Below are 57671 nucleotides of genomic sequence, written 5' to 3'. Positions count from 1 at the left end.
AATTTTCTGCTCACAGATCAAACAGTGATCAAGAAAAATAGATGGAATATTCCAGAACCTGAAGATGGAATAGAGATCAATTCTGAAAAACTAGAAGTGGTTTTTATCCCATTGCTTGCCTTTGATAAATCAGGCCACAGGGTAGGCTACGGAAAGGGCTTTTATGACAGGTTTTTAGCGGGTTGCCGGCCAGAAATCGTGAAGATAGGACTCTCATTTTTTGAACCGGTAGAAAAGATAGAAGAAATTTTTAGCAGCGACATTCCTTTAAACTACTGTGTAACACCAGATAACATATATAAATTCGGAAATAAATAATTTTTGTATTGATAAGGTTTATACGTTATTTTTAACCTGAACAAATCTATTGCATGCTAACCGATCTACAGTTAAACAGCATACTGGAAGATTTTGATATTGCTTATTGGAAAATCAATCTGTTTTCTAAACAAATATCATGGTCTGAGCATTTCAACATTCTGGTGGGAAAGCCAGAAATAGAAGAAGATAGATTTGAATTCTTCATCAACCATATTCTTCATCCAGATTACCGTTACGATTTCCGGATACATTTTGAAAAGCTTATCAAGGAAGAAGAGCCTTTCAGCTTTGAAATTAAACTGAAGCTTGAAAATGGCAAGTATCGCTGGTTTGAATGTAAGAATCAAAAAAGCAAAACAGAGCGCGAGTTTCGAGAATCTGCCGTACTATTATTCATAAATATTCACCAGAGTAAGAGAGATCAATACACCATTGAAGAGAATTTCTTTTATTATCGTGAAACGGCTGAAATGACCTCTACAGGAGGCTGGTATGTAGATACGGTGCACAAGAATATTTACTGGGATGATGTTTCTAAAAAGATCATCGATTGTCCGCGGGATTTTCAGCCGGCTTATGAAGACCGAATGAAATTCTATGCGGAAGAGCATCATAACAGAATGCGCAATGCATTTGATAAATGTGAGAATTTCGGGATTCCATTTAAACTGGAGCTTAAAATGGTCTCATTTCAGAATAGAGAATTCTGGGTGAGATTAACCGGCAAACCGGTTTATAATGATGACCAAATGGTTATCGGGATTCGTGGAGTTCTTCAGAATATTGATGAAAATAAGAGCAATGAGCTTAACCTTCAGAATTCACTGGATATCATTGCCACACAAAATTCAAGACTTTTCAATTTTGCCCATATAGTTTCTCACCATCTAAGATCTCATAGCAGCAATTTAAGCCTCATAGTTGAACTGCTTCGAGAATCGAAAACAGACAGAGATAAACTCGACCTACTGGCAAATGTTGAAGACGTAGCAGGAAATCTTGATTCTGCAATTTCGAGGTTGAATGACATCGTGAGCATTCAAACTTCATTAAGAAAAGAGAAAGTAAAAATCAGGTTTGAAGAAGCTCTGGAAATCGTTTTAGCATCTATCTCATCACTCATTAATCGAGAAAATGCAAAAATCGTCGCTGAATTTCAGGATTTGAAAGAAATTCGCTATATCCCTGAGTATCTTGAAAGTATTTTACTAAATTTAATCACGAATGCAATCCGGTATAGACAACCGGGGCGTAAACCAGTCATTTTTATTCAGACCTATGTCGAGAACGATAAAGAGTATTTAGAAGTTAGCGACAACGGAATGGGAATTGACCTCGATGAGTATGGTGATAAGATGTTCGGTATGTATAAAACATTTCACCAGAGCAATCCCGAGGCGAAAGGAATTGGCTTATTTATAACTAAAAACCAGGTAGAAGCCCTTGGGGGGACAATATCTGTGAGTAGTACTTTAGATATTGGTACTACTTTCAAAATCAAATTCTAGATTCTATTGATTATGGGGCAAAAAGTAGAACTGGCGTGTATCATTGATGATGATAAGATATACGTGAATTTAGTAAAGAAGATCATTGAGATCAAAAAGCTTTCAGAAAACCTGCTTATCTACAAAAACGGTAAGGAAGCTTTGGATTATTTCAAAAACATCATGGAAACGGTTACGGACGAAGATAAACTTCCGGATATCATTTTCCTTGACCTTAACATGCCTGTGATGGACGGTTGGGAGTTTTTGAATGAATTTATCAAGATCAAGAACAGCTTAAATAAGAAAATCACTTTATATGTAGTAAGTTCTTCCATAGATCCTCGTGATCTGGAAAGAGCCAAGTCATTTAATCTGGTTACAGATTATCTTATAAAACCTATTGAGCTGAAAAAATTCGAGAAGATCTTCGAAAAAACTGCCGCTTAATTTCACTCCTCTTTTTCGTTTTTAGGGAATGCTCTTTTATTAAATAAAAGAAGCATCGCCACTCCTACGCTTATAGCTGAATCTGCTATATTGAATACCGGTTCGAAGAAAGTAAAGTATTCACCGCCCCAGAATGGGATCCACTCCGGCAAATAACCTTTCCATAAAGGGAAATAAAGCATGTCTACCACCTTACCATGAAAAAGAGTTCCATAACCTCCTGCTTCAGGTAAAAAGCTCGCTACGTGACCGTAACTGTCGTCAAAAATGATTCCGTAGAATACAGAATCGATAATATTACCAAAGGCTCCTGCAAAGATGAGCGCGATAGAGAAAATAAGTATTCTTGAACCATCTTTTTTAACAGCATCCCAAAGCCAGTAACCAATACCAACAATTGCAGCCAGTCTAAAAAGCGTTAAGGCTAGTTTACCATATTCACCAGGGATTTTAGTTCCCCAGGCCATACCTTCATTTTCAACGAATAATATTCTGAACCAATCAAAGACTTCTAATTCTTCTCCAAGAGCAAAATGAGTTTTGATATAAAATTTGGAAACCTGATCTATTATAAGAATCAGTATAATGAATAATCCGGCTTTTTTAAGGGACATGAATCTATTTTAGTTGAAAACGGGTCAAAAATACTAATATTATTTAGTTTTTACGCACCATAATATCACCGTCTATACTTGTGAGTCTTAAAGGGTTTCGGCCTGGCAAAAATTCAGGGATCTTTACCTTTCCATTTCGTGATTCAGCTTCTATTAAACCTGAATTAGTTTCAACCAGGATATTTCCGGAATATGTATTGATAACAGCCGTTCCCGAATAATCCGTAAGTTTACAATAGCCTTGTTTTAGATCGGCATAAACAGATTTGAATCTACCTTTTCCTTGGAGTGAAGCTATATTTGAATTAATTATAATTTCAAGATCTTCCGGAATTTCCATCTGAATTTCAAGAGAAAATACTTTATGAGCACTTAACTTATCGAAACCTCCGGTTAATCTTTGAGGATATTTTGTCCTGATGATCAATTCACTTCCCCTAATCTCAGATTCTAAAATGATATAATTAAAATATTCCCCTTCAGAATGTGTGCTTATCTTAATTTGTGAAGTTTCAGTTGCCTTTAGATTTATAAGATAAACCTCATCAGTATCTATTCTAATACTTTCAATTTGATGAGCATCTATGCTTTCCCGGGTATCCTTCTGGGAAAATACCAGCAATGAATTCAGTAATACCAAAAAAACAAATATTATATCCTTCTTCATCTTCCCTTCTCTATTAAACAAAAAACGTCCAGAACATTTAGAATGCTGGACGTTCCTTATTTAAAATCTTACAGTTTAGCGCTGCATGTTCTTAGCTTCAATACTAAGTGTTGCGTGTGGCACCAGCAATAATCTCTCTTTAGCGATAAGTTTACCGGTTACTCTACAAATTCCATAAGTTTTGTTCTCGATTCTCATCAAAGCATTTTTAAGATCTCTGATAAACTTCTCCTGACGGATAGCTAACTGAGAATTCGCTTCTTTACTCATGGTCTCACTACCTTCTTCAAAAGCTTTGAATGTTGGCGAAGTATCATCTGTACCGTTATTACCGTCGTTTTTGTAAGCATTTTGATAGATCGCAAGTTGTTCCTGCGCTTTTTCGATCTTTTTCTTGATCAGAGTTTTAAACTCTGCCAAATCAGCATCGCTGTAACGTTCTTTTACTTCTGTAGACATGGCTTAATGTTTTTTAATAAACAATCTGGTGGTAATTTCATCAAATTCAACTTCGGCGCCTTCATCTACCACCTCTGCAAATTCGAGGTTTGCAGTTAATGTTTCGTTTTTAATATAACTTATATTATCGTTCACGGCATCCTCGATAATACCGTCCTTTTGTAGGGTAACATCTATGGTATCAGTCACTTCGTAGCCTGAATCCTTGCGGAGGTTCTGGATCCTGTTCACCAGTTCTCTGGCAACACCTTCCTTTTTCAACTCCGGACTGATAATAACGTCCAGGGCTACGGTTAAATTGCCACTGCTGGCAACCAACCATCCTTCAATATCCTGAGATGAAATTTCCACCTCATCGAGGGACAAATTAACTAAATTTTCGTTTACCGCAACTTCAATCTCTCCATTGCGCTCGATTTCAGCGATATCTTCGGAAGTGAAATTGTTTATCTTATTGACAATCAACTTTATATCTTTACCAAATCTCGGGCCAAGAACTCTGAAGTTTGGTTTTATTTGCTTTACAAGCAGTCCTGAAGCATCATCTATAAGCTTGATTTCCTTCACATTAACCTCAGATTTTATAAGGTCTTCAACTGCTTGAATCTCTCGCTTTTGACTATCGTCAAGTACCGGAATCATTACTCTTTGCAGAGGTTGACGCACTTTGATCATTTCTTTCTTTCTAAGGGAAAGAACCAAAGATGAAATGGTTTGAGCCTTCTCCATCTTTCTCTCCAAAGATTTATCAACAAATTCTGGTTTATAAACCGGGAAATCAGCGATATGTACAGATTCTGCCTTGTCTTTTCCTGTAGCAGCATTAAGATCCTTGAACAATCTATCCATAAAGAATGGCGCTACTGGTGCTCCAAGCTTGGCTACAGTTTCCAGACAAGTATAAAGCGTCTGGTATGCAGAGATCTTATCCAGCTCATAATCACCTTTCCAGAATCTTCTTCTGCTCAATCTTACAAACCAGTTACTTAGATTTTCCTGAACAAATTCTGAAATTGCTCTGGTAGCCTTAGTTGGTTCATAATCTGAATAGAACTTATCTACTTTCTCTATAAGCGTATGTAATTCTGAAAGAATCCATCGGTCTATTTCCGGTCTGTCTTCCAGTTTTACATCTGCTTCAGAATACGTGAATTCATCAATATTTGCATAAAGCGTAAAAAATGAATACGTATTATAAAGGGTTCCAAAGAATTTACGTTGAACTTCCCCAATACCTTCAATATCAAATTTTAAGTTATCCCAGGGATTCGCATTAGAGATCATGTACCATCTCGTAGCATCAGGTCCGTAAGCCGCAAGCGTTTCAAATGGATCTACTGCGTTCCCTAGTCTCTTGGACATTTTTTGACCATTTTTATCAAGTACAAGCCCGTTAGAAACTACATTCTTATATGCAACATCATCAAAGATCATGGTTGCGATTGCATGAAGAGTATAGAACCATCCACGTGTCTGGTCTACTCCTTCCGCTATAAAATCGGCTTTACGCCACTTATCTTCTACTTTTTCCTTGTTTTCAAAAGGATAATGCCATTGTGAATAAGGCATAGAACCAGAATCAAACCAAACATCGATAAGATCGGCCTCACGCTTCATTGGCTTTCCAGAATCTGAAACCAAAGTGATGGTGTCGACCACATTCTTATGAAGATCTACTTTTTCATAGTTCTCTTCACTCATATTTCCAGGCTCGAAATCTTCGAAAATATCCTTTTCCAGAACTCCGGCTTCAACAGATTTCGCCATCTCCTCCTTCAACTGAGCTACAGATCCTATCACCTTTACTTCTGTACCGTCTTCTGTTCTCCAGATAGGTAACGGAATTCCCCAATATCTACTACGGCTAAGGTTCCAGTCATTGGCATTTGCCAGCCAGTTTCCAAAACGTCCTTCTCCAGTAGATTTAGGCTTCCAGTTAATGCCCTGGTTAAGCTCATGCATTCTATCCTTGAATTCGGTCACCTTTATGAACCAGGAATCCAGCGGATAATATAATATAGGTTTATCTGTTCTCCAGCAATTAGGGTAGCTGTGAACATATTTTTCTACTTTAAAAGCCCTGTTCTCCTCTTTTAATTTGATCGCAAGCTCAACATCTACAGATTTTTCAGGAGCCTGACCATCATCATAATATTCGTTCTTCACATACTTCCCAGCAAACTCTCCCATTTCTGGTCTGAATTTTCCCTGAAGATCTACTAGAGGAACAAGATTTCCATTCTGATCTTTCACTAACATTGGTGGAACTTCCGGAGTTGCCTGTTTTGCAACCAGAGCATCATCTGCACCAAAAGTTGGGGCTGTATGTACAATTCCGGTACCATCTTCTGTGGTTACAAAATCACCAGATATAATTCTGAAAGCATTTTCAGGATCATCATTTGGTTGAGCATATTGAAGCAATTGCTCATATTTCGCCCCTAGGATATCCTTTCCTTTAAAGCTCTCTCCAATCAAATATGGAATTTTCTTATCCTCCTGGGTATAAGAATTCAGATCCTCTTCAGATTCAGCTTTTCTGAATTTTTTATCGAATTGCTTTTCAGCCAGCTCCTTTGCCACTACAATGGTGATCGGCTCAAAAGTATATTGATTGTATGTTTTTACAGTAACATAATCGATCTTCGGACCAACCGTTAAGGCAGTATTCGAAGGCAGCGTCCATGGAGTTGTTGTCCAGGCGATGAAATAAAGATCCTTTGTTTCTTTAAGAAAATCAGGAAGTGTTTCAGCCTTCGCTTTGAACATGGCCGTTACGGTAGTGTCGGTCACATCCTGGTAAGTTCCCGGCTGATTAAGCTCATGAGAACTTAGACCAGTACCTGCTTTTGGAGAATACGGCTGAATGGTGTAACCCTTGTATATAAGATCCTTATTATAGATCTCAGATAAAAGCCACCAAACAGTTTCCATGTACTTGGACTTGTAAGTGATATATGGATCTTCCATATCCACCCAGTAACCCATCTTTTTGGTAAGATCATTCCAAACATCGGTGTAACGCATAACAGCATTCTTACATGCTTCGTTATACTTTTCAACGCTTATTTTGGTACCGATATCTTCTTTAGTGATTCCAAGTTCTTTTTCTACGCCAAGTTCAATTGGAAGACCATGCGTATCCCAACCTGCTTTACGTTTTACCTGGAAACCTTTTTGAGTTTTATATCGACAAAAAATATCTTTTATAGATCGCGCCATTACGTGGTGAATACCAGGCAATCCGTTTGCTGAAGGTGGACCTTCAAAAAATATGTATGGATCTTTACCTTCACGTATAGACACGCTCTTTTCGAAAATATCATTTTCTTCCCAATAATTGAGTATTTCCTCTGCCACCTTGGGCAAGTCAAGACCTTTGTATTCAGGGAACCTTCTGCTCATTTTCTCCTTTTTTCAAATGATGTGCGAAAATAAGGATTTTTAACAAAAGATGATATTATTCTAAGGTAAAATACATGTGTTATTATTCTTAAGTGAAAACTTAAAAACCTGAAAATTAAATGCTTTTAATACTTAGGTCTTAAAAAGTGTAAGACAGGGCAATGATCAAATTGCGCCCTGCTGCTGATATACCAGAAGAATAGGTACGGTATCGCTGATCTGTAATATTTTCAACGGAAGCAGTTGCCACCCAATTTGGATTTAATTTATACTGCCCTGTTAAATTAAGCGTATACCAGGATGGAGAATATGGATTACCATTACTGTCCAGCGCGTATAAATAGGCCTTATCCTGCTCTCCTGATGCAAGATCATCAAAATCGAACTGACCGTTATATTCAGCAAAAAGATCAAATTTAAGACGTCTTTTATTCCAGATCAAATGTGTATTTCCAAACATTGGAGCAGCATGCCTTAAGGGTACGTAATCACCACCTTCATTCTCTTCGCCATGCGTATAACTGAATTTTGATTGTAATCTCAAAGCAACAGAAAAATCTACTTCCAACCCTGCTTCAATTCCATAGACGTAAGCATTGGCAGCATTCTGAATTGCCTGAACTCTACTTGGTTCTCCCTGATAATCTATTTCGGTTACTCCATTCAGGTTAAAGTCGCGACGAACCATGGCATTATTCAAATAAGTGTAGTAACCAGTTAGTCCAAGTCGAATATTATCAGATAAGTTAAAGTCGGCACCCAGTTCTCCGTTATAAGCATATTCCGGTTTCAGACCCGGATTTGGAACTACTACAGAACCAGGTTCAGAATCGAAGATCTTACCGATATCATCAATATTAGGAGCTCTGAAAGCCGTAGATAAACCAAGCCTCCAACCCACAAAATCATTCATTCTCCAGTTTAAACCTAAGCTCCCGGTAAGAGCGCCGGTACTGATATCTGCCTCATCAAATGGGAAATCATAAAAACGATCATCAAAAGTAGCATCAACAAGAATATGATTATATCGAATTCCTGATTGAAGCGAAAAATCTTCGGTTAATTTCCATTGATAACTGGAGTAAACAGCCATTGATTGCCATTTTGAACCGTCAGGATACCTACTAGCGGTCTCTCCCTTTTCAGATGAAGTCATATTCTTGAAACTACCTTTAGAGCTAACATTATTCAGCACGTATTCTATTCCGTAAAATAATTTGCTTTCAGAAAAACCCTTCTCAAAATCTAAGTTAGCTGAATAAGCATCGATATTCTCTTCCGTTGAAAACAAAATAGGATCTCCAAAATTCCGATCATTCCTGCTTTCAGCAAAAAACTGGTAAGCCCCGGTAAACTGAAGTTTATCGTAAAGTTCTGAATTGCTTCGATGATTAATGTTCAGATTACCTAAAAACCATGTCTGCGGACCATAATACCACTCAGCTGATCGTAAAACCCCGTCGCGTTTCCTGTAAAGCCTGTCATATCTGGGAAAATCTGATGTATTTGAGTAAAGAAGTCCAAGATTAAAATCCCAGTCTTTGACCGGCATATACTTGATCTTCTGCAATAGATTGATCTGGTTATAACCGGTTGGCTTTTGAACCAATGGATCTTCATTGGGCAACATCACATCAATCCCATTCTGCCTCTCCGCGTAATCGGTTCTTAAATAATCATCAGGACCATGCTCACCCATTCTAAGATCTCCAAAATCTGAATACGTGATGCCTGTTTTAAATGCCCAGTTCTCTCTTCCAATATTCACATCGGCGTGTACCGTATTTTCGTTATTAGCGGTAGAAAATCGTGTATAGATATTCCCTGAATAAGAAGTACCATCAACGAAACTGAAATCAGGTTTCAGCGTATAAAAGTTGACCACACCACCAATAGCATCACTTCCATAAACTACAGATCCCGGGCCCATTATAACCTCTGCACTTTCAACCAGCATTGGGTCTACTGATATCACATTTTGAAGATTCCCGCTTCTGAAAATGGCCGAATTCATTCTTACACCATCAACAGTTAGCAGCAGCCTGTTAGTGGCAAAACCTCGAATCATGGGGCTCCCGCCTCCAAGCTGGCTTTTTTGCACGTAGACCTGGCCTGTGCTTTCTAAAAGATCGGCAGAGGTTTGCGGACTCGCCATCTCTATTTCTGAAGGTGAAATACTGATGATCTTCTGTGGAATTTCGTCTTTATTCAGTTTAAAACGGGCCACAGAGAGTGTCACTTGCTCTAACTGATTTTCGAGAGACTGAAGCAAGACGATATTATCATTGGCCTGGATCTCCCTTTTTCGGCGGAAAGCTTCCACATGAGAAACGGCTTTAAAGATGATCACTTCAGTATCTGTAAATTCTGAAATATCTGCTTTTCCGGTAATATCAGTCAGCGTAGAAACAGATTTATCCTGGTTAAAGATCGCGACATTTACAACCGGCTCACCAATATCATTATCCAGAACTGTAATTTCCTGGGCTGCGCTAATAGAAAATATTAATAGGAAAAGAGAGAGGAATATTAATCGCATTTAACCGAAAATTTCATTTAAAACACTAAGTGACTTTGGTTTACGAAAACCTTCAATATGCAGTTCATAATACAAAAGCAGCATATTTAAAAAGTCATTCCGCGATGATTGGTTTAGTTTTATATGTTTGAGGGCATCAAATTCGGTGCCCAAAAGGCTTTTCAGCAAATCTACATTTTTACCTTCAATGCAATAATCATTCGTAGAAATTTCCTGGAACACACCATCCAGAAGATTAAAGTATGGAAGATCCTGCATTCCGTTTTCCGGTTGAAAACCCAAATATCGAGTGAGATTCAGAAGAAATAACAAATGGAAATTTGCAATCTTATCCAACGTATCCAAGACATGGAAACTGTATTCCAGGTAATGAAATAAGGACTCATTACTTTCTTCTTCCCGGATGGCATTCCGCAGCGTTTCCGCTAAAAACATTACCATGGCCAGTTTTACAGGATGAGTATGCAGGCTTTGATAATTTCCGGTAACCTTGGCCTCTTTGAGATATTCCATTTTACCTGTGCCCCGGTGATTGGCAACGATATCCAGAAGAGTAAGGCTTTGGAACATTGAAGCCTTAAATTTTCCTTTTTTAGATTTGAGAACTCCCTTCAGCATATAGGTGCACAGCCCGTCTGAGAGTGTGTAGGCTTTTACAATAAGATCGGCCTCACCGTATTTTAACGCCCTTATAATGATCGCTTTGGTATGAACCAGCATTCAGGAATATTTGCCGTGAATTTATAAAAAAAGCCGCTTTTTCAAGCGGCTCCGTATATTTAAGTGATCAGAAGGTATTAAACAACTCCCTGGGCTAGCATAGCATCAGCTACTTTAACAAACCCGGCGATATTTGCTCCTTTTACATAATCTACATATCCATCTTTTGTAGTACCATATTCCACACATTTTTCATGAATATCGTTCATGATCTCGTGAAGTTTCTTGTCTACATCTTCAGCAGTCCAGCTGTATCTCATGGAGTTCTGAGACATTTCTAATCCTGAAGTTGCTACACCACCAGCATTAGAAGCTTTTCCTGGAGAGAAAAGTATTTTCTCTTTGTGGAAAACTTCAATAGCCTCTGGAGTACAAGGCATATTTGCTCCTTCTCCAACACACATACATCCATTTTTCACCAATGTTTTCGCATCATCACCTTCTAACTCATTCTGAGTTGCACAAGGAAGCGCTACATCACATTTAATTCCCCATGGAGTTTTTCCTTCATGGTATTCAGCCGAAGAATACTGGTCTACATATTCGCTAATTCTTCCTCTTCTCTCATTCTTCAATTCCATGATGAACTGAAGTTTATCTGCATCAATCCCGTCTTTATCATAAATGAATCCTCCCGAATCTGACATGGTAACAACTTTAGCTCCAAGCTGAGTTGCTTTTTCAGCAGCATACTGAGCAACATTACCAGCACCAGAGATCACAACTGTTTTACCTTCCAGTTTTTCACCTTTGGTCTTCAACATGTTTTGTGCAAAGTATACATTTCCGTATCCTGTAGCTTCAGGTCTAATAAGTGACCCTCCATAAGAAAGACCTTTCCCGGTTAAAATTCCGGTGAATTCATTCTGAATTCTTTTATACTGACCAAAAAGGAATCCGATCTCTCTTCCTCCAACACCAATATCTCCTGCGGGAACATCACAATCTGCTCCAATATGTCTTTGTAATTCTGTCATAAAGCTCTGGCAGAATCTCATTACTTCATTATCTGACTTTCCTTTCGGGTCAAAATCTGAACCTCCTTTACCACCACCCATAGGAAGTGTAGTAAGGCTATTTTTAAACACCTGCTCAAAGGCAAGGAATTTAAGAATGCTAAGATTTACAGATGGGTGAAAACGCAAACCTCCTTTATAAGGTCCAATCGCCGAATTCATCTGAATACGGAAACCACGGTTCACCTGGATGTCACCATTATCATCTAACCAAGGCACTCTAAACATCACCACTCTCTCAGGCTCTACCATTCGCTCGAGAAGCATTTTGTTCTGGTATTTTTTATTTTCTTCAATGAAAGGAATTACCGTTTCTGCCACCTCGTGAACCGCTTGCATGAATTCTGGTTCGTTCTGGTTTCTGGTTGACACCTTTTCCAGGAAATTTTTGATGTTTTTTTCCATAATGATGGGCGCTATTATTAAATTATAAATTTTATGTCCAAATAGTGTGGCAAATATAAATATTCTTTAATGATTAAAAGTTTCATTCTAGTATTTCATATAAAATTAACTTTTAAGTTTGCAGCCCTTTGTAATACTAAGTTTTTTAGATTTTCGTTATTGTAGTTTTGTTATATTTGCCAATACTGCAAGCCAATACACATGTTAAATACCAGAGCATTCTTTATTACAAGTTTGATTCTCTCGCTTTGGTCGGGTAGTGCTTTTGGTCAATTAAGTATTTCCAACGAATTAGGAGTTATCACCGGCCCGGCCGGTTTTTTTACAGATTATGGGGAACGTTACAATCTTCGTAACAACCTTGATAATGAAGGGTTCGGAGTAGGAATCGTGCATTATATGAATTTCGCTTTTAAACCTGAATGTAGCTGCCGGCCGACTAAATTATGGTTCACCAAACACTTCAGAATAAGAAATGAAATAGATTATCTTCAGTCAAATCTTGACCATTATGGTCCCGTAGCCCAGAAAGATAGTGAAGGCGGGAGACAATTAAGAGCCATGCATGGTAAAACCCAGTTAATTCAAGCGGGAACTTCCCTGGAATACCATCTCTTCGGAATTAAAGAAGCAAGGGATTTTGCCGTTCTTTTCGCTCCATACATAAGTTTAGGAGTGCATTACGTGCATTACAAGCCTGATGCCTATTCTGATTTGGGACCGCTAGACAGCCCGAAGGTTTTGTTCCGAACTTTTGAAGATGGATTATTTTTAGAGGAAGGCGATACCTTCGCAATTTTGGGAAGTGCCGGTTTGCGTTACAGACTTGGAAGGTTCAATGACCTCCAGATAGAAGCAAGAGCTATGTATTATGACACCGACAAGCTCGAAGGCTTAGACGTTCAGGGACCGCAGAACAAATTCAATGATTTCGTGCTCTGGTTTAATATCGGTTATATTTATTACCTGGATTTCTAGAAGTCCAGTTCAGAAGAGTCTATTATTTTTCCTCCTTTATTTACAATATCAGTTTTTGCATTTTTGAAGGCATCTTCACTCAATGCTCGCGTTCCGTTTTCTATCAAGGTTGCTGAAAATCCTTCCTCCAAAGCATCTAGAATAGAGAATTTCACACAGTATTCTGCAGCCAGACCAACGAAATAAAGTTCTTTCGCCCCCTTTTCTCTCAAATATCCTGTAAGACCAGTAGATTTTAAATGAGCATTGTCGTAAAATCCGCTATAACTATCAATAGAAATATCAGTTCCCTTTCTAAAAATTGTTTCAATTCCTGATGTTTCAAGATCTGAATGAAACTTCGCCCCATAACTGTTTTGAATACAGTGCTCCGGCCACAACACCTGTTGGATTCCGTTAAGGTCTATCACTTCAAATTCATTCCCATTCTTATGAGATGTTGCAAAACTTGCATGTTTTTCAGGATGCCAATCCTGAGTAGCGATCACCAGATCAAATTTCTGCTGAATATCGTTTAGGAGCGGTACGATCTTGTCACCATCTGATACAGCCAATGCTCCACCGGGCATAAAATCATTTTGAACATCTATAATAATCAGGGTTTTCATTTCAATTTCTGTTTTGATGCCTGGATTAGTTTCTCACGCTCATCTCGCAAGGTTTCACTAATACCTATTTTATAAATGTGAGGATTATTAAATCGCTTATACTCAATAGGCAATTCTGAAAGCCTGGTCATACTATAATCTGAGATTTCCTTGAGGCTTCTTTTATCAATAAGAATTTCACCATTTTCCATAACTTTATGTAACAAAGCTTCCTGATTGAATTTTTCGAGATTCATGGATTTATATGGTTCAAACGGATGAAACATTTCTTCAACCGTAGACTCATGATATAATCCAATCGCATCTGCACCAATACATTTTCCACTTTCGTCTTTCATTCTAAAAACCTGCTTTTTATGTGGAAGCGTTACTTTGAAAATGCTTTCGGAAATCTTTATCCTTGGCTTTCCATTAGAACAGGCCAACTTATAAACCCCGTCCAATGCGCCATCAGGATCGCCTGTCACCAGATTGGTTCCAACTCCAAAAATATCGATTGGAGCCTGCTGTTCCAGTAAACTTTTTATCACATATTCATCTAATTGATTAGAAGCCGCGATCTTTACATAATCCAGTCCGGCTGCATCCAGTTGTTTTCGGCTTTCTTTAGCGAAATAAGAAAGATCTCCACTATCCAATCGAATAGCCAGAAGTTTCTGTCTTCTAGACTCCAATTCCTTAGCCACCGTAATCGCGTTTGGAACTCCACTTTTCAGGGTGTTATAAGTATCTACCAGCAATACACAATCTTCAGGTCTTCCCTGAGCGAAATCCCGAAAAGCCTCCAATTCATCATCATAGCTCTGAACAAATGAGTGAGCCATGGTTCCCGATACCGGTATATTGAAGTTCTTCGCTGCGATAACATTACTGGTTGCATCAAAACCACCAATAATCGCAGCACGTGTGGCAAAATATCCTCCGGTTGCCTGAGCGCGCCGTAAGCCAAAATCAAGAAGGGTAGCATCTCCAGCAACCAATCTAATTCTACTTGCCTTCGTAGCGACTAAGGTTTGAAAGTTCAGTAAATTCAGCAGAATTGTCTCTATGATTTGGGCTTCGATTATATTTGCCTCGACCTGCAGGATTGGTCGAGTAGGGAAAACTATATCTCCTTCTGCAACCGAGTAAATCTTGCCCTTAAATCTGAATTCTTTAAGATAATTCAGAAATTCATCTTCAAATCCCTGAGATTGTAAAAATTCCAGATCAGATTCATCAAACCTCAAATTTGATATCACCTCCAATAGATCTTCCAGACCTGCAAATACAGCATAACCTCCGTCAAAAGGCAGTTTCCTGAAATAGTAATCAAATATTGCACTATGATCTTTCTGACCCTTTTTGAAGTATACCTGGGCCATCGCCAACTGATACTGATCTGTATAAGTTGCTGAAAAATTATTCATGAAATTAAGATTTGGTTAGCCAGCGCTAATTTCCTGCAGTTTCTTTTTATATAACTGAAGGTCTTCATCACTGAATACCACAAATTTAATCTTTTTGAGATGTTTGATTTCGGGTGATTCTGCTAAAACTGTATTAAAAACGACTTCTACGGCCTGCTTTGCTGGGAATCCAAAGATTCCGGTAGAGATACCGGGAAAACCAATGGAATTCAAATTATACTTTTCTGCCAATCTGATACTGTTTTTATAACAATTAGCCAGCAATTCATTTTCGGGCTTGTCTTTACCATAAACCGGACCAAGACAATGGATAATGTATTTATTTGGAAGGTCATAAGCACCAGTCAAAACCGCTTCTCCGGGTTTTATAGGTGCAAGTTTCCTGCATTCCTGGTATAGAGCAGGACCGGCAGCATTGTGAATTGCACCTGCAACTCCTCCACCAGGCGCTAACTGGGCATTCGCAGCATTAACAACGGCATCAAGTTCTGGCTGACTGGCAATATCTGCCTTTTCAATTTCAATCTCTATATCAAGCAAATTTCGTTTCATCCCTTACAAAAGAATAAAATACAAAATAAACCTGAGTGAGATGAATGCTTACATAAATTCTAACTAGTTCTCCAGATCATCTGAAATCGATATCTGGTAAGCTCCATCTTCTAATGGCAATAGCTTCGCACTTTGAAGCTGAATAGAATTCCCGTCATGAACCCATGGGATCTCTTCGGAAGAACTTTGGGCATCATATCCGGTAAACCAGGCAAAATCTATATCCTGATAATACGATGTGATACGCAAATTGTAAACCTCTCCTTTTTTATCCCATTCAATAAGATAATCACTATCGTTAGGTATAGGCTCGGCAGTTTCGGGATCACCACTGTCTGAAATATAAATGGTTTCCATATCATCAGGCTTAAACCACAAATAGGTATTATCCCATTTAGCTCCATAAGTGTCAGAATCTAACATGGCGGCGGGGTTGCAGCCGGTTAGACAAGATAAAAAGCTTGCGACAAATAAAAGTTTAAAAATACGGCTAGAAAATAAGCCACTAAAGAATGTTGGGGTAGCTGTGTATTTAGGGAATACACATTTCAATAATGTCATATAAGTGTTTCGATTCAGCAGGAAAAATCGAAGTAGTATTTTGGGGTGAACCCAAATTATATTTATTCCTACAGCTGAAAAAAAGGAATGAAGAAACTAACATAAAATTAACAGCATCTTTAAAATTACATCTTTAAAGCTCTGATAAATCCGATAAGTGGTATTTAATTTATACGGTTTTCCGTAAGTAATTTGCTTTTGGAAATAAAAAAAGCCACCTCAATCGAGATGGCTTATTTATATTATCAAAGAGGATAGCTTATACTTTCCTGTAACTAGAATTATACTCTTCCATCAAGTTCATGATGGCGTTCATTAAATCTTTAGTTTCTACTAAAAGGTTGAAGTATAATGTAGTGTTTTTAGGGCTGGATTCCTCAGTCCTTGTTCTGGAGATCTGTTTCTCGATCTTTTCAGAAATATTGTTCAACAACTCATCTTTAGTTGCAACGATCCCACTGATCTCTTCAAATTTTCTTTCCGTAAAGATCCTGTCAATTTTTCTAAGAAGATCACTCAAAGAATCATCAACCTCCTTAAGATCGGTGATCTGATTATATCTAAGTGGCTTGTGATTATTATTTACATGCTTGTAACTCTTCTTGGAAATATATTCCAACGATTGAGCAATATCAGTTAAATACCCAAGAATAGTGATATAAAAACTACTACCACGTACGCTGGTTTCGTCAAGACTTTTGATAAAGAAGAAAATATGATCACGAAGATCTTCGATTTCTGCTTCCAGTTTATCAACTCCTTTTTTACTCTTCTTCAGCTTCTTCTTATCCTGTTTAGATAATCCAGTAAACACATCTGAAAAGATCTTATTAGATCTTGAAACCACATTTGAAATATTATCTGCACTCTCTAAGATAATTCCCTGAACGGTCTTGCTCTCTGATTTTTTAAGTCCTGATTTATCAGCCTTCTCACGAGTTTTGTTTTTGTGAGAAATATAGTTTCTAACGAGTAACCCGATAGCCACTAATAATAAGATCGCTATTGCTGGACCTTTTCCAAGGAAAATGATATAAGTTAAGATACCGGCTGCTGTAAATGCACTAAAGGCGGTGAAGAACCATCCTCCAATAACATTTAATACTCCAGCAACTCTATAAACAGCACTTTCTCTACCCCATGCTTTATCTGCCAGCGAAGTACCCATAGCAACCATAAAGGTTACGTAAGTTGTAGATAACGGCAATTTATAAGATGTAGCAATAGAGATAAGAACACCAGCAACAGTAAGGTTGATAGAAGCCCTTATCATATCAAATGCAGGTTGTTCTTCAGCTTTGTCGCCAATTAAAATTTCATCTGGTTTTTCAAAGCTTTTGCTGATAGCTCTTTTTGTACCTGAAGGCATGATATTTTTAAGTCCGTCTGCTAATTTAGTACTTCCCGCCACTACGGCTCTGGAAAGAATATTCGGGTTGAACTTTTCAGTTCCATGACCCTGTCTTGAAAGTCCGATCTCAGTTTCAGCAACGCTTCTGGCCTTTTTAGAGAACCATAAAGTAAGTACCATGATACCGCCAGAAATGAAAAGTAATATTGGTTCTGCAGGAACTTTTTCCCTTAATACTTCCATAGAGAAAGATGAAGCTGCCTGGCCTGATGCTGCCCAAGCTTCGTAGGAATGATACGCCGCCATTGGAACCCCGATAAAGTTTACCAGGTCGTTACCAGAAAATGCAAGCGCTAAACCAAAAGTACCAATAGCAATCACTATAATAAGGATACTACGTTTAAAGATCTTCATGAACAACCATGAGAATAGCGTCCAGAAAACAAAACTTACTCCAACTACAGTTAACCACTGGCTGGCTAGAACATCCTTGAAATTATCATAATAAGGAGTTCCTTTAAGACCTTTGAAAAAGATAAAATATCCTATCGCAGTTAAACAAACTCCTCCGAAAATAGCTCCGAAGTTCTTGATCTTCTTTTCATATTCAAAAGAGAAAACAAGTCTTGATAACCATTGAACTAATGCACCAATGGTAAAGGCGATCACTACCGAGAGGAATATTCCCGAAATGATCTCAGTTGCTTTATCTGTATTAATATAACTTGCGATATCTGCAAGGGTTTGCGAATCTGATGCGCTCACCTTAATAAGTGCCATTACCACAGCTGCTCCAAGTAATTCAAATACGATGGAAACTGTTGTAGAAGTAGGCATCCCGAGCGTATTGAAGAAATCGAGCAGCAGAATATCAGTAATCATGACGGCCATGAAAATGATCATGATCTCATCAAAATAGAATTGCCCCGGCATAAAAATACCTTTACGAGCTACTTCCATCATTCCGCTTGAGAAAACAGCTCCAAAAAAGATCCCCAAACTGGCAACGATCATAATTGTTTTGAACGAAATCGCTTTAGATCCAATAGCTGAATTCAGAAAGTTTACAGCGTCATTACTAACTCCAACCACCAAATCGGCAATGGCCAGAACCACTAATGCAACTAACATCAACAAATAAATATTTTCCATTTTTTACCTTATTAAAAAGCGGTGCAAGTATCCAATGAATTTAGGGATTTACTGTTACCAAATTGTTATTTTTTAGAAGTGAAAGTCGAAACCAGCACGAAATTCAATTCTATCTTTTAAATTATCCAGTTCGCTATAAGTCACATCTGCCTGAATTTTTAATTTGTGACCCACAATATATTTAGATACTCCCAGCGTATACTCCTCCTGATCAAGATAATTGGTAATATCATCAAAATCATTTAAAGAATACCGCGCAGCAATCTCGTAATTATTATTTAATAAATAACCAGCCTGAATATTAAATGCATTTCCCACAGCCACCTCATAATCTGGTGAATTAGAAATTCCTTCTCTAATTACCAGCGGCTCATCTGCCTCCCTGTTAGCATATTCGGCTAACATAGACCATCCGTTATATTTAAAAACTGCATCAAGAAACAAGGTCGTAATATCTGTCTGAAATATATTCCCATCTTCAAGGATCATATAATCCCCTAAATTACTTCGGGTCTTTACAGCATCGTCATTAAAATCGTAAACTGCTCCTAACATAAGTTTTGGTGACTTCTCTCTTTCAAGATCAGATTCTACATAATCCCCCTTATTATTGAATTCACCAAAAGGAAGTAATTCCAGTCTACCAGTATATTGTAAACCACCAATATTCCCTACAGTTACATTTCTACCTTCTCCCTGAGATAATGCGATTTTTTCCTTTATCACCAGATCATTACCAAGGACGATTTTATGATGAAGCTGTAAACCAATGTCTCGATCTATATTGAATCTACTATTTAATATCGAACGATCTATAAACTGAAGATTCGCGGAAGAAACAACTCGTTCAACATTCCCCGGCAATTTGGTCTGTCCAGCCCAAAGCTCAAAATTCTCATAGAAATTCCACTTTAAAACTGCGTCGAGAATATATCTTGGTGTATTTCGATTAAATGTATTAGCGCCAGAAATGTCATTATTTGATAATCCTAGTTCTATTTTGAATTTCAACTTTGGCGTCACCGCCCAGCCGTCAAATTTTAATCTTGCTCTACGAATAAGAAAAGACTGAGTAGGATCTGAATAATTATCTCCGTCATGACTCCAGTTTGTTGCAGATCTAAACTGAATCCTGGGAGCAAACTTCACACTAAAGGAACTGTCTTTTGCCGTAAAATTAATTAAGCCTTTACCAAACTTAGTATCACTGATCTCTTGAGAATGTATACTGAAGGCCGTAAAAACACATATCAAAAATGTGCAAATAGCATATTTCATTTAAATCGTATTAAAGTTTTTGTCGCCGGCAAAGAAACAAAACCAAGGTTAACTTAATGTTTCCTAAGAGTTAAGGATAAGCCTTACTTTAAAAGAAGAAAATAAAAAGGCCACCTGGAAAGGCAGCCCTACACACTAAATGTATATAGTCGACAAAAACTTCAACGATTTAAGTGTGTCTCTTAAAGACACAAATAAAGCCTTCAAGTTTAACACTATCGTTACTGGTATATTAAATTAAAATTAAAAATGTTTGCAGATAGTAAAAATGAAAGTCGGCAGTTCTACATGAGTGGAAAACAAAAAAGCCGTTCAAATTGAACGGCTTTTGTTGCTCCTCCTCTTGGGCTCGAACCAAGGACCCTCTGATTAACAGTCAGATGCTCTAACCAACTGAGCTAAGGAGGAATGTTTTGCTTTGAAAGCGGTTGCAAATATAAATCAAATTTTAAATGCTGTCAAAAGATTTTTTCGATTTTTTTTGAAGATTTTCTCAGTGATTTTGAATCTTACGGATAGTCAATAATTTACATCAAACAACATTGAAAAAATTTTTGGCTATTAGTGCACCTAAAATAAAAAAGCAGCGCAAATGCGCTGCTTTTGAATCTTATTTAAAATTGATAATTATTCAAATAACCATCTATAAATATCATTTCCATTAGCGTATAGCACCAGAGCGATCAGAATAAAGAATCCAACCATTTGGGCTACTTCCATGAATTTATCGTTAGGCTTTCTTCCTGTAACCATTTCGTAAAGCAAGAACATCACGTGTCCACCATCCAATGCCGGAATTGGCAAAATATTCATGAAGGCTAAAATTATAGAAAGTAAGGCCGTAGTATTCCAGAATCCATACCAGTTCCACGCATCAGGGAAAAGTCCGCCAATGGCGCCAAAACCACCAAGTTGCGAAGCTCCTTTTTTAGTAAAAACATATTTGAACTGGTAAACATAGTCTCTAAGCGTCCAGTAACCATAATCAAAACCTTTACTGATACTTTCAGTAAAACCATATTTCTTACGCTTTATGTCGAATTCGTAATTCTTAATAAAGCCAATCTTTCCTTCATCATCAGGAGTGATCTTCGTGCTTTTAATTACACCATCTCTTTCATAAACCAGTTCTACCTCCTTGTTTGTATTTCCAGTAGTTATAGGCGCGATCTCATGCCAATACCCTATTTTTTCATTATTGATAGAAATGATTTTGTCATTCTTCTTTAGACCGGCTTTTTCCGCAGCCAGACCAGTTTGAATAGAGTCTAATACCGGCGCCTGGATTGGCACAAAAGGCTGCATGATTCCCTGCTCAAACATTTTCACTCCAATCTCTTCAGGAATGCTAATGGTTTCTTCTGAACCGTTACTATGAATTACCTTGATATTCTGAACATCTCTCATAAACAGGTGTTTATTAATGTCCAGGCTGTTCTCAAATTCCTTTCCGTTAACTTCCAGAATCCTGTCACCATCCTGAAAACCGTATTCTTCAAAAGAATCTACTACTGCGAAACCTTCCGGCATATCATCTGGTCCCACGTAAGCAGTTCCCCAAACGAACATGATCATCATATAAATAAGGAATCCTAGAATAAGATTTACCGTAACACCCCCAAGCATGATAATAAGTCTCTGCCATGCCGGCTTACTTCTAAATTCCCATTCTTTAGGAGGTTCAGCCATTTGCTCCTTGTCCATGCTCTCATCAATCATTCCGGAGATCTTCACATATCCTCCAAGTGGCAACCAGCCAATTCCGTATACCGTATCCCCTATTTTCTTTTTGAACAAGGCAAATTTTACATCGAAGAAAAGGAAGAATTTCTCAACCCTTGTCTTAAAAAGTTTTGCCGGAACAAAGTGACCTAGTTCGTGAAGAACGATCAAAAAGGAAAGGCTTAATATTAATTGTATGGCTTTTACTAAAAATGGATCCATCAGCTAACTTCAAATTTAAAATCGCACAAAAGTAAGTTTTTAAAAGCTCCTACAAAAGTTTAAGTTTCAAGTGATTTCTTCCATATAAAAATTTAATGCAGAGAATTCGACTAATTAGCCCGCAGGCCATAACTTTGCAGAAATTTAGAATTTATGCTCAAGTTTTTTGCGCGATACAAAACCTTTGCCATAGTTTTCTTTATTCTTTCAGCGATCATCGTGTATATCATCTATACCTTGAAGGTTCCTGAAGAAAAATTACCTATCTATCAGCCGGATATGGTGAATGCTGAACTGGTTGATTCTACCGTCCAATATGTAAGGAAATATCATAAAATTGCTGATTTCAAACTTGTTAATCAGAATGGTGATACGATCACTGAAGATTTTTATAAAGATAAAATTTACATCGCCGATTTTTTCTTTACTACCTGCCTTACGATCTGCCCAATCATGACAGATCATATGGTAAAGATCCAGGAGAAAATTAAAGATGATGAAGAAGTGCTTCTACTTTCACATACAGTGTTTCCGGTAGCAGACAGCGTTCCGGTTTTAAAGAAGTATGCTATTGAAAAAGGAGTGATAGACGAAAAGTGGAACCTGGTTACCGGAAACAAAAAAGAGATCTATGATCTTGCTCGTAAATCCTATCTCGCCACCAAATCTACGGGTGATGGTGGTCCTTATGATATGATCCATACTGAAAACTTCATTTTAGTAGATAAAAACAGGCAGATAAGAGGCTTTTATGATGGGACAGATCCGGAAGCCATAGAAAGCCTTATGCATGACCTCAAGGTTCTTAAAGCTGAGGACCGCTAATAATTTCCCCTTTAACTTTTGTATTGGTCTAAATTCCATTACTTTTGCCTTGTTTAAAATCAATCTAAATAAAAAGTGAAGGTGACGGTAGCTAATTTAAAGAGAGGTCAGCGGGGGATTATTAAAGAGTTCTCAGCAGAAATGGTACCTCTAAAGCTTCTTGAAATGGGTTGCCTTCCAGGGAACGAGGTAGAGCTTGTTCAAACCGCGCCATTCCACGATCCGATGTATCTTAATATAAACGGAAGTCATCTGGCCATAAGGAAAGAAACCGCTTTACTAATAGAAATTGAATTAATAGGCTAATATGGGTAAGCAAATTAACGTTGCTTTAATTGGAAATCCCAACACCGGCAAGACCTCTGTTTTTAACCAATTAACAGGCCTTAACCAAAAGGTTGGAAATTATCCCGGAATCACGGTTGAAAAAAAGGAAGGTATCTGTAAACTTCCTCGTGGTTTAAAAGCCCACATCCTGGATCTTCCAGGGACTTATAGCCTCAACGCTTCCTCATTCGATGAGAATGTAGTTATTGAACTGCTTCTGAATAAGAAAGATAAAGACTTCCCTGATGTTGCCGTTGTAGTTAGCGACGTTGAAAATCTAAAGAGAAATCTTCTCCTATTTACCCAGATCAAAGATCTTGGAATTCCAACGATCCTGGTTGTGAATATGGCAGACAGGATGGATCATAAAGGGATATCCCTTGATGTTGAATTATTAGAAGAAAGATTAAAGACTAAAGTTGCTCTGGTAAGCGCCCGTAAAAGAATGGGAATAGATTACCTGAAAGAGCTCATCATAAATTACAGGCACATACCAGTTGAACCTTGCGTGAATGCCTCGGTAATCGATCCGGAATATTTTGGGAATCTTCGAAAAGCATTTCCAAATCAGTCATTATATAAGCTCTGGCTGGTGATAACCCAGGATGTGAACTTTGGAAATGTAAATCGAGGAGAATTAAAGAATAATTCAGATTTCAACACAAAATCAATTAGCGATCTTAAACGGCTTCAACAGAAGGAAACCATTTTAAGGTATCAGTTCATAAATGGTGTTCTAAAGGAAACCATGGTGGTAGATAAAAACGCTGCTAAAGATTTAAGATCGAGATTAGACCGCATACTGACTCATAAAGTCTGGGGTTATTTTATTTTCTTCGGAATATTATTATTGATCTTCCAGGCAATATACAGTTGGTCTAGCTATCCAATGGACATGATAGACGCGGCATTCGCATCTTTAAGTGAATGGACGAAAGATACATTTCCCAATGGTTCCTTTACGAATCTAATTGCTGAAGGAATCGTACCAGGGCTTGGAGGGATCGTTATATTTATTCCTCAGATTGCCTTCCTATTCCTGTTTATTTCAATTCTGGAAGAATCTGGTTATATGAGCCGGGTGGTATTCTTAATGGACAGGATCATGCGCCGTTTCGGTTTAAGTGGAAAAAGTGTAGTGCCTCTTGTTTCAGGAACTGCCTGTGCAATACCTGCAGTTATGGCCACCAGGAACATTGAACATTGGAAAGAGCGCTTGATTACTATTTTGGTAGTGCCTTTTACGACCTGTTCTGCGCGATTACCAGTTTACCTTATTATTATCGCACTTGTAATTCCAGACCAGACATTCCTCGGCCTGAATCTTCAGGGTATTACTTTAATGATCCTTTATATGCTAGGATTTGGAATGGCGATATTTTCAGCCTGGATATTGAATAGAATTTTAAAGACTAAATCCAAGAGTTATTTCGTGATCGAGATGCCTAACTATAAATTGCCAATGATCAAAAATGTGGCGATCAATGTAGTTGAAAAGACAAAATCATTTGTCTTTGGTGCTGGTAAGATCATTTTAGCAATCTCGGTTATTCTATGGGTGCTGGCAAGTTATGGCCCGGGTGAGAATTTTGAAAATGCTGAAGAAATAGTGACTTCTCAATATACTTCTGAAAACATGATCCCTCAAAATGAACTGGATGAGGAGATTTCTTCATTCAGATTGAAAAATTCCTATATCGGGATCATGGGACGTGGAATTGAGCCTGTAGTAGCTCCATTAGGTTATGACTGGAAGATCGGGATAGCTATTATCAGCTCTTTTGCCGCAAGAGAAGTATTTGTTGGAACTCTTGCTACGATCTACAGCGTTGGCAGCGATGAGGAAGAAACGATAAAGAATAGAATGGCTGCAGAAACCAATCCTGTTCTCGGCGGACCATTATTCACTTTAGCAAGTGGAGTAAGTTTATTACTGTTCTATGCTTTTGCACTTCAATGCATGAGTACACTGGCAATTGTGAAGAAAGAAACGAACACCTGGAAATGGCCAATTTTGCAATTGGTAATCATGAGTGGTTTTGCCTACGTGGTTGCACTTATTGCATTCCAACTACTTAATTAGTAAGTTTAAGAATTATAAACGACTTAAAAGACATGGAACTTTTACAGGAAATATTGGTTTTTATAACATTTCTCTCTGCTACAGGGTATCTAATCACAAAATTTGTGTGGAAACCTGCTTTTCTAGGTGGTAAGAAAAAATCCGGTTCTTGCGGAGTTTCAGATTGTGGCTGCGGAGATTAATCTGATTTAAGCTTTTCAGCGATGTGAAGGTTTACGCTGTATTCTTCTGGAGTAATCTTTCTTCTACCTTCAGGATATGGGCTCACCATAATTCCATTAATCTTCAAATCATCTGTACCGAAAAATTCAGCTAGAGAAATTGCTGCATTCGAAATGATCTCATTTTGACCTTTTGATAGATTCGTCCCAACGATGATTTTTTCACCCACAAAAATTCCATCCTCATAGAATTCAACCAAAACGGAAACCTCACCAGCCCAGACACAGGTAATCCCATTACCTTTAGGACACCGGGAATCAGAAACGATCTTTTTAAATTTTATTTGCTTTTCCCCCAGAGACATAGAATCTCCCTGACAAAGCAATTGATCATGGAAATTGTATTCCGGCGGCTCAGGATCCTGATTTAGCGTAAATACTGAATGGAATAAGGCAATTAAAATTAATGTGATTTTCATAGGTCTTTTTTATAAAGACGATCTATTGATTGAGATGTTGCAAAAAATTCTATCCAAGACCTACATCGAGTGTCATCATGATCATGAATCCGCCGATGAATCCCATTGTGGAAATATCCGTGAAATTTCCCTGTTGCGCTTCTGGTACCACTTCTTCCACTACTACAAATATCATTGCTCCTGCTGCAAAACATAATGCATAAGGCAATATTGGCTCGAAAGTTAAAACTGCCCATGCTCCAAGTACTGCTGCTACCGGCTCTACAATGGCAGACATCTGCCCATAATTAAAACTTTTCCACCTGCTCAATCCCTGTCTTCTTAATGGCATTGCTACGGCAAATCCTTCAGGAAAGTTCTGAAGACCAATTCCAATCGCCAGTGCAACAGCACCACCAATACTGGCACCTTCAAATCCTGCAGCCACTCCACCAAATAGAACACCTACTGCTAGACCTTCAGGAATATTGTGTAATGTGATGGCAAGGGTTAGTAATACAGATTTATGCCACGGAGTTTTAATTCCTTCAGATTCGCTCATTTTAAAGTTCACATGCAAATGAGGCAACACTTTATCCAAACCAAAAATGAAAAATGCTCCTAAACCAAAACCAACAACGGCTGGCACTACCTTTTGAAATCCTTCCCCAGGGCTCATTTCTATTCCCGGAGCCAGTAAGCTCCAGAAACTAGCCGCTACCATAACTCCACCAGTAAAACCAAGCATTCCGTCAAAGAAAGCCCGATTCATTCCTTTAAAAAGAAATACCAAAGAAGCTCCCAGTGCAGTGAGCCCCCAGGTGAATAAAGTTGCCAGGAAAGCAGCATATACGGGGTCTAATGACTCAAAAAAGTCTATTAAATTATTCATTCTAAATTGTTTTAATAAATAGGTTTGTAGATATTTGATTTGATATCCTTAATTCGTTTCCATCCATTTTGATCAACATCGACTGATCAAAATCTTCTTTTTCAATTATTCTGATTTCCTTACCTAAGGAAATTCTATTCTTGTCCAGGTATTGTAGAAATTCAGCTGAAGAATCCTTTACTCCCACGCAAATACAGGTTTCATCCTTTTCAAGTTCAGATAAAAGCACCCTATTTGCAACACTAAAATTCCCCTTAGAATCTGGAATGGGATCTCCATGAGGATCCCTTTTAGGGAATTCAAGAAATTTATCTAGTTCATTAGTGAGCTTTTCAGACTTTATATGTTCTAATTGTTCAGCAACTTCATGAACCTCATCCCAGTTAAAACCAAGCTTATCTACCAGGAAAACTTCCCACAACCTATGTTTACGAATTACTTCTATAGCGGCATTCCTCCCGGCCTCGCTCAGCTTTACTCCCTGGTATTTTTTGTAATTCACCAGGTCTTTATCTGATAACCGCTTTACCATATCTGTAACTGAAGAAGCTTTGGTTTGCATTTCTTCTGCTAGGGCGTTGGTGCTAACTCCACTCTTATAAGCTGTTTCCAGGTGAAAGATGGCCTTCAGATAGTTTTCTTCGGATAAGCTGAACATGAATTTAATTTTAATTAGTTCAAAAATACATTTTTTAATTTGATTAATCAATTTTTTAGATGTGTCTAAAAATTTTTTATAACTTTGTGTAAAATATTTTTTAATGAAGAATTTAGCGAGAATTGTATTTAGCCTTATTTTTTCGGCAACCAGTGCGCAAAATGTTGAAATTAAAGGTGATGTGACAGACGGTGAGAGACCCATCCCATTCGCTAACATTTTCATTTCTGGCACAACCAAAGGTACAAGTGCAGATATAGACGGGAAATTCAGCATAGAGTTAACCGAGAAACTAACTGAATTAACCGTTCAAGCCATCGGATTCAAGACGAGAAAACTTCAGATCAACAAAGCAGACTATATAGAATTTCCACTGCATATCACGTTAGAAGAAGATGCTTTAGGCCTGGACCAGGTAGTGGTAAGTGCAACCAGGAATAGAATTGACCTTAAGGAAGCACCCGTCATTGTGAACGTGCTGAATTCTAAACTTTTTAACGCAACACAATCCGTTTCTGTGGCAGAAACCCTTAATTTTCAACCCGGTGTAAGAGTTGAGACTAATTGCCAGAATTGCGGATTTACGCAGGTTAGATTGAATGGTCTCGACGGAAGTTACACGCAGGTACTTATTAATAGCAGGTCTGTATTTAGCGCCTTAAATAGCGTTTATGGGTTGGAACAAATTCCAACTTCTATTCTAGACCGAGTTGAGGTAGTTCGAAGCGGTGGATCGGCTCTTTTCGGTTCCAATGCTATTGCCGGAACCGTGAATATCATCACGAAGGAGCCAGTTCTAAATATCTGGAACATAAATAATAATATTTCGTTCATCGATGGAAAAATTCCAGATCGAAGTCTGAACATTGCCGGTTCTGTAGTATCTGAAGATCTGAATAGTGGAATTACCATTTTTGGAATGAATCGTGACCGTGCGGCTTATGATGCCAATGGCGACGGATTTACCGAAATAACAGAACTTACCAATAACACTCTTGGTGCCAAGGCATTTTTAAAGCCTTCAGATCTGAGTAAAATCACTTTGGATCTAACCGCCCTGAAGGAATATAGACGCGGCGGGGATCGTCTTGATCTTGCTCCTCATTTAACAGATATCACAGAGCAGTTAGATCACGACACATTTATTGGCGGTTTGACTTATGAATTATCTAATGCTGAAATGACCAATCATTACACAGCGTATATCTCTGGCCAACATACCGATAGAAAAAGTTTTTATGGCGGACTTGGTGGAGGCAGAACAGCACAGGATAGTATTTCAGCTTCCAACGCTTATGGAATCACGAGTGATCTTGCTGTTTTGGGAGGTTTCCAATTCACCCGGAATTTTACAAACAAGGATATTCTAACTACCGGAATTGAATACAACCATAGTAATACCGAAGATGATATTGCGGGTTACCAAAGATATATAGATCAGGAAGTAAATTCTTATGCGGCATTTGGTCAATATGAATGGAAACCGGTAGAAAATTTTACTGCACTTCTAGGTGCAAGGTTAGATCATATTTCAGTTTCTGGAAATTACGCGGTAGAAAACATTCAGCGTGAATCAAAAATAGATCAAACGGTATTAAGCCCAAGATTAACTATTTTATATGATATTACAGAAGAATTACAGTTCAGGGGAGGTTATGCCAGGGGATTTCGAGCACCGCAGGCATTTAATGAGGATCTTCATATCTCATCTGTTGGTGGGGAATTTCAATTTGTCATCCTTTCAAACGATCTAAAAACGGAATATTCAAACGCCTATACCGCTTCCTTCAATTATTCCAAAAGCATCAATAAGTTACAAACCGACTTTTTATTGGAGGGTTTTTATACGGAATTGAAAGATCCGTTTACTACGGTAAGTACTGGGGCCAGCCTCCCAAATGGATCTATTTTAAAAGAAGTCAGGAACGGTAGCGGTGCCTATGTTACAGGGACCAATTTCGAGATAGGAGTATCACCATCTTCAGATCTTACTTTTCAGCTTGGAGGTACCTACCAGCAATCTATCTATAAAGAAGACCAGGTTTTATATGAAGCCAATGAAGAGGCTACATCAGAAGAGGATATAATTATTAGTGAATTTGTAAGGAATCCCAATTTTTACGGCTATTTAAATGTAAACACTTCACCATTCGAAGATTTTGCCCTGGACCTTACCGGAACTTATACGGGTAAAATGACCATTCCCAAAGTGATCAACGCCAACGGATTTCTGGAGCTTAGAGAATCTCCTGCTTTCTGGGACCTAAATATTAAACTAAGTCAGCATATAGATATCACAGAGAATTTTCATATAAATCTAAGTACGGGAGTTCAAAATGTGTTCGATGCCTATCAGGATGATTTTGACTCCGGCCCTACACGGGATTCAGATTACATCTATGGACCATCTAGACCCCGTACTTTTTTCTTCGGAATCAAATTTGGAAACCTGCACAACTAATTGATAAGAAGATGAAAAGATTAATTTTAATATGTGCTTTCTTGAGTTTACAAGTTGTAAACGCCCAGCAAAACGAGATCAACTGGATTGATTTTGAAGATTTGGATGTTGCGTTGGAAACAGAAACAAAACCTGTAGTGATCTATTTTTATACAGATTGGTGTGCGTATTGTAAAAAAATGGACAGGAATGCCTTTAAAAATTCTGAAGTGGTTTCAACCTTGAACCAAGATTTTTATGCCGTAAAAATGAATGCGGAATCTACTGAGCATATCGAATTTGATGGACAGGTTTTTACCAATGAACAATCAAAAATACAGAGAAATGGGATACATCAAATTCCGCTGATATTAGCCAGTAGAAAAGATAAGCCAATTTCGTTTCCTGTGGTGATGGTTCTTGATGAAGAATTTAGAGTGAAAAGAAAAAGTCATGAATATCTCACTTCTGAGAATATGAAAGCATTGATAAAAGGCTAGTAAAAGGTATATTCCAGACTTCGGGTTTTTTCACTACTAGTCTTTTGGTTAGAAGGACTCCCGTATTTTATCGGGGCTTTTCTTTTAGATTCCTCGCTCTTTTTGGATTTGCTCGTAAGCTTCCTGAACCTTCGTAAATTTTTCCTGGGCTCCCTTTCGATAAGCTTCATCCATATGACCTAATTTATCCGGATGGTATTTTTTAGCCATTTTTCGGTAAGCCTTCTTAACTTCAGCATCACTCGCAGACTTTTCGATCTCCAGAATGGTATAGGCCGAATCGGTTTTCTTGAAGAACATAGCCTTGATACTTTCAAAATCCCTTCTTCCCACCTGAAGATATCCCGCAATATCACTTATCACATTAGCTTCAGCTTCACTAACATGACCATCTGCTTTCGCTATTCCGAATAAGAAATGGATGATCTGTAACCTGGTTGGATACTTAGTTCTTGCAGCAAGATACCTCGCAATATTAGATGCTGAAACCTGCCTGTTCTTTACGACTTCATTGAAAGTTCTAAAAGTAGCATTTGCGCGCTCCTTACCGTAAGCCTGGATAAAATACGAGCGTACATAATCCAGTTCCTGCTGCGAAACATTTCCGTCAGCCTTGATCACAATAGAACTTAAGGATAAAAGATTCAGTTCAAAATCGCCTGGAGAAACGCTTTGCTTTCTCTCGCCCATCAAAGAATTGAAAATACCGCCGGAAGACCGGATATAATTATCCAGCAAGGAACCTATAATAAATCCAAGAATAGCGCCGGGAAACCTGAAGTACATATATCCCAGAACTGCGGCAAGCCATTTGATCATCGGGCAATTTTCTTTAGCTGCTAAGATAGCATTTTCAATATTTATCTGGCAAGCTACACCTACCTGTTCTTAGACTTGATTATAAATTGAACCTATTAGCACATAGTAATTTGAGATATGTTCACCTGAACTTAATTTGGTATCTTTGTGACTCACTAAAGTTTAATAAAAAAGAAAATATATATGTATCCAGCAGATTTAGTAAAACCAATGAGAGAAGATCTTACAAGTATTGGTTTTCAGGAATTACACACTGTAGAAGATGTTGAAAAGGCGATGGAGCTTAAAGGAACTACTTTAGTAGTGGTAAATTCAGTTTGTGGTTGTGCTGCAGCTAATGCGCGTCCGGGAGCCAGAATTTCTCTTCAGAACGCTAAAAAACCAGATAATCTAGTAACTGTATTTGCAGGAGTAGATAAAGAAGCTACAGAAAAAGCCAGAGACATGATGGTACCATTCCCTCCGTCTTCGCCTTCTATGGCGCTTTTCAAAGACGGTGAATTAGTTCATATGCTAGAGCGCCACCATATTGAAGGACGTCCTGCAGATATGATCGCAGAAAACCTTATTGGAGCTTACAACGAATTCTGTTAATCAGAACTCCATTATAATTTTAAAAAGGCTGAAATAAATTTCAGCCTTTTTTTATACCCGAACGCAACGTTCACATCATTTTTTCATCTTCACTTTATGAAAAGATTTTTGATCTATTTTTTAGTGGTAATTTCAGCCCTTGCATGTTCTAAAGATGAACTAGAAACAAAACAGGAGTACGAAGATGAATTACGTGCTCGCTTTCAGGAAATAGAAAATTTTATTGCCCAGGGAAACTGTAAAAGCTCTGATGAATGTGATTATCTTCCTTTAGGTGACAAACCTTGCGGTGGTCCCAGATCCTACGTTATATTCTCCAATTCTATAGATCGGGAAAAGCTTGAAGTTATGGTGGAGCGGTACACCAGGCTGGAAAAGGAATACAATGAAAAGTTCGGGGTTTATTCTGATTGCTCTTTTGTAAGTCCACCTCAAAATGTAGGATGTATAAATAGTAAGTGCGCTCGCATAATGAACGAATAGAATTTTCGGTCATTTTCTTTAAAAGGCTATTTTTGTACTTTTAAATCAAGATGAAAAAAATTTTATCCTACCCTCTTTCGGTACTTTTTTATTTTTTCTTTTTTCTGAACCTGCTGATCTTTCACCCTATCCAATGGTTATGTTTGAAAATTGGAGGATATCAGGCTCATAAGAAGAGTGTCGATATTTTCAATTTTTTCCTGATGCGTTGTCTGAATATCCTGGGAACGAGTTTCACAGTAGAAAATGAATTTGATATACCGGTAAATAAAACCTGCATCTTCGTGGCCAATCACCAGGGAATGTATGACATCCCTCCTATGATATGGTATTTCAGAAAACATCACCCAAAATTTGTAAGTAAAAAAGAACTGGGAAGGGGAATTCCGAGTATTTCATTTAACCTTAGACATGGCGGTTCAGTTTTAATAGACCGTAAGAATAGAAGAGAATCTTTACTGAAGATGAGCCAGTTTGGAGATTATTTAAAAGAAACCAAACGCTCTGCGGTCATTTTCCCAGAAGGAACCCGAAGCAGGACCGGTGCTCCAAAAGAATTCAGAAAGAATGGTATGATGATGCTGTTCAAAAAGTTACCAGATGCCCTTATAGTTCCGGTCACCATCAATAATTCCTGGAAGCTTTTCAAACATGGAAACTTCCCCATAGATCTTGGTGTGAATGTCCATTTGAAAACACACGAGCCCATTGAAATAAATTCTGACGAGCCCGAAGCTTTAGCCGCTAAAGTTGAGAGGATCATTACCGCAGATATTAGATAACTTAAGTTTATGCCAGACAATTTACTGATTGAAAACACCATAAAATTTGTAAAAGAAACTCTTGAAGGCGCTGAAGGCGGACACGACTGGTTTCATATTGAAAGGGTTTTGAACAATTCCCGTTTGATCGCTCAGGGTGAGAATGCAGATCTGGAGATCGTGGAACTTGGGGCTTTATTGCATGATATCGCCGATTCCAAATTTCATGGCGGGGATGAAACTGTAGGGCCGAAAGTAGCTTCAGACTTTCTGAGATCTCAAAGCGTTTCTGAAGAAACCATTGATCATGTGGTAAAGATCATTCAAAATATCTCATTTAAAGGCGGAAATATAGATCAGAAATTCAGCTCATCGGAACTTGATATTGTTCAGGATGCCGACAGGCTGGACGCCATTGGAGCCATAGGCATTGCCAGGTGTTTTAATTATGGCGGATTCAAAGATAGAAGTCTTTATGATCCAGATATCAAGCCAAATTTAAATATGACCAAGGAAGAATATAAAGCTTCCAATGCGCCTACCATCAATCATTTTTACGAAAAATTATTACTGCTTAAAGACAGGATGAACACACAGACGGGTAGAAGAATCGCCGCAGACCGGCATGCCTTTATGGTACATTACCTGGACCAGTTCTTCTCAGAATGGAATGGAAAAAAATAAAAGGCCGATGCATCAAGCATCGACCTTATGTTTCAATAAATATTGATCCAATTTCTAGCCTTTAATGGCTTCAGGTTTCTTATCTTTAAGATGTTCAGCAAAAAAGCCCATCATTGCCCTGTAAAGGTCTAACCGGTTTTCTTCTTTTGCAAAGCCATGCCCTTCATCATATTTCACCATATAAGGCACCTCAACTCCACGTTCTCTCAAGCTTTTTACGATCTGGTCTGCCTCGTCGATATTAACACGAGGATCATTGGCTCCCTGCACAACAAAAAGCGGATTCTTTATTTTCTCCACATGCAAAGCTGGGGATATCTCATCCATAATTTCCTTTTCTTCAGCAATCCCGGGATTATACCAGATTTTGTAAAGCATTTCCCTATATTTTTCCCAGTATGGCGGGATAGTTTCCATAAAGGTATTTAAATTACTTACACCTACATAGTCCACCCCACAGGCATATTTTTCCGGGGTTTTGGTCATCCCGCGAAGTACGGCATAACCGCCATGACTTCCTCCGTAAATAGCAACCTTATCTTTATCTACCCAACCCTGATCGATTACAAAATCGATCCCGTCTTCAACATCATCCATAGCTTTACGGCCAATTTCTCCAAAGCCGGCTTTCAGAAATTCTTTACCATAGCCTCCGGAAACTCTGAAGTTAACATGTAAAGTAGCATAACCTCTACTGGCAAAAAGTTGTGCTTCAGGATTGAAGCCCCAATTATCACGTAATCCTTGAGGACCTCCATGTGGATTTACAATAAGCGGTAATCTTTCACCATTTTTATAATTCTCTGGTAGCGTAATATATCCGTGAATATTCAGGCCGTCCCTACTCTTAAAGCTTATTGGTTTCATGGAAGCCATATCTTCAGAATTTAGATGAGGTAAAAGTTTATATAGTAGCTTCACTTCATCCTTTGCTACATCATATAAATAATATTCCCCTATGATCTTATCACTGGTAACAGCGACCATATATTGTGTTTCATCGTCTGTTTTGCCAACGGTGAAAAACTGCTTTTCACCAAACTCCTTTTTCAAACGGGTATGGATTTTTTTATAAGTTTCGCTTACCGGAACAATTACCGTCTTTTCACCGGTATACCTGAAATAGTCAATTTCGAAATCTCTTTTTCTAGAAAGAGACATTCCTGACACATCGAAGGTATCATTACTGAAAACAGTTTTTATCTTTTCATTTTTCTTAAGATCATAAAGCTGAATTTCAGTTTTATCACCTTCAAGGTTTGATACTATATAGGCATCATCAGGGTTTTCTGTATTTGGATTAAAAGATGAAATCCCAAATGAATCACCAAATTCAGAAAGTTTCACCCTCTGAAATTCACCGTCGATCTTATATATAAGTTCTGTATTCACGCCATCTACCACACGTGTAATAGCCCGCAGGTTTCCCTTACGATCAAAATTATAAGCGGCAACCGGGGCATCCCCTTCCTTCACGGTATACAGCTTGGTAACTGCACCCGTATTTATATTGAGTCGGTAAGGCTCCTCCTGCCGGGGATTATCTTTATTCATTTGCACAATAACGTGCTCCTCCTCCTCTTTTAATTTTGCAATAATATTCACTCTTACTCCATCAAAAGGAGTTAGATCGCTATCATTTTCACCGTTTACATCTACACCATAAACATGATAATTTTCATCACCTCCTTTATCCTGAAGGTATAAAATACGATTCTTGGTTGCCCAGTAAAATCCACGAATCAAATCTTCTTCCTGTTTTTTAAGCAGGCTCTCCTTCTGGGTAGCTGTTTCTTTTAAATATAGATCTCGCTCTCCCGAATCTCTTCGCTTCATGTAAGCAATATATTTTCCATCTGGAGACAGCTGAAATGAAAAAGCTTCTGGCGTTTTAAAATAATCCTCTACAGAATATTTATAATGGCCGGTTTCTAAGGCGGCAAGCTTATCTAATTCGGCTTGAGTAGACGGTAATGCGGTGTTTCCTGGTTTTTTCTTCACAGTTTTCTCTAAGATTAAAGGGTATTCTTTACCCATTTGATTATAGGTTCCTTCCAGTCTATCATTTACTAACTTACCAGTGTAAGTAAGTTGTAGTTTGGCAGAATTTACGATTACAATGTCATCCTGCAAAACTACCGAATCAAGTTCGATTCCAGAAGCTCCCTGAGCAGGAACATCTAAAGTAGCTGTGTAACCATCTTCTGTAGATATAAAGTTAAAAACTAATTCCATTTGCATACCCTGAACCTCAAGGTCTCCGCTATAAGAGCCTTTCAATTCCTGTGCTTTAAGAGATGCCCCTAAAAGCATTAAGAGAAAAATTATTGCGTATTTAATAAGTGATATCATAGTATTGAATTATAGTAGTTTAATGAATAAATAAATAGTGATGCCGAATATGACGCCGATAGCCGCCTTAATAATCTTTATGCGCTTTTCTGTGCCGATTTTCATCTGGTGGTTTTAGATATTCCCTGATTCGTGTAAACAACCAGCTTTGAATTTTACGGTTTTATGTTGAGTTGAATTTTTGAACTGAAAAGTGATCAGGTCCAGAGAATCATAATCTTCAATGTCCTTTTTCAGGATTTCATCTAAGCGTTTTGCCTCAGTTTCTATAGAAAGAGGAAAAGTGCAATTCTCAAGAATGAAACTGGCTTCAGAATTACTGAAACCATTTTCCCTACTGTATTGAATACCTACAGCACTTACATCTGAACTAACAATTTCACAATTGCAATTCTGCTGAAGTTTGGTTTCGATCGCGTTTACCAATTTATTATTGGCCATGACACCCTGAGCAACTCCATATCCAAAAGTGAGTCCGATTGACCCAGCAATTATTATGGTGAAGATTAATTTAACTGGTTTTCTTAACTTCATAACTGAAATATTTAGTAGTTGATTTCCAGAAACAAATCTGCAACACAAAAAGCCATTAAAAAAGTTAAGACGTCCTAGTTTTGGAAATTTGGGGAAGATAAAGCACACTGAAAACCCTGCTATAGTTGCTCCTCCAGGGAAACCGATCAGATTGAAAAGGTAAGGAATACTCCAGCCCTATTTTTATAAATTTAGGGCGCGATCATCTTCTTCAGGCTAAATTCTTGATCTCTTTAATGTAAAAGGAAGGATTTAAACCGGTATTCAGTTTAAAATATTTGGAGAAAGAATCAGCACTTTTATAACCTACCTCTTCGGCTATAGATTGTATGGAATAAGATCGAAAGATCACATCGTTCTTTAACCTAACGATTGCATAATTGATTCGCAGATCGTTGATATAAGTATTGAAGTTTTTGCCGAAATGAGAATTCACCACCTTGGAAAGGTATGAAGTATTGGTGTTTATTTTCCTTGCTACATTGTAAGAATTACAATCCTGTCTTAAGAAATATTCCTTCTCTTCAAGTTTTTTGAGACCTTCCAGGATATTTTTCCTAGTTTCTTCAGGTATATCATTACTGCTTTTCTCTTCTAAAACCTGATCTTTGGTGTCTGTAATTCGTTCTGACTCATTAGTATTTTCAATTTTCAGCAACAAGGCTTCAAACTTCTCCTCATTCTTTTTCTTATTTCTATAAAAACGAAGCAATATACTTAGTAATAATATAATGATTATAGAAGCTCCCAAAAAGAGATAGTTAAGATAGGTCTGTTTTAAATTCTTTTCCTCCTTTATGGAAGATAACTCATTCTTAAAATCTTCTACTTCCTGAAGCTTTAAAGATTGGTTTACTGTATCCTTGATTTTACTAAACTCGGCTACAGTATTTATATACTTTTCAAGATAAAAATTAGATTTCTCTATATCACCAGTATGTTTATATGCTTTGGCTAAAAGTTTATAATAATCATCCATAAAACCCTCTTCTCCTTCTTTAACCTGGTAAATATCGATGGCGGCCTGAATATAGGTTTGGGCTTTTTTATATTCTTTTTTAGCGAGGTACACTTCACCTAAGTCCTTATAAAATACTAGGGTGTCTCCCTTTGAGGAAGGCTGACAGAGCTTAAATGCTTTTTTTAAATTATCTTCTGCCTTATACAGCTCATCATTAAGTAATTGGATATTTGCCTTACTTCTTAGAAAATATTTCATTCGACAAGAGTCCCTTTCCTTTTGAGTTAATTTTAAAGCCTTATCGATATAATAGGAAGCAGAGTCACGCTGCTTTAAATCGCTAAAGGTTAAGGAAAGATAATAGAAGCTTTTTGCTTTAGCCTTTTCTAATTCTATAGCTTCAAAATCTGATTTATCTAAAAGATCTAAACTTTTATTATAAATATTTAAAGCTTCAGTATAATCTCCAATAGAGGATCTTATATACCCTATTTGAAGCAGTAACTTATGCTGAATCTTATTATCATTTATTTTTTCTGTAAGAACAAGAGCCTCATTATAAATATCCAAAGCTTTTCCCAATAGCCCCTGATAAAAATAAGCCAAGCCAATTTGATATAAAGAACTAACAGTTTGAGATGCTAATTCATGTTGGGAAGAAAAACTTCTTAAAGGCTGTAACGAGTCTTGAGCGATATCAAAATTTCTATCCCAGATAGAAGCTTCTATGAATAAACTTTTAGCTGCAAACTGCTGCTCAATATTTCGCTCTCTCCGAGCTTTTTGGCGGTAATAATTTATAAGTTCAAAGCTGATTTCCTGCTTTTCAAATCCTCCGATCAAAGTTCTAAGTTCTTTATAGGTCTTAGTTTCTAAAGAATCTTTTTGAGCAAATAGATTAAAAGGAATGAATATGGTAAGGAAAAAAACAAGTTTGAAAAATCTCATAAATAGCAGGATCATCCAGATTTTTGAAGGCGGATAAATATACCTAATTAAAATAAATGGACATAGTCTATTTTATTTCCTGACACTCCGGACAGAAATAAGTACTTCTTCCACCAATTTTGGTCATCTCAATCTTTCCTTTTCCATTTGGACAATCTTCACCTTCAGATCTATGAGGTCGCAAGTAAGAATCTGGAATTTTAATCCCTTCGGTTTTACTTTTGGTAACTGTATCCAGAATTTCGACCATATTTTTAAACATTAATGATAAATCTTTCTGGGTAAGATTTTCAGCTTTTGATTTGGGATGAATTTCACTCTGAAATAACATTTCATCGACATAGAGATTTCCAAGTCCAGCGATAAAAGATTGATCCATCAAAGCAGATTTGATATTTCCTTTTTTCTTTTCAAAAAGATCAATGAATGCTTTTTCATCAATATCTGTGGCATGAGGTCCTAAGTTCTGCTGCTTCTTGAACTGCTCAAGGCTATCAGTTAAAAATAGTTTTCCGAATTTTCTCGGACATACGAAAGAAAGTCTGGATCCATCTTCGAACTTCAAGGTTAATTGAGCATGCTTTTGAACCTCATCATGATTGAAATAATCCATTTTTCCAGTCATCCCAAAATGGATCACAAGCATTCCATCTTGCTTGAGTTGAACCAGAAGATATTTTCCAATCTGCTGAGTTTCTATAAACTCATTACCAATTAATTTTTCCTTGAAATCTTTTTTAGGAGATTGAAAAATCTTATCTGCTCCCAATTCAACCTCCACAATCTTTTTATTTAAGCTGGTTGAATCTATGTACAGTTTCTGGTAAGTGACTTCTGGTAATTCCGGCATTTTTTTGTTTTCAAATTACTCAAATTTGATTTAGCTATAAAATCATGTTTAGAAAAGCTTCATTTGTCCATCCTTGAAATCTTCATGAAGTTTACAATTCAGGATGGGTTTCTCGCAATCTTTTAAGTAGAGTTTTCGCGCTATTTTGAATTGTTGTTTCACCTGATTTGCAAATTCACCTTCACCCTTCATTCTCGTTCCAAATCTGCTATCATTTAAACTTCCGCCATGAATATTTTCGATTTGATGCAATACTTTGTCTGCTCTGCCTGGCATAGCCTTTCTAATCCAGTCTGAAAATATCTGCCCTATAGCACCATTAAGTCTAACAATGGTGTAACCTACATAATTTGCACCTCTACTCGATATTTCCTTAACCAGAGGCATTATCTCATGACTATTTATTGAGGGAATGATGGGAGCCATCATCACGCTAACAGGAATATTATTCTGAGCTAATTTTTCAACTGTATCCAGCCTTTTCTTAATGGTGGCTGTTCTCGGTTCTAAGATCCTTCTTGTTTCTTCCTGAAGAGAAGTAATAGATATCGCTACATTTATTAGATTGTCCTGAGCGAGTTCTTTCAGAATATCAATATCACGTTGTATAAGTGCATTTTTAGTGATCATCCCTACAGGATGCCTGTATTTTAAGAAGGTCTGCAAAAGACTTCTGGTGATCTTCAAATCCTTTTCGATGGGTTGATAGCAATCTGTATTTCCCGAAAGAACGATCGGCCAGGCTTTCCAGCTTCTACTTTTTAGTTTTTTTTCCAGTAATTCTACCGCATTTCTTTTCACAAGAATCTTCTGTTCAAATTCCAACCCGGCACTATATCCCCAATATTCGTGAGAATTTCTCGCATAGCAATAAATACATCCATGTTCACAGCCCTGATACGGATTCAAGGAAAAATCCATCCCCACATCTGGGCTTGTAACTTTATTGACGATGCTTTTTGGGAATGTTTCTATAATAGTCGTTCTGGATTCGCTGGATTCATCACCTTCTGTAGCACAATAATTCAAAAAATCATCCCTCATTTCATGAATATGTTCATGAAATTTATTGGAAATATTTAATTGCGCTCCCCTACCTTTTATGAAATCATCTGAAAACATAAAACAAAAATATGGAATATTTCCATTTTAAAGGATTTTTTCCAATTATTCTGACAAAAAAAACCGCAGTTTTCAAAACTACGGTTATCTTATCTGGATTTTATTTTCCTGGAAAATCAGCTTTTCTTTTTGCTAAGAATGCTGAAGTACCTTCTTTAAAATCTTCAGTTCCAAAGGAACGTCCAAATTCATTGATCTCGGTTTCAAAACCATTAATTCCATTCTCGTAGTTTGCGTTGATAGCTTTTATAGCTCCACATATGGCTACGCTTGAATTCTTAAGGATCTTACCGGCAATCTTTTCAGTAAATTCAATTAATTCCTCAGGATCTACCACGTGATTTACAAGGTTATATTGAAGTGCCTGGTTTGCATCTATCATTCCGGCAGTCATGATCATTTCCATGGCGCGACCTTTACCGACTAATTGTGGTAAACGCTGTGTACCACCGTAACCTGGAATAACTCCCAGGGAAACTTCCGGAAGTCCCATTTTTGCATTATCACTGGCAATTCTAAAATGAGCAGCCATGGCTAACTCTAGTCCGCCACCAAGAGCAAATCCATTTACGGCCGCGATCACAGGTTTTGGAAAATTCGCTACATAGTTAAATAGCTTTTCCTGTCCTTCAGCAGCCAGTCTCTTACCTTCTTTTGGAGAATAATCTGAAAATTCACTAATATCTGCCCCGGCCACAAATGCCTTTTCGCCGCTTCCGGTAATGATCACAAGTTTTATGTCATCATCAGTCTTTGCTTCCTTAAAAGCTTCGTGAAGTTCCTGTATGGTTTCCCTGTTCAGGGCATTTAATTTCTTTGGTCTGTTAATAGTTATGGTAAGGATATTACCATCAATCTCTTCTAAAATATTATTATAACTCATAAGTTTTATTTTGGAAATCTTACGTTAAATATAGTTCCTTTATTCTGTTTAGAAACAAAACTAATGCTTCCATTATAGGTTTCCACAATATTCTTTACCATGGCCAGGCCTAATCCCATTCCGCTTGATTTCGTGGTGAATTTGGGCTCAAAAACCTTGTCTTTATTCTCTTCGGAAATTCCCGTACCGTTATCTGAGACTGAAACACAAACTGTTTCTTCTTCCTCTTCAACCATTACTAGAATATGCGGATCTTCGATATCTTTCAATGCCTGAGTTGCATTTTTTACCAGGTTGGTCACCACTCTAATCAATTGAGTTCTATCGAATTTTGCGAGAATCTCTTCCTTCTCACATTTGAACTCGATATATTTTTCATTGAAGATATCCAGCGCCAGTTTTACGATCTTTGGAACATTAAGGGTTTCATTTTGCTGTGCCGGCATTTTCGCGAAATTAGAGAATGCCGAAGCTATCGAACTCATCGTATCTATTTGATTGATTAAAGTATCACTGTACTCCTCTACTTTCTGTTCGATCTCAGGATCATCCTTATCAAAATTTCTCTGAAAACTCTGCACACTCAACCTCATTGGCGTAAGCGGATTCTTGATCTCGTGAGCCACCTGTTTCGCCATTTCTCTCCACGCCTGTTCTCTTTCACCGGTAGCCAGCTTTACCGCACTCTCCTCAAGCTCGTCGATCATACTATTATAAGCGGAAACCAGGGCATAGATCTCTTCTGTGGCATTGGACAGTTCGATCTTCTGGTTTCGTTTATCAAGCCTGGTTTGGTTGATCTTTTCAGAAATTATCTTTAACGACTTCGTAATGTATTTTGAAAGGAAAAATGACAAAATAATGGCGATTAGAAGCATAAATAGATATACTTCAGCCATTCTAACCAGGAAATCATTGAGATCTCTGTTCAGCAAACTATCGTCCTGAACATAGGGTAAATAAAGTATTGCCAGTGGTTTAAACCTCTGATCTACTATATAAGTATAAGAACTCTGGAATTTCTGACCATTGATCTCGGTCTTCTTCAGATATCGTTTATCTGACGAAATATCCAGTTTTTCCAGTATTTCATTCGGAATTTTAAGTGCGGTACTATCCTTAAAAAACGACTCATCAGATTTTATTATTAGTCTTCCTTCCAGATCGTATATATGGATCTGCATCTCGTGCACTTCAGCCATTTCATCGATCTTGTGGCGCTCGCTAAAGATTGGCTCAAGATTTTCAGTATCTATAATATATGTTGTGCTGGCCAGTACGAATTTGATGTTTTCAAGGATCGCCTTTTGTTTACGGTCCAGTCGCTCTTCGTGGTAATTTTCAGCTTCCTGTTTATATTGATAGACCGTTACCCCGAATATCAGGATCGAAGCTCCAAGCACCAATAAGATCATGGAGATAAAGATCCGGGTTCGTAAGGATAATTTTAGCAGTCTCATATTAGCTAGTTGCCCCAATTGTTACAATTATCGCACCATTTCAGGCATCAGGATTTTTTGCTCTAATTCTCTTGTACAGTTTAATTCCCAGCATCAGGATTATTGCCAGTAGAAATATTCCAATTACGCCGTAGATCCAGTTGATCGCATCCCTAACGATGACCAAAAAAATTACTGAAAACAGGATTAATGTTGAACCTTCATTCCAGATCCTCATCTGGTTTGAACTCCATTTGATCACATCCTTCTGAAGTTCCTTAAAAATCAAATGACATTTAAAATGATAGGCATATAACAATACTACGAAACCTAATTTTACATGCATCCAGGGTTGTTGCATCCATTCTGGTATCATGTATAGAAGTGTGAATGCAAAAATACTGGCGAGTATTGCCGATGGCCAGGTAATGATGAACCACAGTCTTTTGGTCATCAATTTTAATTGTTCTACCAGGATTGATCTATCAGGTTCATCTTTCTGAGCTGCTTCAATTTGATAAACAAAAAGTCTTGGGATATAAAATAAGCCTGCAAACCACGTGATCACGAAGATCAGGTGCAGGGCTTTTATGTAATTGTAGTATTCCATCGGGCTATAAAAAGGAATAAATGATCATTTCTGAAGCTAAGATAGTATTGAAAAGCTTTCTTCCAATAAAAGACCTAAATAGATTTCCTCTCATTGATGATCGGCTTAGTGCAGTTTTAAAGATAAGGATTTAAAGGAATTCAAGACCCTTAGCTTATTTTAGGGTTTTCACGATTTCCCTGTTTAGAAAATATGCGGTCACAATTGTACTTAAAACATCTGCTATTGGAAAGGAGATCCAGACACCAATTTCTCCATAGTACATCGGTAAAATGAGAATCAGTGGAATAAATATAAAGCCCTGGCGTGACAATGTTAGTAAAAATGCAGGTACTGCTTTCCCGATTGCCTGGAAGTAGGCGGCTCCAATAAGCTGGATCGCAACTACAGGAATCGCTGCAAAAACCCATCGCATTGCTGAAGGCGTCTGTTCAATAATTGAAGGTTCCTGCGTGAAGATCTTTACAAGGCTCGGGGCAAAAAACATAATTCCTAAAAAGATCAATAGCCCCATTATACATGAATATAAGATAGCTGTATTAATACTTTTTCTAACTCTCTGATATTTTTCGGCGCCGTAATTAAAACCTGCAATAGGCAAAAATCCTTGTGTTACCCCCAGAACCGGGAACAGAGCAAACATCAGCATTCTGGCTATGATAGCATAAACAGTTACGGAGTCTTCCCCGCCAAGGTCAAATAGAATATTGTTCATTAGTAAATAAGTGACACTCACAACAGCCTGACGCGCCAGAGTAACCACACCGAGAGAAGATATCTCTTTCAGAATAGGTAGATCCAGTCTAAAATGGGAAAAACTTAATCTTAATTCTGAATTTTTGGAAAGGAAGAACCACACGATATAACCAAGACAGAAAAGATAGGAGGCTGTCGTAGCCAGGGCCGCACCTTCCATTCCCATATCCAGTCTATTGATAAGAATATAATCGAGAATTAAATTCCCTACTGAAGGAATGATCATCGCGGTCATGGCAAATCTAGGTTTTCCCTCTGCCCTAATCACGTTATTACCCATCATGGCCAGCGCCAGTAGAGGAACACCACAAAGTACTATGATGTAATAGATCTTCGCCGGGTCAAAGATCTCACCTTTACCTCCAAAGGCAGGAATAAGTTCATCTACAAAAACAAGTCCCGGTATAACCAGCCCTATAGCCAGTAAAATGGTCAGCGTGATCTGATTCCCAAAAGTTTTTAGGGCTTTACCATGATCATCTGCTCCAAGGGCACGAGAAATTATAGAAGATCCACCAATCCCGATTGCCATACCGAGAGCAGCTATAAAAAATGAAACCGGAAGAACCACATTGATTGCCGCAATAGCAATTGGCCCGATCCAGTTTCCAACAAAAATGGTGTCTACAAGTACGTTTAAAGACATTACAAGAATTCCTACCGAAGCAGGAAGCGCTTGTTGTATCAAGAGCTTTCCTATGGGTTTTTCTCCCAACTCCCTGGAATTCTTCACTGCCATCAGGCTTTAACAGGATTTTGGTGAGCCCACTCGTCGATCCACCTTGATAATACTTTAACCCAGTCTTCCCTATCATTTAGACATGGCACCACGGTAAATTTCTCTCCGCCAACTTCATGAAAGATCTCTTCACCTTCCATAGCGATCTCTTCAAGAGTTTCCAGGCAATCTGAAACGAATGCCGGAGTAACAATAGCAAGTTTTTTCATTCCCTGCTTTCCGAATCGCTCGATAGTTCTGTCGGTATAAGGTTTTAACCATGGATCAAATCCTAACCTTGATTGAAATGAAACGCTGAAGGTATTAGGTTTCAATTCAAGATATTCGGCCACAAGCCTGGTTGTTTCAAAACACTGGTGACGGTAACAGAATTGATGCGCTGTAGATGCAGTCTGGCAACATGAGCCATCTATTTTACAATGCGAATTGGTCACATCGCTTTTTCTGATATGTCTTTCCGGAACCCCGTGATAAGAAAATAAGATATGCTCATATTCCTTATCCTTAAGAGTTTCCGCGATACTATTTCCAAGAGTTCTTATGTAATCTGCATGGTTATAAAAAGGAGGAACCGTAGTAAAACTCATTTCAGGAAAATGTTCCTTTCTGAGTTCTTCAGCAAGCACAAGAATTGTTTCGGTAGTCGCCATCGCAAATTGAGGATACAATGGAAAAAGTAGAACTTCATCTACTCCTTGGTCATGTAATTCCTGCATTCCCTGTTTGATACTTGGTGTACCATAACGCATTGCCAAAGCAATTGGCACAGAAGTTTGTTCATCAATTTTAGATTGTAATCGTTCTGAAAGTACGATCAAAGGCGATCCCTCTTCCCACCAGATCTTTTGATACGCTTCCGCAGATTTTTTTGGTCTTGTATTTAAAACAATACCTTTTACTAGCAGTGTTCTAGCCCAAAGAGGAACGTCAATTACTCGTTCGTCCATCAGGAATTCACCAAGGTATTTTTTTACGTCTTTCGGGTCGGTACTTTCGGGAGACCCCAGGTTAACCAGCAGTACACCTTTACTCATAGTTTTTCTTTTTCAGCGCAAAATTAATATTCTATACTGTTCTTTTCATAGTATTTCCATCGGAGTTTTCTATGATCAGATAATCTTTAATTGGACATGGCAAATTTTATACTTCGCTCTAAATGATCCAGAAATTCTGGTTCCGAGTAAGATTCTGATGTATGCCCGCCTCCTGTATAAATAGAGATCCCGCCACCACGATAATTATGATACCAGGCAATAGGATGAAATTCACCATTTTCACCACCTTTATATGAGCTCTCGTCCAGACTCATCAATACATTCAGACCTTCTGAAATATCCTTATAATTATACCACTCATCAGTTCTCACCCATGTCTCTTCCTGAAAATTCTTCAAAGTTTGATGATTTCGATTTTCAATAATAATGCTTGCTTCCTGAATTGCCGGATGACCATTAAATTTCGCTCCAACAAGATCTGTATACCAAAACCAGTTCAATTCGGTATCTGCAGCGGCATGAATACCGAAAAAATTCCCGCCATTATCCATGTATGCCTGAAAAGCATTTTGTTCATCAAGGTTAAAAATATCTCCGGACGTATTTAGAAATATTATGAGGTTTAGTTTGCTAAGATCATTTTCAGTGAAATAGCGACTATCCTGACTTGTGACGGTTCTAAATCCGTTCTCATTTCCTAAACTCTGCAACGCCTGAATTCCGGCTTCAATAGAACTATGCCTGAAGTCTTCAGTTTTTGAAAATATCAAAACCTGCTTTTCCTGGGCTTTCATTAGAAAACCGGCAAAAATTAAAAAGACTGGCAGTAGTTTTTGCATCATTAGTTTACTGAAAGAGTATATTTTTTTGGAGTTGTTCCAAATTTCTTTTTGAATCCGGCTATAAAATGGCTGGCAGTGCTATAACCCACCTTCAATCCTACTTCATTCACATTATATTCTCCTGTTTCAAGTAATTTACGAGCATATTCCATCTTATAATCGAACAAGAAACTGTAAACCGAGTCTCCATAAATCTGTTTAAAGCCCTCTTTTAATTTTTTCAGGCTAAGCCCAATTTCATCAGATAGCTCCTGAAGACTTGGCGGCTCTGCCATTCTGGAGATCACAATATCTTTGGCTCTTCTTATCTTCTTGATATTTTCTTCATCACTCAGGAACGGACATTGTTCCAGATCTGGATTTTCAGCCTTATTAAAATAAAGGCTCAGCAATTCAAATCCCTTGGCTTTAAAATATAGGTTTTTAATACTTGGCGTTAGGTTGAAATTCATCAATTGATTGAGCACCACGGCCATCGAAGGTGAAATTGGAGCGTCTTTATAATATTTTTTATCCTTATTATCGGCACTTAAAAAAGTGATATAATCAGCTTCCTGCGAAAATAACGCATGAAACTTTTTAATAGAGATTACCAATGAAATAAGCCAGGATTCAGGCTCCATAGAAACATTTAAAGGAAGGTCCCTTTGCGGATTATATAACAATAATGAATTCTCTTCCTGCAATGGCAACTCATAACTTCCGTTATTAAAAAGGAACTTGCTATTCCCTTTTACATTGAAGTGAAATTGGATAAAACTATTATCTATGTCCCTGGACATTAATTTAGTATCTCCAGTATCGTTCTGAAATTTCAGAATAAAAAATCCATCTTCGATCTTGATCTCTTCTGAGATACTTACAGCGTTATTTTTTAAATGATCTTCCATAGCACCCAATTTTTATTTATTTAGAATCAGTCTAAACTAATTCCTTGAAACAAGCTATCATTACTACAAAAGTAGGGCATATTGATATTTTCAGTCTTAAATTAGTGATAATTATCATCTATCGACACATTTAGTGCTTCCAGCGTTACTTTTTGATTTAGCCTTGTCTTATTTTTGCACGCGTATCATCCTAAACAGATACATGGAAGATTATCATATTTCTAGAGGAAAGCACTTTTATACAATTGGTTTAAGTTACAAAAAGGCCGATGCTGAGATCAGAGGACATTTTAGTCTTACTGAAGAATCTAAGCAAAAGCTTCTTGAACAGGCTAAAGATGAAGGTATAGATGGTATATTGGTGACCTCAACCTGCAACCGAACCGAAATCTACGGGTTCGCACAGCATCCCTTTCAATTGATCAAATTACTTTGCGAACATACTCACGGAACTGTGGAGGAGTTCGAAAAAGTAGCATACGTATATAAGAACAAACAGGCGATCTCTCATATTTTCAAAGTTGGAACAGGGCTGGACAGCCAGATCCTTGGTGATTTTGAAATTATCAGTCAGTTAAAAGTAGCTTTTGTAAGATCTAAAAAATTAGGTTTAGTGAATGCATTTCTTGAGCGACTTGTAAATGCCGTTATCCAGGCGAGCAAGCGAATTAAGAATGAAACTGAGATTTCCAGCGGAGCAACTTCGGTTAGCTTTGCATCAGTCCAATATATACTTAAGCATATAGAAAGTGTTTCAGAAAAGAACATCCTGCTTTTTGGAACAGGTAAAATTGGAAGAAATACTTGTGAGAATCTGGTTAAACATACCAGGAATAACCACATCACCTTAATTAACAGAACAAAGGATAAAGCAGAAAAGATCGCTGGAAAGTTCAATCTAATTGTAAAAGATTACGCCGATCTACAAGCTGAAATACGAAATTCGGATATACTGATTGTCGCTACAGGTGCTCAGAATCCAACAATTTCAAAAGAGCTTATTTATCCTAAAAAAGAACTGCTGGTTCTGGATCTCTCCATTCCAAAAAATGTTTCAGATGATGTTAATGAGCTTGAGAACGTAAGGCTTATCCATCTTGACCATCTTTCGCAGATGACCGATGAAACTCTGGAAAGACGTAAACAATTTATACCCCAAGCGAAGGAGATTATTGCTGAAGTGGAAGAAGATTTTAACCAGTGGCTGGAAACTAGAAAATTTGCACCAACGATCAAGGCTTTAAAGAAAAAGCTGAAAATGATGAAGGATGCTGAACTCGATTTCCAGAGAAAAAAGATTACCGATTTCAATGATGAACAGGCAGAAATAGTGAGCAACAGGATCATTCAAAAGATCATGAAGCATTTTGCCAATCATCTAAAAGGAGATTCGGAAACTACCGATGAAAGCCTGGAACTTATCCAAAAGGTTTTTCAGCTTGAAGAAGTTAGAAAATGAGCAAAGTAATTAGAATTGGTACGCGAGACAGCGAACTGGCGCTATGGCAGGCAAAAACCGTTCAGAATGCTCTTGAAAAAACAGGCCATAAAACCGAGCTAGTTCCGGTAAAATCTACCGGCGATCTAAATCTTGACCAGCCTTTATACGAAATGGGAATTACCGGGATCTTTACCAAAACTCTTGATGTTGCTATGATCAAAGGTGAGGTAGATATTGCCGTTCATTCTATGAAAGATGTGCCAACTGCCTTGCCAAAAGGAATTGTTGAAGGCGCCGTGATGAAAAGAGCCAGCAATAAAGATATCCTGGTTCATAAAGGGGTTGATTTCCTGGAATCTGAAAATGGAACGATTGCAACCGGAAGTCTCCGAAGAAAAGCTCAGTGGCTATATAAACATCCGGAACATAAAGTAGTAGACCTCCGCGGAAATGTGAATACACGTATGCAGAAGCTGGAAGATAGCGACTGGAATGGAGCAATCTTCGCCGCTGCCGGACTTGAAAGAATAGAAATAAAACCCGAAAATTTCATAGACCTCAACTGGATGATCCCTGCGCCTGCTCAAGGTGCAATGCTTATCGTGGCCATGGAAGATGATAAATATTGCCGCGAGGCACTAGCATTACTTAATCACAAAGAATCACAGGTTTGTGTTCATATAGAACGTGAATTTTTAAAGGTTCTTGAAGGTGGTTGTACTGCTCCAATAGGTGCATTGGCGAAGAAAGTGAATGATCATATTCATTTTCACGGAGCCCTGTTCAGTCTTGATGGAAAGAAGAAAATTGATGTAGAAAGAGCACTTCCTTTTAATGAAGTTGAAAATATGGGTAAGGAATGTGCGCTTGAGATTCTGAATAACGGTGGTAGAGAATTAATGGCGAGTATCAAATCGGTTTTAAATAATTGATCTATGGCAACGGTGCTTTCTACGAAAAAGCTGGCTGTAAATCAAAAGGAGTTAATACTGAATTCTGGAATTGGTCTGGTTGAATACAATGCCATATCAATTGAATTCAGTGATTTTGAAATAAAGAATTCTGTGATCGCCAATGCTATTTTCACAAGTAAGAATGCATTGATGGCGATTCAAAAGAAGAATTTAAGCATTGAAAATAGTTTTTGCGTAGGCGAAAAAACCGCTGCTTTTGCAACGGAATCAGGTTTTAAAGTAATAGAGATAACTGATAATGCTGAAGAACTGGCAAAAAAGATCATAGAAAATCATCATCAGAAGGAATTTCAGTTTTTCAGTGGTAATAAACGCAGAGACGAATTGCCAGAATTATTGAAAAATAACGATATAAAATTTACCGAAACTCAGGTATATAAAACCGGCTTGAATTACCAAAAATTTAATTCTGAATTTGACGGGATTTTATTTTTCAGCCCTAGCGGAGTAAAAAGTTTCACAGAAAATAATAAATTGAATACCACGGCTTTTTGTATAGGAAATACTACTGCTGAAGAAGCTGAAAAACACACAATTAATATAGTTACAGCTACCAGGCCCGGCATTGAAAATGTGATCGCCAAAGTAGTTTCTAACTTAAAGAACAAATAAAATACCTCAGGAAATGATAAAGAACGACCTGTTTTTAAAAGCACTAAAAGGAGAATCTGTAGAGCGTCCACCAGTCTGGATGATGAGACAGGCAGGAAGATATTTGCCAGATTTCATGAAGCTGAAGGAAAAATATGATTTTTTCACCCGTTGCAGAACTCCGGAGTTGGCTACAGAGATCACAGTGATGCCTATAAGACAGATTGGTCCTGATGCTGCTATTCTATTTAGTGATATTTTGGTGGTGCCACAGGCAATGAACATCGATGTGGAAATGAAACCGGGAGTTGGACCATGGTTACCGAACCCTGTAAACACTGCGAAAAAAGTGAACGACGTAATAGTTCCTGATGTAAATGAAGAACTGCAATATGTATTTGATGCCATCAAGCTTACCAAGCAGGAATTAAATGATGAAGTTCCGCTTATTGGATTTGCCGGTTCACCGTGGACGATCTTATGTTACTGTGTGCAGGGACAGGGGTCTAAAACCTTTGATAAAGCAAAAAGATTCTGTTTTATGGAGCCAATGGCTGCCCATGTGCTTCTTCAGAAAATTACAGATACCACTATCGCTTATTTAAAAGAGAAAGTAAAAGCAGGAGTTGATGCGATTCAGCTTTTTGATTCCTGGGGCGGGCTTCTGGAACCAAAAGATTATCAGGAATTCTCCTGGCAATATATGCAGCAGATCATCGATGCGCTTAAAGATGAAGTGCCTGTAATCGCATATGGTAAAGGATGCTGGTTTGCATTAAAAGAAATGTCACAATCTGGAGCATCAGCTTTAGGTGTAGACTGGACTTGTGAGGCTAGAAATGCAAGATATTTGAGTGGTGGTCAAATAACCCTTCAGGGTAATTTTGATCCGGCGAGATTGTATTCCAAACCTATCGAGATCAAATACATGGTGAACGATATGATCAAAGCTTTCGGTAAAGACAGGTATATTGCCAATCTTGGTCATGGAATACTTCCGGATATCCCGGTAGATAATGCGAAGGCTTTCGTGGATGCTGTTAAGGAATACAGGGAATAAGTGATCATTAAAAGGCTTAGAAATCTGTCATTCAAAAGCTTCTTTATTCTAGGAGGAGTTTTTATCAGAAAGCCTTTTTTAATTGTTCCAACTTATAAAGGAACCAGGAACACGATTCACACCTGTAATGATTGTTTTGGAAAGAGTCATCATGGAGATAACAGAGCTAACGCTTTTAGACATGCGCTCTGGAATTATATGATTTGTGAACAGGTATATAGAATTTCAGGATCTGTAGACTCAGCTATGGAATGGAGTAAAAAGATCACCGATCTTCATGAAGATCTTTCTCCAAATTCAGATTTGGCCAGAGCTATGGATCTGCATAATAACAGAATAGGCAGGAAATTCTTTGCTGAAAAGATCGAAATTGAACTGAATCATATTCAGGAATTCAGACTAATGAGTCAGAAAGCTGTAAAAATATCTTCCCTTGAAGATATTAAGATGATAAAAAATGAGTTGGTCTATATAGAAGATTGAAATTTCAAGAAATGAAAGAGAAGTTTTACCGATATATACAGGATTTACAAGACAGAATAACTTCAAAACTTGAAGAAGTAGACGGAAAAGCAAAATTCCAGGAAGATATCTGGAAACGCGCTGAAGGCGGCGGCGGTAGAACAAGAGTTATTGAAAATGGTGCCGTATTTGAAAAAGGCGGCGTAAACATCTCTGCTGTTCACGGCGCGCTTGCCCCGGCTATGCAAAAATATTTTAAGGTTGGTGACGTAGATTTCTTTGCCTGCGGTTTAAGTTTAGTGCTGCATCCTAAAAATCCAATGGTTCCTACGGTTCACGCGAACTGGAGATATTTTGAGATGTATGATAAAGATGGGACGGTGATAGACCAATGGTTTGGAGGTGGCCAGGACCTAACTCCCTATTATTTATTTGAAGAGGACGCGAGACATTTCCACCAGGTATCTAAAACTGCCTGTACACCACACGGTTTTTCACTTTATTCAGATTATAAGAAGAAATGTGATGAATATTTTTGGAATTCCCATCGTAATGAAGCAAGAGGGATTGGTGGTCTTTTCTTTGATTATTTGAAAGGTGACAGCCATATGAAAATCGAAGACTGGTATGATTTTGTAACCGATGTTGGAAATTCTTTTCTGGATGCATATGTACCAATTGTAGAAAGGAGAAAATCACTATCTTTTACTTCAGAAAACCGAACCTGGCAGGAAATAAGAAGAGGTCGCTACGTGGAATTTAATCTGGTTCACGATAAAGGAACTTTATTCGGGCTAAAAACAAATGGCCGTATAGAAAGTATTCTTATGAGTTTACCACCACATGTACAATGGGTGTATGATCATCACCCGGAAGAAGGTAGTCCCGAAGCTAAACTCCTGGAGGTTCTTAAAACTCCAAAATCATGGGTCTAAAACCTCTTTTTTCAGTATTATTTCTGTTTTCATTTTTAGCTATGGGAGCTCAAAACTCTGATTCACAAACCGATTCAATTTCAAAAAGTGAATATATTCAGAGTTTTCCCGATAAGTTCACAGCACGGCTTTTCTATGTAAATACCTCTAATTCCTTTGAACTGAGTAATAGAAATACAGCTGAGTCAATCTCTCTAGTTCCTAACAAACAGGATAAAATAGGATCTAAAGTTTCCTATAGAGGATTTAGCCTTTCCTATTCTTTCGCACCAGATTTCCTGGCTGAAAATAAGGATAATGAAGGTTCGCGTTTGTTCAATATAAATTTGCGAAGCTATTTTGGAAAATGGATGCAGACTTTAGATATATATAGCGAAAAAGGGTTTTATGTAAAAGATGATCTAAATGAAACCTACCTTCCAAAAACAAAATCTTTTAAAATTGGTGGTTCTACAGGTTATATTTTTAATGAGAATTTCTCGTTCAGAGCTATTACGAACCAGGATGAAAAACAGGTCAAAAGTGCCGGTTCTTTTATCCCTCAATTAATTTATTATTATACCAATTACAGAATTCGCGCTGAAGGTGAAGGCGATCTGGAGGTAGACGAAAAATACCATTCTACAGATGTGGCAATTAATCCGGGCTATTATTATAACTGGGTTCCTACTGAAAATTTATTGCTTTCTGCAGGTGCTTCCGCGGGAATTGGTGCGAATTTTTCAGGTGGTTCCAATGCTGACAGTTTAACTTCATTGCTATACGATTTCAATTTTAGAGGTGCGCTTCTTTATGATTTTTCAGACTTTTATGCCGGAGCACAGTATAGCTACCTTATTTTAAACCATAATTCAGATCGTTCTACCTATACCGAGGATAATATTCCTTATTTCCAGGCTTTCATCGGCTATAGATTTGATGCACCGCAAAGGGTGAAAGACCTTTCAGATAACATCAATGATACGATAGATTCAATAAAAAATTAAATAAATGTTTCCATTACGCAGAAATAGAAGACTAAGAACTAACGAAGCTATAAGATCTATGGTTAGAGAAACTATTATCTCGCCGAATGATTTTATTGTTCCCCTATTTATAGTTGAAGGGAAAAATGTAAAAGAAGAAATAGGTTCTATGCCCGGATATTTCAGGTATAGTCTTGACAATATTGAAAAAGAAGTAAAAGAACTCTGGAAGCTAGGATTAAAATCTGTTTTACTTTTTGTAAAGGTTGCTGATGACCTTAAAGACAACGCAGGAAAGGAAGCCATCAATCCTGAAGGACTTATGCAACGAGCAGTAAAAACTGTGAAAAATGCTGTTCCTGATATGATCGTAATGACAGATGTAGCTCTTGATCCATATTCACAATATGGGCATGACGGAATTATTGATGACGGAAAAGTTTTAAATGACGACACCTCAGCAGTTCTGGCCGAAATGTCGCTTTCTCATGCAAAAGCAGGTGCAGACTTTGTTGCTCCGAGCGATATGATGGATGGACGTATTTTCGAGATAAGAAGCTTACTTGAAGATGAAGGTTTCCACGATACGGGAATCATGAGCTATTCGGCGAAATATGCTTCTGCATTTTATGGTCCGTTTAGAGATGCTCTGGATTCAGCTCCTGTGGATGCGAAGAATATTCCTAAGAATAAAAAAACATACCAGATGGACCCATCCAACCGCGATGAGGCCATTAGAGAAACGCTGATGGATATCGATGAAGGTGCAGATATTGTGATGGTAAAACCTGGATTATGTTATTTAGATATCGTTAGAGATATAAAAAATACAGTAAATGTACCGGTTTCTGTTTACCAGGTGAGCGGGGAATACGCCATGATCAAAGCTGCTTCAGAAAAAGGCTGGTTAGACCACGATGCGGTAATTTTAGAACAGTTAACAGCCATTAAACGTGCCGGGGCAGATATGATCGCTTCTTACTTTGCCAAGGATGCGGTGAAATTAATTTCCTGATCAACTAAAAAAATAACTAAATTTTTAAACACCAGATTTGTTTTCGAACTAATTTTGTATTGTGAAAATTAAAAAACATACTTTTCTGGGTCTCTTATTGTTGCAGCTGTTTTTACTTAGCTCGACAACCAGTGTTTTTGCATTTTCTGAACCAGCTTTAGATCTTGATTCCCGAAAAGGAGAATATTTTAAAGCTGAACATAATAAGCAAGCCTTACTCATTGAAGAAAATCTTGCTGAAGTAATATTTCAGAATTTACCAGAGCTAGAAAATGACTTTTTTCAGCTTTATCCAGGTGAGCGTTTTTTAAACATTTCCAGTAATGATCTTTCAGGCTCTTTATTTTATGAAGGTTTTCAACCTGATCATAGAAGCATTCTGAAATCCAGGATCTTCCCTTTCCATACTTTCTGGTAATCAATTAAGGTTTTTTCAACTTAAAAAATTTCCCGTGAACAACATTTTGCGGGATCAAATTCAATTACCTTAATTTTTATCAAAATGGATAAATCATCAATAATGATTGGAACATTCTTACTTGTAATATTCATGTTCCCGATACTTTACGTTTTACTGAAACAAAAATCCAGAGAAGCAAAATTTAAAAAAGAGCTGAACAAGCTGGCTTCTGAAAATGGCCTGGTCTTAGACCGGTTTGAAACATTCGGACATCTAAGCCTGGGACTGGATAGCACCAATAAAAAACTGGTGGTCATAGATCCAAAATCTGAAATAGACCACGAAGTTATAGACCTAAAAAAGGTGAATAAGATTAATCTCGCCAAAAGAACTCAAAAAGGAGAGAACAGAAAAGAGCGAATTATCCACCTTGGAATCGAAATCGCAGAAATGAATTCACCAAAGCTTACCGAGATCGTATTCTATGATGAAGATGATTATGAAAGCACCGATGCAGAGATAAGACTGCATGAAGCAAAGAAGTGGGATGATCTACTGCACAAGAATCTGGCGATTTAAATAGATTTTTGCCTTATTTTAAAAAGCCTTCCTTACATTAGGAGGGCTTTTTAATTCCCTTTTATCATTTCTTTGTAAAAAAATGCTTTCAGAATATATAAATTAGCCAGTCTAATAGACATTTAAGCGTATGGGCTTATTAATCACTTTCGCCGTATTATCGATTTTCTTTTCTTTTATGTGTTCCATACTGGAAGCCGCGCTTCTTAGTATTACACCATCTTTTATCAAGATAAAGAAAAAGGAGGGAAAGGCGTATGCCAAGACTCTTGCTCATTTAAAGCAGGATATCGATAAACCATTAATTGCCATCCTTACCATCAATACGATCGCTCACACCGTGGGTGCTATCTTGGTTGGTGTGCAGGCGGAAAAAACCTTTGGAGATGGCGGAAATGCTGTAGGAATTGTTTCTGCAATAATGACTCTGGCAATTCTTGTCCTTTCTGAAATAATCCCAAAAACCATTGGTGCCACTTACTGGCAGTCGTTAGGAAATTTCACGGCAAAATCACTTAAATTCATGATTTTCCCATTAAAGTATACTGGGGTTTTATGGTTGATGATGCTAACCACAAAACTGATTGGGAAATCTGCTCACGTTAGTACCATGAGCAAGGAAGAATTTGCTGCCATTACAGATGCTGCGGAAGAAGATGGAGTTTTTGAAGAAAGCGAAACCACGGTCATCAAAAATTTACTGGTCTTTAAATCTGTGGAAGCAAAAGATGTGATGACCCCATTTTCTGTAGCTATTACTGAAGATGAAAGCATTACACTGGAAGAATTTCATAAAACACATAAGAATTTGAAATTTTCAAGAATCCCTGTTTTTAAGGATAAATCGAATAATGTATCCGGGTTCATTCTGAAAGATGATGTGCTGGAGCATATGATCGACGATAGAGGCAAACAGCCTTTAAGCAGCATAAAACGGGACATTCTTGTTACAAAAGATAATACTCCGATACCTGAACTTTTCGAGATCTTTGTTCAGAAAAGAGCTCATATTTCCATGATCGTTGACGAATATGGTAATGTAACCGGAATTGTTACCATGGAAGATATTATTGAGACCCTGCTAGGACTTGAAATAATGGACGAGAGCGACAGCGTGGAAGATATGCAGATGCTGGCAAGGAAAAACTGGGAAAGGCGCGCTAAACGTCTTGGATTGATCCAGAGAAAACAAGATCAGGAAACTGAAAATGCTATCGAGGAAGAACCAAAAACCAATGAAGAAAGCCAGAATTAAAACTCCGCTTGGAATCGCCGAATTATCTGGTGATGAAAATGGACTAGCTTCAGTTAAGGTTTTTGACGAAGGCGATATTTCAGAAAAAATCCCAGGAGATTTACAACCGGCTTGCGAGCAATTGAATTCTTACTTCAAAGGAGACTTGAAGAACTTCGATCTGAAAATAAATCCGCATGGTACCGATTTTCAGAAAAGAGTATGGAAAAAGCTGAGGGAGATCCCCTATGGTGAAACAACTTCATATCTAGAATTATCCCGAGATTTAGGTGATGAAAAAGCGATCAGAGCTGTAGCCTCCGCAAATGGTAAGAATCCGCTCTGGATCATAATACCATGTCATCGGGTTATAGGAAGTGATGGCTCACTTACAGGCTACGCCGGCGGACTGAATCGCAAAAAGTGGTTGTTAGATCTGGAAAATCCACCTTCACAACAAAGTCTATTTTAAATATCTTACTTTACTATGATG

The 57671-nt window shown here is 37.8% G+C and carries 57 protein-coding genes and 1 tRNA gene (2 of these 58 running past the window's edge); 27 read left to right on the top strand and 31 right to left on the bottom strand.

Annotated features, from left to right (window positions below; genetic code table 11):
• The 3 genes in view from RE431_RS12625 to RE431_RS12615 are tightly spaced (at most 53 nt apart) and all read left to right on the top strand, a layout consistent with a single transcriptional unit that may run on beyond the window.
• Positions 1 to 318, top strand: partial view of a 5-formyltetrahydrofolate cyclo-ligase gene (locus RE431_RS12625; RefSeq protein WP_309562346.1) — the 3' portion only. 255 nt of this gene lie to the left of the window's left edge; only the last 318 of its 573 coding nucleotides appear in the window; its start codon lies beyond the left edge, outside the window; it ends in the stop codon at positions 316 to 318.
• A gap of 53 nt (positions 319 to 371) precedes the next feature.
• Positions 372 to 1829, top strand: coding sequence for a sensor histidine kinase (locus RE431_RS12620; protein ID WP_309562345.1), 1458 nt, complete (start codon positions 372 to 374; stop codon positions 1827 to 1829).
• Between the two features lie 12 nt (positions 1830 to 1841).
• Entirely contained in the window at positions 1842 to 2258 is a 417-nt protein-coding gene (locus RE431_RS12615) for a response regulator (protein WP_309562344.1), read from the top strand.
• A 2-nt stretch (positions 2259 to 2260) separates the two neighbouring features.
• On the opposite strand, the gene RE431_RS12610 is transcribed toward RE431_RS12615, so the two are convergent.
• The 7 genes from RE431_RS12610 to gdhA form a co-directional block, all read right to left on the bottom strand.
• Positions 2261 to 2872 carry a lipoprotein signal peptidase gene (locus RE431_RS12610; protein ID WP_309562343.1) on the bottom strand — a complete coding sequence of 204 codons (612 nt, stop codon included), beginning with the start codon at positions 2870 to 2872 and terminating at the stop codon, positions 2261 to 2263.
• A gap of 43 nt (positions 2873 to 2915) precedes the next feature.
• Complete coding sequence (locus RE431_RS12605; protein WP_309562342.1) at positions 2916 to 3539, bottom strand: DUF4097 family beta strand repeat-containing protein; 624 nt, start codon at positions 3537 to 3539, stop codon at positions 2916 to 2918.
• 75 nt (positions 3540 to 3614) lie between these two features.
• A complete protein-coding gene (locus tag RE431_RS12600; protein ID WP_309562341.1) occupies positions 3615 to 3998 on the bottom strand; it encodes a TraR/DksA family transcriptional regulator in 384 nt (127 codons plus the stop codon).
• 3 nt (positions 3999 to 4001) lie between these two features.
• The gene (gene ileS / locus RE431_RS12595) at positions 4002 to 7403 is read right to left on the bottom strand and encodes an isoleucine--tRNA ligase (RefSeq protein ID WP_309562340.1); all 3402 of its coding nucleotides are present in this window, start codon (positions 7401 to 7403) and stop codon (positions 4002 to 4004) included.
• A gap of 139 nt (positions 7404 to 7542) precedes the next feature.
• A complete protein-coding gene (locus RE431_RS12590; RefSeq protein ID WP_309562339.1) occupies positions 7543 to 9942 on the bottom strand; it encodes a TonB-dependent receptor plug domain-containing protein in 2400 nt (799 codons plus the stop codon).
• Entirely contained in the window at positions 9943 to 10662 is a 720-nt protein-coding gene (gene recO, locus RE431_RS12585; RefSeq protein WP_309562338.1) for a DNA repair protein RecO, read from the bottom strand.
• A 77-nt stretch (positions 10663 to 10739) separates the two neighbouring features.
• On the bottom strand, positions 10740 to 12083 hold the full coding sequence (gdhA, locus tag RE431_RS12580) for an NADP-specific glutamate dehydrogenase (RefSeq protein ID WP_309562337.1): 1344 nt from the start codon (positions 12081 to 12083) through the stop codon (positions 10740 to 10742).
• 201 nt (positions 12084 to 12284) lie between these two features.
• On the opposite strand from gdhA, the gene RE431_RS12575 reads away from it, so the two are divergent.
• A complete protein-coding gene (locus tag RE431_RS12575) occupies positions 12285 to 13061 on the top strand; it encodes a THC0290_0291 family protein (protein ID WP_309562336.1) in 777 nt (258 codons plus the stop codon).
• Here the strand turns inward: RE431_RS12575 and pncA are convergent.
• From pncA to rseP, 8 genes are all read right to left on the bottom strand, one after another.
• The gene (gene pncA / locus RE431_RS12570; protein WP_309562335.1) at positions 13058 to 13669 is read right to left on the bottom strand and encodes a bifunctional nicotinamidase/pyrazinamidase; all 612 of its coding nucleotides are present in this window, start codon (positions 13667 to 13669) and stop codon (positions 13058 to 13060) included. The genes RE431_RS12575 and pncA overlap by 4 nt on opposite strands.
• Positions 13666 to 15078 (bottom strand): nicotinate phosphoribosyltransferase, encoded by a 1413-nt coding sequence (locus RE431_RS12565; protein WP_309562334.1) that lies wholly within the window; start codon positions 15076 to 15078, stop codon positions 13666 to 13668. The genes pncA and RE431_RS12565 overlap by 4 nt, the downstream gene beginning before the upstream one ends.
• A gap of 15 nt (positions 15079 to 15093) precedes the next feature.
• A complete protein-coding gene (locus tag RE431_RS12560) occupies positions 15094 to 15630 on the bottom strand; it encodes a macro domain-containing protein (RefSeq protein WP_309562333.1) in 537 nt (178 codons plus the stop codon).
• Positions 15631 to 15693: 63 nt separating this feature from the next.
• Entirely contained in the window at positions 15694 to 16053 is a 360-nt protein-coding gene (locus RE431_RS12555; protein ID WP_309562332.1) for a hypothetical protein, read from the bottom strand.
• A gap of 397 nt (positions 16054 to 16450) precedes the next feature.
• Positions 16451 to 18694, bottom strand: a complete 2244-nt coding sequence (locus RE431_RS12550; RefSeq protein WP_309562331.1) for an inorganic phosphate transporter — start codon at positions 18692 to 18694, stop codon at positions 16451 to 16453.
• 72 nt (positions 18695 to 18766) lie between these two features.
• Positions 18767 to 19972, bottom strand: coding sequence for a porin (locus tag RE431_RS12545; protein WP_309562330.1), 1206 nt, complete (start codon positions 19970 to 19972; stop codon positions 18767 to 18769).
• A gap of 334 nt (positions 19973 to 20306) precedes the next feature.
• Positions 20307 to 20380 (bottom strand) — tRNA-Asn (locus RE431_RS12540).
• A 219-nt stretch (positions 20381 to 20599) separates the two neighbouring features.
• Positions 20600 to 21916 (bottom strand): RIP metalloprotease RseP, encoded by a 1317-nt coding sequence (rseP, locus tag RE431_RS12535; protein WP_309562329.1) that lies wholly within the window; start codon positions 21914 to 21916, stop codon positions 20600 to 20602.
• 153 nt (positions 21917 to 22069) lie between these two features.
• Here rseP and RE431_RS12530 point away from each other — a divergent pair, with 153 nt between their 5' ends.
• From RE431_RS12530 to RE431_RS15670, 4 genes are all read left to right on the top strand, one after another.
• Positions 22070 to 22741: an SCO family protein gene (locus RE431_RS12530; RefSeq protein WP_309562328.1), complete on the top strand. Its 672-nt coding sequence runs from the start codon at positions 22070 to 22072 to the stop codon at positions 22739 to 22741.
• 75 nt (positions 22742 to 22816) lie between these two features.
• Entirely contained in the window at positions 22817 to 23047 is a 231-nt protein-coding gene (locus RE431_RS12525) for a FeoA family protein (RefSeq protein ID WP_309562327.1), read from the top strand.
• Between the two features lies 1 nt (position 23048).
• Positions 23049 to 25151, top strand: a complete 2103-nt coding sequence (feoB, locus tag RE431_RS12520; protein ID WP_309562326.1) for a ferrous iron transport protein B — start codon at positions 23049 to 23051, stop codon at positions 25149 to 25151.
• Positions 25152 to 25183: 32 nt separating this feature from the next.
• Positions 25184 to 25333, top strand: a complete 150-nt coding sequence (locus RE431_RS15670; RefSeq protein ID WP_472924702.1) for a FeoB-associated Cys-rich membrane protein — start codon at positions 25184 to 25186, stop codon at positions 25331 to 25333.
• On the opposite strand, the gene RE431_RS12515 is transcribed toward RE431_RS15670, so the two are convergent.
• The 3 genes from RE431_RS12515 to RE431_RS12505 are packed head-to-tail and all read right to left on the bottom strand — an operon-like array spanning position 25330 to position 27320.
• Positions 25330 to 25791 (bottom strand): hypothetical protein, encoded by a 462-nt coding sequence (locus tag RE431_RS12515; protein ID WP_309562325.1) that lies wholly within the window; start codon positions 25789 to 25791, stop codon positions 25330 to 25332. The genes RE431_RS15670 and RE431_RS12515 overlap by 4 nt on opposite strands.
• A gap of 49 nt (positions 25792 to 25840) precedes the next feature.
• Positions 25841 to 26662: a ZIP family metal transporter gene (locus RE431_RS12510; protein WP_309562324.1), complete on the bottom strand. Its 822-nt coding sequence runs from the start codon at positions 26660 to 26662 to the stop codon at positions 25841 to 25843.
• A gap of 1 nt (position 26663) precedes the next feature.
• A complete protein-coding gene (locus RE431_RS12505) occupies positions 26664 to 27320 on the bottom strand; it encodes a metal-dependent transcriptional regulator (protein ID WP_309562323.1) in 657 nt (218 codons plus the stop codon).
• Between the two features lie 103 nt (positions 27321 to 27423).
• Here RE431_RS12505 and RE431_RS12500 point away from each other — a divergent pair, with 103 nt between their 5' ends.
• Positions 27424 to 29781 (top strand): TonB-dependent receptor, encoded by a 2358-nt coding sequence (locus tag RE431_RS12500; protein WP_309562322.1) that lies wholly within the window; start codon positions 27424 to 27426, stop codon positions 29779 to 29781.
• 11 nt (positions 29782 to 29792) lie between these two features.
• Positions 29793 to 30260, top strand: a complete 468-nt coding sequence (locus RE431_RS12495; protein WP_309562321.1) for a thioredoxin family protein — start codon at positions 29793 to 29795, stop codon at positions 30258 to 30260.
• Positions 30261 to 30344: 84 nt separating this feature from the next.
• On the opposite strand, the gene RE431_RS12490 is transcribed toward RE431_RS12495, so the two are convergent.
• A complete protein-coding gene (locus tag RE431_RS12490; RefSeq protein WP_309562320.1) occupies positions 30345 to 31079 on the bottom strand; it encodes a TerB family tellurite resistance protein in 735 nt (244 codons plus the stop codon).
• A 183-nt stretch (positions 31080 to 31262) separates the two neighbouring features.
• Here RE431_RS12490 and RE431_RS12485 point away from each other — a divergent pair, with 183 nt between their 5' ends.
• The 4 genes from RE431_RS12485 to RE431_RS12470 all read left to right on the top strand — a co-directional run bounded on the left by RE431_RS12485 (position 31263) and on the right by RE431_RS12470 (position 33601).
• The gene (locus RE431_RS12485) at positions 31263 to 31673 is read left to right on the top strand and encodes a BrxA/BrxB family bacilliredoxin (protein ID WP_309562319.1); all 411 of its coding nucleotides are present in this window, start codon (positions 31263 to 31265) and stop codon (positions 31671 to 31673) included.
• 96 nt (positions 31674 to 31769) lie between these two features.
• Positions 31770 to 32156, top strand: coding sequence for a hypothetical protein (locus RE431_RS12480; RefSeq protein WP_309562318.1), 387 nt, complete (start codon positions 31770 to 31772; stop codon positions 32154 to 32156).
• Positions 32157 to 32206: 50 nt separating this feature from the next.
• Positions 32207 to 32938: a lysophospholipid acyltransferase family protein gene (locus RE431_RS12475; RefSeq protein WP_309562317.1), complete on the top strand. Its 732-nt coding sequence runs from the start codon at positions 32207 to 32209 to the stop codon at positions 32936 to 32938.
• A gap of 9 nt (positions 32939 to 32947) precedes the next feature.
• On the top strand, positions 32948 to 33601 hold the full coding sequence (locus RE431_RS12470) for an HD domain-containing protein (RefSeq protein WP_309562316.1): 654 nt from the start codon (positions 32948 to 32950) through the stop codon (positions 33599 to 33601).
• Between the two features lie 54 nt (positions 33602 to 33655).
• Here the strand turns inward: RE431_RS12470 and RE431_RS12465 are convergent, their stop codons facing one another.
• The 12 genes from RE431_RS12465 to RE431_RS12410 form a co-directional block, all read right to left on the bottom strand.
• Complete coding sequence (locus tag RE431_RS12465; protein ID WP_309562315.1) at positions 33656 to 35914, bottom strand: S9 family peptidase; 2259 nt, start codon at positions 35912 to 35914, stop codon at positions 33656 to 33658.
• A 153-nt stretch (positions 35915 to 36067) separates the two neighbouring features.
• Positions 36068 to 36487: a hypothetical protein gene (locus RE431_RS12460; protein WP_309562314.1), complete on the bottom strand. Its 420-nt coding sequence runs from the start codon at positions 36485 to 36487 to the stop codon at positions 36068 to 36070.
• Positions 36488 to 36698: 211 nt separating this feature from the next.
• A complete protein-coding gene (locus tag RE431_RS12455; protein ID WP_309562313.1) occupies positions 36699 to 38396 on the bottom strand; it encodes a tetratricopeptide repeat protein in 1698 nt (565 codons plus the stop codon).
• 67 nt (positions 38397 to 38463) lie between these two features.
• Complete coding sequence (locus tag RE431_RS12450) at positions 38464 to 39246, bottom strand: DNA-formamidopyrimidine glycosylase family protein (protein ID WP_309562312.1); 783 nt, start codon at positions 39244 to 39246, stop codon at positions 38464 to 38466.
• A 48-nt stretch (positions 39247 to 39294) separates the two neighbouring features.
• Positions 39295 to 40368 carry a PA0069 family radical SAM protein gene (locus tag RE431_RS12445; RefSeq protein WP_309562311.1) on the bottom strand — a complete coding sequence of 358 codons (1074 nt, stop codon included), beginning with the start codon at positions 40366 to 40368 and terminating at the stop codon, positions 39295 to 39297.
• Positions 40369 to 40468: 100 nt separating this feature from the next.
• On the bottom strand, positions 40469 to 41251 hold the full coding sequence (locus RE431_RS12440; RefSeq protein WP_309562310.1) for an enoyl-CoA hydratase/isomerase family protein: 783 nt from the start codon (positions 41249 to 41251) through the stop codon (positions 40469 to 40471).
• A 5-nt stretch (positions 41252 to 41256) separates the two neighbouring features.
• Positions 41257 to 42711 carry a sensor histidine kinase gene (locus tag RE431_RS12435; RefSeq protein ID WP_309562309.1) on the bottom strand — a complete coding sequence of 485 codons (1455 nt, stop codon included), beginning with the start codon at positions 42709 to 42711 and terminating at the stop codon, positions 41257 to 41259.
• Between the two features lie 40 nt (positions 42712 to 42751).
• Entirely contained in the window at positions 42752 to 43300 is a 549-nt protein-coding gene (locus RE431_RS12430; protein WP_309562308.1) for a CopD family protein, read from the bottom strand.
• A gap of 154 nt (positions 43301 to 43454) precedes the next feature.
• Positions 43455 to 44795 carry an MATE family efflux transporter gene (locus RE431_RS12425; RefSeq protein WP_309562307.1) on the bottom strand — a complete coding sequence of 447 codons (1341 nt, stop codon included), beginning with the start codon at positions 44793 to 44795 and terminating at the stop codon, positions 43455 to 43457.
• Positions 44795 to 45829, bottom strand: coding sequence for a ferrochelatase (hemH, locus tag RE431_RS12420; protein WP_309562306.1), 1035 nt, complete (start codon positions 45827 to 45829; stop codon positions 44795 to 44797). Before hemH ends, RE431_RS12425 begins: the two co-directional genes overlap by 1 nt.
• Before the next feature lie 86 nt (positions 45830 to 45915).
• Positions 45916 to 46632, bottom strand: coding sequence for a ThuA domain-containing protein (locus RE431_RS12415; RefSeq protein ID WP_309562305.1), 717 nt, complete (start codon positions 46630 to 46632; stop codon positions 45916 to 45918).
• Positions 46632 to 47522: an AraC family transcriptional regulator gene (locus RE431_RS12410; protein ID WP_309562304.1), complete on the bottom strand. Its 891-nt coding sequence runs from the start codon at positions 47520 to 47522 to the stop codon at positions 46632 to 46634. The genes RE431_RS12415 and RE431_RS12410 overlap by 1 nt, the downstream gene beginning before the upstream one ends.
• 202 nt (positions 47523 to 47724) lie before the next feature.
• Between RE431_RS12410 and hemA the strand changes: the two genes are divergently transcribed.
• From hemA to RE431_RS12345, 13 genes are all read left to right on the top strand, one after another.
• Positions 47725 to 48981, top strand: a complete 1257-nt coding sequence (hemA, locus tag RE431_RS12405) for a glutamyl-tRNA reductase (protein ID WP_309562303.1) — start codon at positions 47725 to 47727, stop codon at positions 48979 to 48981.
• Positions 48978 to 49895: a hydroxymethylbilane synthase gene (gene hemC, locus RE431_RS12400; RefSeq protein WP_309562302.1), complete on the top strand. Its 918-nt coding sequence runs from the start codon at positions 48978 to 48980 to the stop codon at positions 49893 to 49895. Before hemA ends, hemC begins: the two co-directional genes overlap by 4 nt.
• Before the next feature lie 3 nt (positions 49896 to 49898).
• A complete protein-coding gene (locus RE431_RS12395) occupies positions 49899 to 50549 on the top strand; it encodes a uroporphyrinogen-III synthase (RefSeq protein WP_309562301.1) in 651 nt (216 codons plus the stop codon).
• A gap of 13 nt (positions 50550 to 50562) precedes the next feature.
• A complete protein-coding gene (gene hemE, locus RE431_RS12390; RefSeq protein WP_309562300.1) occupies positions 50563 to 51588 on the top strand; it encodes a uroporphyrinogen decarboxylase in 1026 nt (341 codons plus the stop codon).
• The gene (locus RE431_RS12385) at positions 51589 to 52071 is read left to right on the top strand and encodes a DUF6973 domain-containing protein (protein ID WP_309562299.1); all 483 of its coding nucleotides are present in this window, start codon (positions 51589 to 51591) and stop codon (positions 52069 to 52071) included.
• An 11-nt stretch (positions 52072 to 52082) separates the two neighbouring features.
• Complete coding sequence (gene hemF / locus RE431_RS12380) at positions 52083 to 52985, top strand: oxygen-dependent coproporphyrinogen oxidase (RefSeq protein ID WP_309562298.1); 903 nt, start codon at positions 52083 to 52085, stop codon at positions 52983 to 52985.
• Positions 52976 to 53971, top strand: coding sequence for a DUF4421 domain-containing protein (locus RE431_RS12375; RefSeq protein WP_309562297.1), 996 nt, complete (start codon positions 52976 to 52978; stop codon positions 53969 to 53971). The genes hemF and RE431_RS12375 overlap by 10 nt, the downstream gene beginning before the upstream one ends.
• A 4-nt stretch (positions 53972 to 53975) precedes the next feature.
• The gene (gene hemB, locus RE431_RS12370) at positions 53976 to 54965 is read left to right on the top strand and encodes a porphobilinogen synthase (protein WP_309562296.1); all 990 of its coding nucleotides are present in this window, start codon (positions 53976 to 53978) and stop codon (positions 54963 to 54965) included.
• 61 nt (positions 54966 to 55026) lie between these two features.
• On the top strand, positions 55027 to 55383 hold the full coding sequence (locus RE431_RS12365; protein ID WP_309562295.1) for a hypothetical protein: 357 nt from the start codon (positions 55027 to 55029) through the stop codon (positions 55381 to 55383).
• An 84-nt stretch (positions 55384 to 55467) separates the two neighbouring features.
• Positions 55468 to 55944, top strand: a complete 477-nt coding sequence (locus RE431_RS12360; RefSeq protein ID WP_309562294.1) for a hypothetical protein — start codon at positions 55468 to 55470, stop codon at positions 55942 to 55944.
• A gap of 130 nt (positions 55945 to 56074) precedes the next feature.
• Entirely contained in the window at positions 56075 to 57199 is a 1125-nt protein-coding gene (locus RE431_RS12355; RefSeq protein ID WP_309562293.1) for a CNNM domain-containing protein, read from the top strand.
• On the top strand, positions 57180 to 57650 hold the full coding sequence (locus tag RE431_RS12350) for a methylated-DNA--[protein]-cysteine S-methyltransferase (RefSeq protein WP_309562292.1): 471 nt from the start codon (positions 57180 to 57182) through the stop codon (positions 57648 to 57650). Before RE431_RS12355 ends, RE431_RS12350 begins: the two co-directional genes overlap by 20 nt.
• Positions 57651 to 57668: 18 nt before the next feature.
• On the top strand, positions 57669 to 57671 hold the start of the coding sequence (locus RE431_RS12345; RefSeq protein WP_309562549.1) for a serine hydrolase domain-containing protein. 1146 nt of this gene lie beyond the right edge of the window; only the first 3 of its 1149 coding nucleotides appear in the window; it begins with the start codon at positions 57669 to 57671; its stop codon lies beyond the right edge, outside the window.

This window comes from Christiangramia sediminicola (genome assembly GCF_031344135.1).
GTDB lineage: Bacteria > Bacteroidota > Bacteroidia > Flavobacteriales > Flavobacteriaceae > Christiangramia > Christiangramia sediminicola.
The sequence above is the reverse complement of the archived record's forward strand: the minus strand, read 5'-3'. Positions and strand labels throughout refer to the sequence as shown.

What these genes read in the sequence shown, in the direction of transcription:
- RE431_RS15670 (WP_472924702.1), top strand. Translation starts at nt 25,184, where the DNA reads ATGGAACTTTTACAGGAAATATTGGTTTTTATAACATTTCTCTCTGCT.
- rseP (WP_309562329.1), bottom strand. Translation starts at nt 21,916, where the DNA reads ATGGATCCATTTTTAGTAAAAGCCATACAATTAATATTAAGCCTTTCC.
- RE431_RS12575 (WP_309562336.1), top strand. Translation starts at nt 12,285, where the DNA reads ATGTTAAATACCAGAGCATTCTTTATTACAAGTTTGATTCTCTCGCTT.
- hemF (WP_309562298.1), top strand. Translation starts at nt 52,083, where the DNA reads ATGAAAGAGAAGTTTTACCGATATATACAGGATTTACAAGACAGAATA.
- hemH (WP_309562306.1), bottom strand. Translation starts at nt 45,829, where the DNA reads ATGAGTAAAGGTGTACTGCTGGTTAACCTGGGGTCTCCCGAAAGTACC.
- hemB (WP_309562296.1), top strand. Translation starts at nt 53,976, where the DNA reads ATGTTTCCATTACGCAGAAATAGAAGACTAAGAACTAACGAAGCTATA.
- RE431_RS12605 (WP_309562342.1), bottom strand. Translation starts at nt 3,539, where the DNA reads ATGAAGAAGGATATAATATTTGTTTTTTTGGTATTACTGAATTCATTG.
- RE431_RS12415 (WP_309562305.1), bottom strand. Translation starts at nt 46,632, where the DNA reads ATGATGCAAAAACTACTGCCAGTCTTTTTAATTTTTGCCGGTTTTCTA.
- RE431_RS12470 (WP_309562316.1), top strand. Translation starts at nt 32,948, where the DNA reads ATGCCAGACAATTTACTGATTGAAAACACCATAAAATTTGTAAAAGAA.
- RE431_RS12565 (WP_309562334.1), bottom strand. Translation starts at nt 15,078, where the DNA reads ATGAATAATTTTTCAGCAACTTATACAGATCAGTATCAGTTGGCGATG.
- RE431_RS12550 (WP_309562331.1), bottom strand. Translation starts at nt 18,694, where the DNA reads ATGGAAAATATTTATTTGTTGATGTTAGTTGCATTAGTGGTTCTGGCC.
- RE431_RS12355 (WP_309562293.1), top strand. Translation starts at nt 56,075, where the DNA reads ATGGGCTTATTAATCACTTTCGCCGTATTATCGATTTTCTTTTCTTTT.
- RE431_RS12375 (WP_309562297.1), top strand. Translation starts at nt 52,976, where the DNA reads ATGGGTCTAAAACCTCTTTTTTCAGTATTATTTCTGTTTTCATTTTTA.
- RE431_RS12600 (WP_309562341.1), bottom strand. Translation starts at nt 3,998, where the DNA reads ATGTCTACAGAAGTAAAAGAACGTTACAGCGATGCTGATTTGGCAGAG.
- feoB (WP_309562326.1), top strand. Translation starts at nt 23,049, where the DNA reads ATGGGTAAGCAAATTAACGTTGCTTTAATTGGAAATCCCAACACCGGC.
- RE431_RS12485 (WP_309562319.1), top strand. Translation starts at nt 31,263, where the DNA reads ATGTATCCAGCAGATTTAGTAAAACCAATGAGAGAAGATCTTACAAGT.
- recO (WP_309562338.1), bottom strand. Translation starts at nt 10,662, where the DNA reads ATGCTGGTTCATACCAAAGCGATCATTATAAGGGCGTTAAAATACGGT.
- hemE (WP_309562300.1), top strand. Translation starts at nt 50,563, where the DNA reads ATGATAAAGAACGACCTGTTTTTAAAAGCACTAAAAGGAGAATCTGTA.
- RE431_RS12555 (WP_309562332.1), bottom strand. Translation starts at nt 16,053, where the DNA reads ATGTTAGATTCTGACACTTATGGAGCTAAATGGGATAATACCTATTTG.
- RE431_RS12610 (WP_309562343.1), bottom strand. Translation starts at nt 2,872, where the DNA reads ATGTCCCTTAAAAAAGCCGGATTATTCATTATACTGATTCTTATAATA.
- RE431_RS12395 (WP_309562301.1), top strand. Translation starts at nt 49,899, where the DNA reads ATGGCAACGGTGCTTTCTACGAAAAAGCTGGCTGTAAATCAAAAGGAG.
- gdhA (WP_309562337.1), bottom strand. Translation starts at nt 12,083, where the DNA reads ATGGAAAAAAACATCAAAAATTTCCTGGAAAAGGTGTCAACCAGAAAC.
- RE431_RS12530 (WP_309562328.1), top strand. Translation starts at nt 22,070, where the DNA reads ATGCTCAAGTTTTTTGCGCGATACAAAACCTTTGCCATAGTTTTCTTT.
- RE431_RS12475 (WP_309562317.1), top strand. Translation starts at nt 32,207, where the DNA reads ATGAAAAAAATTTTATCCTACCCTCTTTCGGTACTTTTTTATTTTTTC.
- RE431_RS12510 (WP_309562324.1), bottom strand. Translation starts at nt 26,662, where the DNA reads ATGAATAATTTAATAGACTTTTTTGAGTCATTAGACCCCGTATATGCT.
- RE431_RS12500 (WP_309562322.1), top strand. Translation starts at nt 27,424, where the DNA reads ATGAAGAATTTAGCGAGAATTGTATTTAGCCTTATTTTTTCGGCAACC.
- RE431_RS12425 (WP_309562307.1), bottom strand. Translation starts at nt 44,795, where the DNA reads ATGGCAGTGAAGAATTCCAGGGAGTTGGGAGAAAAACCCATAGGAAAG.
- hemC (WP_309562302.1), top strand. Translation starts at nt 48,978, where the DNA reads ATGAGCAAAGTAATTAGAATTGGTACGCGAGACAGCGAACTGGCGCTA.
- RE431_RS12460 (WP_309562314.1), bottom strand. Translation starts at nt 36,487, where the DNA reads ATGAAGTTAAGAAAACCAGTTAAATTAATCTTCACCATAATAATTGCT.
- RE431_RS12350 (WP_309562292.1), top strand. Translation starts at nt 57,180, where the DNA reads ATGAAGAAAGCCAGAATTAAAACTCCGCTTGGAATCGCCGAATTATCT.
- RE431_RS12515 (WP_309562325.1), bottom strand. Translation starts at nt 25,791, where the DNA reads ATGAAAATCACATTAATTTTAATTGCCTTATTCCATTCAGTATTTACG.
- RE431_RS12480 (WP_309562318.1), top strand. Translation starts at nt 31,770, where the DNA reads ATGAAAAGATTTTTGATCTATTTTTTAGTGGTAATTTCAGCCCTTGCA.
- RE431_RS12430 (WP_309562308.1), bottom strand. Translation starts at nt 43,300, where the DNA reads ATGGAATACTACAATTACATAAAAGCCCTGCACCTGATCTTCGTGATC.
- RE431_RS12620 (WP_309562345.1), top strand. Translation starts at nt 372, where the DNA reads ATGCTAACCGATCTACAGTTAAACAGCATACTGGAAGATTTTGATATT.
- RE431_RS12490 (WP_309562320.1), bottom strand. Translation starts at nt 31,079, where the DNA reads ATGATCAAATGGCTTGCCGCAGTTCTGGGATATATGTACTTCAGGTTT.
- RE431_RS12590 (WP_309562339.1), bottom strand. Translation starts at nt 9,942, where the DNA reads ATGCGATTAATATTCCTCTCTCTTTTCCTATTAATATTTTCTATTAGC.
- RE431_RS12455 (WP_309562313.1), bottom strand. Translation starts at nt 38,396, where the DNA reads ATGAGATTTTTCAAACTTGTTTTTTTCCTTACCATATTCATTCCTTTT.
- hemA (WP_309562303.1), top strand. Translation starts at nt 47,725, where the DNA reads ATGGAAGATTATCATATTTCTAGAGGAAAGCACTTTTATACAATTGGT.
- RE431_RS12410 (WP_309562304.1), bottom strand. Translation starts at nt 47,522, where the DNA reads ATGGAAGATCATTTAAAAAATAACGCTGTAAGTATCTCAGAAGAGATC.
- RE431_RS12435 (WP_309562309.1), bottom strand. Translation starts at nt 42,711, where the DNA reads ATGAGACTGCTAAAATTATCCTTACGAACCCGGATCTTTATCTCCATG.
- RE431_RS12445 (WP_309562311.1), bottom strand. Translation starts at nt 40,368, where the DNA reads ATGTTTTCAGATGATTTCATAAAAGGTAGGGGAGCGCAATTAAATATT.
- RE431_RS12545 (WP_309562330.1), bottom strand. Translation starts at nt 19,972, where the DNA reads ATGAAATATGCTATTTGCACATTTTTGATATGTGTTTTTACGGCCTTC.
- pncA (WP_309562335.1), bottom strand. Translation starts at nt 13,669, where the DNA reads ATGAAAACCCTGATTATTATAGATGTTCAAAATGATTTTATGCCCGGT.
- RE431_RS12465 (WP_309562315.1), bottom strand. Translation starts at nt 35,914, where the DNA reads ATGCTTTTAGGGGCATCTCTTAAAGCACAGGAATTGAAAGGCTCTTAT.
- RE431_RS12505 (WP_309562323.1), bottom strand. Translation starts at nt 27,320, where the DNA reads ATGTTCAGCTTATCCGAAGAAAACTATCTGAAGGCCATCTTTCACCTG.
- ileS (WP_309562340.1), bottom strand. Translation starts at nt 7,403, where the DNA reads ATGAGCAGAAGGTTCCCTGAATACAAAGGTCTTGACTTGCCCAAGGTG.
- RE431_RS12560 (WP_309562333.1), bottom strand. Translation starts at nt 15,630, where the DNA reads ATGAAACGAAATTTGCTTGATATAGAGATTGAAATTGAAAAGGCAGAT.
- RE431_RS12615 (WP_309562344.1), top strand. Translation starts at nt 1,842, where the DNA reads ATGGGGCAAAAAGTAGAACTGGCGTGTATCATTGATGATGATAAGATA.
- RE431_RS12450 (WP_309562312.1), bottom strand. Translation starts at nt 39,246, where the DNA reads ATGCCGGAATTACCAGAAGTCACTTACCAGAAACTGTACATAGATTCA.
- RE431_RS12440 (WP_309562310.1), bottom strand. Translation starts at nt 41,251, where the DNA reads ATGAGTTATAATAATATTTTAGAAGAGATTGATGGTAATATCCTTACC.
- RE431_RS12360 (WP_309562294.1), top strand. Translation starts at nt 55,468, where the DNA reads ATGGATAAATCATCAATAATGATTGGAACATTCTTACTTGTAATATTC.
- RE431_RS12495 (WP_309562321.1), top strand. Translation starts at nt 29,793, where the DNA reads ATGAAAAGATTAATTTTAATATGTGCTTTCTTGAGTTTACAAGTTGTA.